Raw genomic sequence first — 57,671 nt, 5'->3', positions numbered from 1 at the left:
CGGGATCGCCAGCAGGTTGAGCACGTGTACGTGGACGCTCAGGCCGGTCAAGCTCGCGGCGATCCACAGCTGCGCGCGCGCGCCCGAGCGATGAAACCGGCTGATCGCCAGCGCCGCGCCGAGCAACACTGCAGCGCTGAGCGGCTCGCTGAGCAGCGTCCCCGCGTACGGCCAGGCCGTGGTCCCGAGCGCGTAGATCAGCGCCATCAGAACCGACGTCCGCGCCCCGTGCCCGAGCGATTGCAGCCACAGCCCGAGCAAGACCGCAGCGAGCGGGGTGATCAAGCAATTGGTCACGCTCACGACCATCCGCAGCCAGTCGGCCTCGTGGCCGCGCTTGTGAAAGGTATAGAGGTCAGAGCGCTGGGCGTACCGCCAGAGCTTGGGGACCTCGTCGACGGTCGCGTCGGCCAGCGCGTAGATCGGCGCAGCGACGATCGAGATCCCGTGACCGAAGAAGCCGTAGCGCTGGCCGTCGCGGCCGCTGCCCCAGCCAAACGTGCCGTTGGGTCGATCCGCCCGCTCGCCGCTGCGCTTGGGGATGCCCGCGATCGTGAGGTCGTGGTCCGTGACCAGACTCTGGGTGGTCTGGAACACGATCTCGTCGTCGGGGTAGGTGATGCGCCCCGGCGCCGTGCACATGAACAGACAGCTGCACAGCAGCGCCACCGCCACCCACACCCGCGCGGGTGCTCGCCGCAGTTGCTCACGCTGGATCATGCGTGCGCTTCAATAGCATTTAGAGACGCTCGCCAGGTCCCTGGTCCGCGCCTCCATGCTCTGGCCTTGCTTGGCCCTGACTTGCGGCCCAGCTCAGCCGGAGGTGCCGCCGCCGCCGTCCATGTCGATGATGCAGGCGGACGCGTCGTAGGTGCAGGTGACCATGTCGCAGCCCAAGGTGCCGCCGGAGTAGCCCAGGTCGACGCACGAGAAGCCGCCCAGGTTGCCGCCGTCGCACTGCTCACCGTCGTCGATCAGGCCGTTGCCGCACACGCCATTGCCGCCCGTGGGATCTGCGTCGCCGTCACCGGTGGTGGGATCTGCGTCGCCGTCACCGGTGGTGTCGCCATCGCCATCGCCGTCGCCGCTGCTGGGGAGATCCTGCGGGGTGCTGCTGTCGGCCGAGTCGGCGGACTCCGCTGACTCGCCACCACCGCTGCTGTCGGTCTCCGCTGCCTGGGTGCTGAAGCCCGCCGACATGAAGGCGTTGGGACCTTCCGCATCGGTGACACACCCGAGGCCAAAGAACAAACAAGGAGTAAGGGCGACAACAAACCGGCGCATCACATGTGGAGCTTCGCGCTTGTCTAGGATTGCGTCAAGGAAAAAGTCCGGACGCGACCGGCTCCGATCTATCGAGATCACCGTTCTGCGCGAACGTGAGCCATTGCACCACGGGCGCCCCCTCGCGGCCACCCTGCACTTCACCGAACAACACGGCCAATGGCCAGTCACGCGACATTCGAGGTTGTTCGGGCCTGTCGTGCTACACGCCAACTGTGCTGAGGCGTGCGCATCTACCCTGGTTCGCCTGTCTAGGGTTCTCACTCGCATTACAGGCATGTGGGCCCGCACAGCCGACGGCGTCGCCGGTCGTGAGTCAGCGATCGATCGCTGCACCTCCGCTCAGCAGTGACGACGAAGCGCTGCTCGCCAGCTTGCTCGCCCAGGACCCCAGCGACTTTCACGTCGAGCGAGCACGGATCTGGCGCATGGGGCCCGCGCGCTGGGTCGCGGCCGGGGCCGAGCTCCCGCATCGTCCCGACGCGGATCCGCGCATTGGCGGGCCGGAGCGGGCGCTCGAGGCGGTGATCGTTGATCCCGAGGGTCCGCGCGTGCTCTTGCCGCTCGAGGATCTTGCGGTTGTGACGGCCGGCGAACAGGGTTCGGCCTGGTCGGCGCTGCGGGTCGTCGCCGTGCTCTCGCCGGGGGACCTCGTCGCCGGCTTGACCCGTGAGCTGCGGCCCACGCCGTGGCTGACGGTGGCGGCGGGCGTCGGCTTGAGCCCGATCTCCAGCGAGGACGACCACCTGCGGGTGCGCTGGGCGGACCCGGCTTGCGGATTCTCGCTCGAGCTCGCGCTCAACCCCGAGCACTTTGGCCCGCGCTACGAACCCGGGCCCGCGGGCCCGCCGAGCGACGTTCCCGAGCCCGCGGGCAGCGTCAACCGACGTCTGGCCCCCGCTACCGAGGTGTTCGTGGCCGCCGACGCGCGCGAGCCGATCTTGCGGCTCGACCCCGAGCTGCCCGGGCAGACCGAGCGCTCGAGCGCCCAGCGCGTGATCTTGGAGGGGGAGCCGAGCCGCGGTCGCCAGGCGATCAGCTTGCGCTGCCGGGGCGTCGAGGTCCGCGGCTTCGTGGCGACCAAGGCGATCATCGAGACCACCACGCGCTACGCCGTCGTCGCCGACACGCCGTCGCCGAGCTCGAGCTGCGCGGGGTTCGAGGGCGAGCTGATGACCGTGCCCCGCGCGACGCCGCTCCACGAGCCAACCGGGCGTGCCGACGCGGTCTTGGTCGGCGTCGTCGCGCAGGACGTCGACTTGCTCGCGCGACCCGGCACCGCCGGTTGGTGGACCGGATGCGTGGGCAGCCCGTGGGGCGACCTATTGGTTCAATTTCGGCTGCGGTAGGCGTCGAGGTGCCGATCCAAGAAGTGCTTCCACATGTTGGTCGAGTGGATGGTCGGCGTGAGCTGGAAATTATCTTCGGCGGTGCGGATCTGCAGCTTGTTGCCGACTTGCAGCAGCACCGCGCGGACGTGCTCGAACGAGATCTCGAGCGGCGCGGTGCCGCGGTGATCCGTGAACCGCACACGATCCTCGAGCAGCTCGACGAGGCCGTGGCCGAGCGCCTCGGGCTCGACCTGGCCATAGTGGATCTGGTGTAGCTCGGCCTCGCCCTCGATCGCGACGCCGTCGGCGGTGTAGCGATCGTTGTCCAGCACCGGGAGCTCGCCGAAGTGCTCGATGACGCGACGATAGGCCTCGTCGATGTGCATGTCGTGGGCCGGGCCACCCTCGCCGCGCAGCCAGCAAGCAAGATCCACGCGCCAGCGGGCCGCGCAGCCGTGGCAGTGCACGCTGTCGTCGTCCTCGGGGACCAGCTCGAGGCTGTCTTGGTGGAAGCAGTGCGGGCACGCCCACATGAATTCGGGCAGGCCAAAAGCCAGGCGGGTGCCGACCGAGCGGCGCGGGATCTCGACCTGATAGGGATCCACGCTGATGTGCCGCCCGACGTCTTCGGTGATCTGCTCGGCGGTGACGTCGTCGCCGTAGCGCTCGACCTTGAGGTGCTCGATCACCAGCGGGACCGAGCGCGGGTACTTGGCCCAGCGTGGCCACTGCATGTGCCCGGTCGAGACCCGCACGAACCCAACCGGCACGCCCAGGCGCTTGGCCATGCGCCCGATCCCCGGCTTGATCGGGTTGCTGCGCCCGGTCCAGGTCCGATCGCCCTCGGGGAACACCAGCACCGCGTCACCCCGACGAATCCGCCGCTCGACCTCCGCGAGCGCGCCGGGATCCTTCATGCCCTTCTTGAACGGGATCATGCTGAAGTAGGGCATCATCCAGCCAAAGTAGGGCACGCGCAGCAGCTGATCCGTGCCCAGAATGTGGGTCTGCCGCAGCATCGAGAACGGCACCATCATCACGTCCCAAGGGCAGGGGTGGTTGCTGACGACCAGCAGCGGACCGCGGCGTGGAAACCTGACGTGGCGGATGACCTTCATGCGCACGGCCGGGGCGACCGAGCCTGATGCGATCATCCAGAGCATCTTCCAGACCCCCCAGCGGATGACGTCATCGCGTGTGTGAGACGAGGTGGCGTTGGGCATCGCTGCGGGCAGTGTACGGCAAGACAGGAGCCATCTAGTAGTCGGAAAGCGCCGCGCCCGGAGCGGAACCGCAGGATGCGCGACGGTCAGTCGCTGACGACGATCGTGAACGTGGTGGTCGTCTCGCTGGTCCCGCGGAACTGCTCGTCGACCGTCACCGTGGCCGTGCCAGCCGCGATCGCCTCGAACACGAAGGTCCCGGTCGCCGCGTCGGCGCCGGTCTTGCCCGCGCGGTCGGCCTCCGACTGCTCGTACTCGGTGTCGGTCTTCACGTAGCGAACCACCGACTCGTCGCTGCACTGCTGGGTGGCGCCATAGCCGACGGAGGCGTGCGACTTGAACGAGTAGCGCAATGTCGTGCCGACCGTGACGTTGACGGTGGCGCTGCCGCGAAGCGGGGAGAGCTTGACGGTGTCCGAGTGGACGGTCGGCTCGTCCTCGACCACCTGCTCGGGCGCGGGCGTGGGCGTGGGCTGGTCGGCGACCGGTTCGTCGGTGACCGGCGGCTGTGGGGGTTGGGGCCGGCAGGCCATGAGCGCGAGCAAGGTCGGGAGCACGAGGGTGGTTCGCACCCGCTAGAGATACTCGATGCTCGGGCGAATTGGGTGGTCAGGTCCACGAGCGCGAACTCTCGCGCAGCGACGGCCGAATCCTGGTCACATGGGCGTGCTTCGCCGCCACGGAGAACCTTCGAGGTGAGGAGCGAAGCGCAGCCAGGTTCGAGAGCAACTCGTCGAGCGCCTAACGCCGCGCCGGATCCGGTCGCAGCGCACACCGCAGGATATCGGTCACGCCCGACGGAACGTCGGAATCCGTCACGGCCGCGCCCATGTCAGCCAGGTTCATCTCGCACCTCCACGCTCGGGCAATCTTGTTCGAGTGCCTGCTCCTCGGCTGAGCACACAGCACCCGCCTGCATGCTCGCCCAGAGTTCGAAGTCCTCGCAGGAGGCCGGTTCCAAACATTCGAGCAAGTCCTGGTACCGAGCAGTGCACGCGTCCGCTGCTGCCACCGCAACGGTGTCCGTGCAGCGACTCGTGCACTCGGCGTCCACTCCCGGTCCAGGCTCGAGTGTGGGGTCACAAGCAAACGGCTTTAGACAGACCTCTTCGCAGAGGTCGATCTGAGCCGCGATCTCGGAGTTGGTCTGATCGTCGCCAGAATCGCCCCCGCAAGTGGAAAGGGCCAGAGCGGAAACTAGGATGAAGTGCTTCGTAGCTGTCTTGATGTGCCTACGGTCGACCGTGGCCCAGCCCAAACCCCAACGGGTAGACTGAGTCAGGGTGAGTGACACGCGCCACGGAGAAGGTTTTTGTCCCATTGCAGCGTGCCGTCCAAAGTGGACTCGAGGGTAGATGTGGCGCAAACCACAAAATGTCGGTGCAACCGTCGTGGTCGAAGTCAGAGCAATCGACACCCTGGCTGGATCGACTCGAGCTTGTCGGGCTTGGCCTGTCCGCAGTCCCAGAGCTCTTCTTGGATCGCGGTGATCGCTTCGTAGAGCGGGACGATGCCCTCGAACAGGCAAAAGGGCGCAAACTCGATGCTGCGCTCGCCCGCCCACATGGTCACGATCCCCCCCGCGTCAGGGGCTCCGCAGAACCCCAGGTAGTTGACGGGTGTTCGGTCGTCGAAGTCGGCGGTTACCAGCTCGACGTCGAGGGCTACCGACGCCTCGGGCGTGAGGGTGCCGCGGTTCTCGAAGGAGAAACGGCCGTCATGGAAGAAGCAGAGCTGTTGGACCTGCCGTCCCTCCCGGTAAAAATGCGAGGCCGCGCAGGTGTAGTAGGCCCAAGTTCCGGAGTAGCTGATCAGTTCGTTGCCGATCGGCTCGCGGGCCTGGTCAACCGGATCGTCGACGGGCTCCGTCGCGCAACCGGGGGTGAACACGAGTAGGGCGGCGAGGAGGATGGTGGTTGCGGTGCCACGCTCGCGCCCGCCGAGGCGCCCGCGAGCGGGCGAGCAGCCCTCGCGCGAGCTGGTGAATGTTTCAGTCTGGTTCGGCACAGCAGCACCTCAGGGTGTTGGAGAACAGCCAATCGATCGGAGCCTCGCAAGTGGTGGCGACGGAGCCGCCGGCCAACGCATCGGCGCAGAGCGCTTCGTCGTCGAGGGCGAACGCCTGTGTGGCCATGTCGCAGGGCTTGGGGTTGCAGTATTTGGGGTCAGCGGGACACGCGTTCGCCACACACTCCAGACCTTCGGCGGCGCAGACCTCGTCGCAGTTTTGCCAATCGACATCGTCCATGACGCAGGGTGCCCACTCGGGCGTCGCCGCAGGAATTTCATCGCCGTCGCCATCGCTGACCTGGCGGACGCCACAGCCGAGCAAGAGCGCAGTGGACACGACGAGCGCGGCAGGCCACCGCATCAGTAGCCCCTCGCGTTGAGACCGACCGGGTACGCGGCCTTGGGTGTCGGCAGCGGTTCCTCGCATGAGAACGTCCTTTCCTCCGGCACGCAGCGCCACACTGGGCTCGGATTGTCGGGGGCGACTGCATCGTACCAGAGGATGTCCGTGCAGCCATCGCCGTCGAAGTCCTCGGCGTACGGCACGTAGTCGCCAGTGACCTCCAACGCGCGTACTTCGACGGCCGGGCCGTCGAAGTACCACATCCAACTCAGTCCACCAGCGAGCTCGGCCGCGGGTCGGTACCACAGAATGTCGTCGTCCTCGTCGCCGTCGAAGTCGCCAACGATCGGGTGATACTCGCCATCGACCGCAAACAGGTAGCTGATGAACTGGATCTCGGCCAGGTTGCCGTCTGCTAGCCACAGCCAGTCGGGCGCCGGCCCCGGCGCATACCAAAACAAGTCCGTTCGGCCATCCCCGTCAAAGTTACCCACGATCGGCAGGTACTCGGCACCGGGAGCGACACCGAGTGGCGCCACGGACTTCGGCCCCGACTTCTTGACTGAAACCATCGGCCTGAAGATCCACGTATCCACCGTCGCCGTGCGCGGCTCGAACCAGATGATGTCCGCCGTGTCCGTCCGGCTGCGAAAGTGACCCACGATCGGGATCCGATAGTCACGCTGATCAACATCCACATCCAACACCTCGTGCCCCCCGCTCGCGTCGAAGCCCCACAGGTGATCGCTCGCCAGCCCCGGCCGGTACCACAGCAGCTGGTCGCGCCCGCCACCTTCACTGACGAAGTTTCCGACCACCGGGATCGCCCGATCGGGCGCGGGCGCGTCGATCGTCTCGAACCCCAGCGCGTCGTCGCCCCCTCGTTCGCGCGGTTGCGCAGCAACACATCGTCCGCCTGGTCCGGGCTGTACATGAACACATCGAGCGCGTCGGACCAGCCCGTGAACTGGCCCATGATCGGCCGCCAGTGCCCGTTGGAGTCATGGACGGCGCACGGCGGCGCGCCGCCCATGCAGCGCTCGATCACGTCGTACGCGAGCGGCCCCGGCTGCTGCGCGGCGAAGCGCCACTCGATCAAGCGATCGGGAAACGGCGCGTACCACAGCAACCCCGGTCGCAAGTTGCCTGCCCACAGTCGCCGATCCTGCCCGCCACCTTGCGGGGCCATGTCACGGACCCGGCGGTCCGCCCAATTGAACGCATAATAAGCGCCCATCATGTCGTGCGGGCTGATCCCAGTGGACTTCTCGGACCCTTCACACTCGTCGTAGCCCATCACCGACCACGGATCCTCGGGCGTCAGCTGGCGCTCGGGTGCGACCGGCTCGAAGGGGTGGTTGTCGCGGCAGCTGTTGGGCGGGTTGTCGCCCTGATCCCAGCGTACGTATTCGTGCGCGAGACCAAGGATGTGCCCGGCCTCGTGCCCGGCGCGGTAGGGGATCTGCTTCTTGGCGGCATCGAGGAACTGGTGGGCGATGCAGAGCACCCGATCGTAGCCGCCAGGATTCTGCGGCGAGCCGACCTCGGGGTCGAACTCGTTCTCGCCCCCGGCGTTGGTGCTGCCCTGCCACATGATGTCGCAGCCTGGCGTCTGGGCCCGAAACCACACCTCCTCGAGCGCCGTGTCGCACACGCCCCCGCTGGGCTTGCGCCGATCATCGAGCGGGACGAGGTGCACGAAGTTCATCCGACTGTGCCGCTCCCAGATCCGGGTGGCCCGCTCGAGCTCCTTGCGAAACAGCGTGTAGCGCTCGAGGTTGATCGCGTCGTGCTCCTCGTCGATCACCCCGAAGAGTCCCTGTGGGTTCGGAAAGATGTTCCCGAGGCACCACGACACCGCCAGGCTGCGCCCGGTCGACAGCGCGGCGGCCTCGGAGATCAGCGTTGCCCGCAGCTGCTCGGCTTCGCCGGGAGTCGAGCCGCTAGCGACGGGAGCATCGATCGCCGCGGCGGCGTGCCATCGCCCCCGCTGGGCCGAAGCTTCCGGCAGCAGTTGCATCGCCTGCGCCACCCCGTCGTCGTCGGCTTGGGCGCCCGCCCACCAGCCCTCCCACGGCTCGTCGCAGCCGGGGCCATCTGGCCCAGGATCCGCCCCAGCATCGGCGCCGCCTCCCTCCTCGGCCCCGGTCTCGGCGGTGCCCATGCCCGACCCATCGTCGGCCCCGCTGTCTCCACAGCCCAGACAGCTACACAGCAAGACGACCCAGCCACCGCGACGCATGGCGCCAACGTAGCAACAAAGATCGAGGGGCCATGCGCAAAGAGTGCAACCAGCGATCACCGCCAGCAGAGCCAGGGTGAGTGTCTCATCAGCCAGCTTCATTTCGCACCTCGACGCTCGGGCAATCTCGTTCGAGTCCTCGGCTGAGCACACAGCACCCGTCTGCATGCTCGCCCAGAGTTCGAGGTTTTCGCAGGAGGCCCCCTCCAAACCTCGCAGCTGATCGATCACGGCCTCCTCGACGTTGGCGGCCTGCTAGTGTTCGCCGATGCGTCACGCTGCGATCGTGCTCCCCGGACTGTTGGCGATCGCCTGCGAGAGCTCGCCACAGACGATCACCAAGGAGCCGACCAAGCAGACACGAGCGGCGGCGAGTCAGCCGTCCGAGCGGACACCTCCTGCGCCCGAGAAGCTCGTGGAGACGTGGCCCCCAGCGATCCCCAGCCTGCTCCTCGAGAAGCTGGAGATCGAGCGCGCGGGCAGCTTCATCCTCCCCGAGGGCACAAACGAACTCACGCCGCGGGCCGCAGTGGCGCTCGATCGAGGCTTCGCGCTCGTGGGGGAGGCGGTGTCCATCGATGGTCCAGCGCAGACCCGGCGCTGGGTCGGCTTCGTGTCCACCGCGGACCGAGTGAGCGAAGGCGCAGGCGTCCAGCTCGGGACCGGCTCGATCCACGCGGCGATCAGTGACGACAAAGGCGGCGCGCTGCTCGTCGGCGACGTCGGCTCATGGCCCAACGCGCGGGGATGGTTCGGGACCCTCGATGCGAAGGGCGCCGTGACCACGGAGCTCGAGCTCGCCAGCGAGGCCCCGACCCAGATGTTCGATCTGCTCGCGGGCCACGGCCCCGAACAGCGCGCCCTGCTGGTCGGCAACGTCGACGCCCGGGGTCTCGTCGTCTCAATCGGACCGCGCGGGGACGTGCGCTGGCAGACGTTCGTGAGCAACTCCGGCGCCACGCAGATCCACGCGAGCGCGCGCGTCCACGGTGTGCGGGGGAACGTCCTCGCGATCGGCACGCGAGCCCAGGGCGCTGGCGTGTCCGAGTCATGGTGGAGCACGATCGCCGACGGCCCCGCAGGCACGGACGCGCGGGTCGAGCAAGGCAGGTTCCAGATCGCAGGCGCCGATCCAGACCAGGTGCTCGAGGTCATCGTCGATCTCGGCGACGACATCGGGTTCCTCGCGCTCGGCCGGGCGAGGCGCGACCTTGTCCAGGATCACGACCAGATCATCGCGGTGGGCTTCGACCGGACCGGCGCGCCGACCTGGAGCCGCGCGCTCGAGTACTTCCGGGGCATGGAGATCTACGGTGCCGCCGTCGACCCCGAGCGGCCGGGCATCGCCAACTTCGTGGTCCGCATTCCGATCGGCGGCGACAAAGGTCGAAGCGCGCTGGGCTGGCTCGACATCTGCCCAGGCGTCGACGGCATCCTGATCCCGCGCCAGCTCGCGGGCACCGAAGGGTGGGCGAGCGCGGGCTTCATCGAGGGCCGTGAGGGTCGCCCGGCGATCCTCACGTACGCGCGAACCGAGACCGGCATCGACTGGCGGGTGCTGCCGCTCTCGACGAGCTACTACGTGGGCGCTCCGAGCTGATGGTCGTGGGGGCGCTCGAGCGTCCACACCGAGCGCTCTAGCTCGGCGTTTCGCCAGCAAAGATCAAGCGCAACGCCCGAAGCGTGGCGGGGTGATAGATCGTGTGGTGGTGCTCGTCGGGCATGGGCTCGAACCACCACGTCAGGTCATCCGGGGCGTGGGCGTCGAGGGCCGCGATCAGCGGGCGCAGGGACTCGCCGATGTCCACTTCGTCCGCGGCGCTCAGATACAGCGAGCGGTCGGCGGGGAAGCCCGCGGCCTGAAGCTGCTCGGCCGCTGACAACGCCAGCGCCGCCTCACGCCACCACAGCGAGGGGCTCACGGCGATGTAGTTGTCGAACGACTCGGGGGCCCGCAAGAAGGTGTCGACGATGAACAACCCTGCGAGCGACTCGCCGAGCACGGTGTCCTCACCGCTCGTTCGATAGCGCTCATTGATGAGCGGCTGAACCTCTTGGGTGATGAAGCTGCGAAACGCATCGGCGCCGCCGTTGTGGGGGATGAGCTTCACGTCGTAGCGATGCTCCGATGGCGTCGTCAGCTCATAGCTGCGCTCGTTGGTCTGGATTCCGACGACAATGAACTCGCGGTATTGGCCTGACAACGTGGCGAGCGCGGCGAAGCCCGCGACCGGCAAGAAGTCCTGCTCGACGCCGCCGTCGATCAGGTAGAGCACTGGGAATTGTTCGTCTCGCTGCGCATAGCCCAGGGGCAGGTAGACGCTGAGTGCCCGGGTCTCGCCGAGGATCTTGGACTCGAGCGGCAGCTGCGTCCCGACGACGATGTCGGTCTCACCGAGCAGCGGCGCGGTTGGGGGCGGCGGTCGACTGCACGCGGCCGCGAACGTGACAGTTGCGGCGAGCGTGAGCGGGGCGAGAGGACGAGTGAGCGCTGTGACGATCGGGGACTCCACGACCGCGCTTGACTACAGCGCGCAGCGATGGTTGCCAAGTCCAGTTCAGTAGACGCCACGAACCTACGCTCTAGGCGTCACCCAGTAGGCGGAAAGCTGACCAACCCGAGCGCCGCCCCGGTCATGTCGGAGTAGGTATACGGCGAGTTGAGCCCGGTCACCGTGAGCAAGGTTTGATACGTGTCTGGGTCGACCTTGAAGGCCGTGCTCGTCCCCTCATCCACCACCCAGACCGCGCCTTCACTGTCGATGCTGATCCCAACCGGGACCACCGCGCCCGGCAGCGGAATCGCAGGGTGCGCGACGGTCCTGGTGATCGTGTCAATCTCGACGAGCAGCGAGCTGCCATTGTTGGCCAGCCACCCGCGCCCGTCCGCGTCGATCATCATGCCGCGAAAGCTCGCGCCCGGGACATCGATGAAGTCCCAGTCCTCGGTGCTCGGGTCGAAGTGGTAGACCGTGTTTGCGCCCGCGATCCAGGGGTGCCCGTCGGCGTCCAGCGCCATGCCGTAGGTCCACTGCTCCCCGGTCGGCGGCTCGGGGATCTCGTGGACGTCGGTGGTCAAATCGTCGCTGTCGATCCGGACCAGCGGGCCGTACTGCCAGCCCAGCACCCAAAAGTCGCCCTGCTTGTTGGTCGCGCCGCCGTAGGGCCCCCACTTGTTGCCGGGCCAGGGCACGCTGACCGCGTCGAGCTCGGCGCCGGTCTCACCGTCGAGGCGGCGGAAGAAGCCGGTGGTGGCGTCGCGCCAGCCCACCCACACGCGCGGCTTCGTGCAGTCACCGGGGAGACCGATCCCCTCCCAGGCGACCGGCCGCGGCCCAAACTGGTTGGGGACCGAACCGCCGCTCGGGAGCGGCACGTGCCACAGCACGCACTCGTCGCTGCCCCACGCGAGCACGTCGTTGGGGCCCTTCGACGTGTCGATCTCGCCGTCGTCGTCGAGGTCGACGCAGCGCTCCTCGATCACGGCGATCTTGGCGATCCCTCCCGCGCGGTCGACCACGACGGCGTCACCGAGCAAGTTCACCGAGGTCCGTGATGGATCGGCGTCGTCGGGACCGGCGAGGTAGCGCGCCTCTTCGATCCCGGTCTCGGTGTTGATCTTGGAGACCGTGCCCTCGGGCGAGTTGGAGATCCAAATGTGGTGAAGCGTCTCGCCCGCGAGGCCGCCAATGTTGGTGCCATCGGGGCAGTCTCCGCCGAGCGGGGAGTCGAACTGCTCGAGGTCGAGTCTGATCGAGCCATCGTCGGAGGTCGCAAACGTGTTGTCGTCGGTGCCCAGGCTGCTGATCCCCGAGCCGATCCCGTCGTCGGTGTGGTCGACGCCGGTCGGCCTGGGACCACATGCAAAGCTACCTAGTGCGACCACGACGGCAGCGAGCGCGGGCCAATTCCTGACATCCATCACTCGAGCATTGGAGCCGAATATGCCGACGTCCAGCGCATAGATTTACCGTCGTCGTGACGCGCGCGCCCGTCCGCAGCGGCGTCGCGGGCGGGCCACTTCGAGCTGATCACCTCAGGTGGCGAGCCATCGCGCGGGCGATCGGGACGCCGACGCCGCGCTGCTCGAACAGCTTGCCAAGTCGCTCGAGACGGCGCTCGAGCGGGGTCGAGAGCTCGCGCTGCTTGGCCACCAGCGCCGGGTCCAATCCGTCGACCTCGGGATCGGCGAGATCGATCGCGTGCAATTCGAGATGCAAATGGCGGGTCTTTGCGGCTTCGTTGCGCAGCAACGCGACCTGCGGCCGCGACATCATGGGCGCCGTGTCGCCCAGCAAGAACGTGCCGATCAGCGGCACCCGCAGCGCGCGGCTGACCGAGATCGGGACCTCCCACAGGCCGTGCTCGGGCAGATAGTGCACGGTCGTCGGGCCCACGAAGCTGCGCGCGCCGTCGGTCTGGGAGGCCGAGCGGCGGCCGAGCAGCCGGCGCAGCCCAAGCACGCCGAGCTTGCCCAGGTAGTAGGTGGGCGAGGGCAGCAGCGAGCTGTCGTAGGCGTAGCCGAGCGCGCTGACCTGCATCAGCATGGTGCGATCGTGGGTGTAGCCGGGCGCGCGGAACCCCATGGGCCTGGCCCCGAGTCCGCGCAGCAGCGTGTCGCAGCGGCGCAGGTCATCCGCGATCTCGGCGGCCGACCAGCGATGCAGCTCGTAGGCGTGCGAGTACGAATGGTTGGCGAGCTCGTGGCCCTCATCGAGGGCCCTCAGCAGCACCGCGGCCCCGCGCCCGCCGGTCGCGAGGTCGCGCTCGAGGTCGCGGCCGATCACGAAGATCGTCGCGCGGACATCGAGCTGCTTGAACACGTCCAGGAACCGCGGCAACCACCGCTCGAGCGCGAGCGATGCGGTGTCCGGCCCCGGCTCATCGAGCCCGTGGATCGCGTGGTAACAGGCGAGATCGTCGAGATCCAAGCTGACAATGGTCGACACGTCGTTCTAGCCTATCAGCTTCGCTTGCGGCGGGGGTCGAGGCCGAGATCCGCGAGATCTTTGCCGAGGTGGATCGAGACCATGAGCCGGCCGAGGTTGCCGAGCACCCGCGGGACCCGGCGCGCGAGGTTGATCGACGGCGCGCGCTTCTCCTCGATCTCGACCGGGATCTCGACCACGCGCAGGCCCTCGCGCTCGGCGCGGATCACCAGCTCCGAGGCGAACACGTCGTAGTCGACGATGCAGCGGGCGGCGATTGGAGCGACGGCGGACCGGCGCAGGGCCTTGAGCCCGTGGGTGTCGGTGCCCGAGAAGCCCAGGCTGACCCGCAGCAGCCCGTTGTAGACCTTGGTCGCGGTCCGACGGGCCAGCGGGCGCTTGTCGTGGGCGCCGGCCATCGCCTTGCTGCCGATCACCAGATCCGCCCGATCCTCACGCAAGCGCTCGAGCGCGCGCAGGTGGAAGTCCACGTTGCACAGGTCGATCTCCTCGCAGATCACGAACTTGCCGCGCGCGCGAAAGATCGCCTCGCGCAGGGCTCCGCCGTAGTTGGGCTCGGGGTACGAGAACCACCGCAGCCGGCCCGCGTGGCGCTCGGCCAGCTGCTCGGCGATCGAGACGGTCGCGTCGGAGCTGCCGTTCTCGGCCAGCACGACCTCGAAGTCCAACCCGGCGGCCTCGAGCTCGCTGAACAGCTGCGTGACGCTGGCCTCGAGGATCGACTCCTCGTTGTAGATCGGGATCACGACGCTGAGCTCGGGCCCGGTCCCATCTTCGCTTGGATCTGTCATGTGCGTGTGCCTTCGCGGCGCGCGACCGCTTCTGTGGCCGCCGCCGCCCGGGTGTGGCCGTCGGCCCACTGCGCGGCGGCGAGACCCGAGAGCATGCTGTCTTCCATGGAGTTGTAGATCCACGCGCCGTAGCGCCCGCACGAGCGGATGCCGACCCGCTCGAGCCAGGCGCTGATCGTGGCGGTCGCGGGGCCGTGGTCTTCGTCGAACACCACGTAGGCGTACTCGACGTCGCGGGTGCGAGCGAAGCGGATGTGCTCCACGCTGGCGAGCGCGCCGATCTCGACCAGCTGCTGGGCGACCTGGGCGAGGTCGGGCTCGCGCTCGCGCTCGCTCAGCTCGACGTACAGCGACGCGGCGTCGGGCGGTGCCATGCTCGCGACGGCGTTGGAGTAGGCGCCGACCCGAAAGAAGTCGAACCGCAGCTCGGGCACATAGACCCAGTGCCAGTCGGCGGGGATCGGCCGCGTGGTCGCGACGTCGAGGTACCGCCACCGGACCCAGCGCAGCGCGGCCGCGGCCTCGCGGACCTCGGGCGGGGCCTCCGGAATCCTCGCGATCAGCTCGGGCAGCGGGATGCTGGAGATCAGCGCCCGGTAGTCGATCCAGTCGGGCGCGCTCGACAGCTTGACCCGCCCGGTGCTGGGCTCGATCTCCTCGACCTGGGTCTGCGTGCGCAGCTGGCCTTCACCCGCGCGCTCGCGGGCTTGAATGCGACCGCGCAGGGCGTTGGGCAGCGCGTCGATGCCCCCCGCCCGCGGGTACATGAAGTTGACGTTGTAGCCGAGCCCGGTCTGCGGCAGCCCGATCGCGCCCGCGATGATCTGGGCCGCGTCGGGCTCGGGCACGAACCGCCGGACCCACTCGGGCGCGAGCCGATCCGGGTGCATACCCCACAGCTTGGTGTTGTAGGGCACGAAGAAGTGACGCGCGATGCCGCGGCCAAACTTGGCGATCGCGTAGGCCTCGAAGCTGCGGGGATCCGTGGCCCAGGCCTCACCGCGGGCCGCGGCCTCGCGCGCCTCGACCAGGGCGACCAGGCACTCCTGCACGACGTCGAGCGGCAGCCCGTGGAGGTTGGCCTGAAACGGATACTCGAGCTCGGCGCCATGTGAGTGGATCTTGGTCTTGCGCTCGACCGAGACCCACGCCGACCCCTGCCCGGGCTCGCTCGGAAACAGCTCGGCCAGCAGCGCCTTGCTGCGATCGTCTCGCAGGTGCAGCCAGTGCCCGGTGACGTCGAAGGTGTGCCCTTGCTCGCGATGGCTGCGGGCGTGACCGCCAACTTGGCTGTGCTGCTCGACCAACAAGAACGGGGCAGCCTGGAGGTGGTAGGCCGCGCACAGACCGGTCAGCCCCGCGCCCAGGATCACGACCGGGGCGCGGTCTGGCTCCGAACTGATGGAATTGCTTCGGTTGGAGCCAGCAAAAAAGTTGCCCGTCGGGGACACGCCCGGCGGTTGTAGCAGCAAAGCCGGCGGTGTGCCGAAGTGCCCGCGGCGCGGCTGAGTTGGGCCCCATGGGCGTTTTTGGGATCTTCGGCTACCCCGGTCTCGGCCGTCGTTGCGACCCTCGCTGGCCGCCGCGTCCACGCTGGACAGCCGGATCCGTGCCCTGCACACTCGGCGCATGGAGCTCCACAGCCTCGGCGGCTATCGCTTGCTCGAGCCCGTCCCCACGCTGAGCTCGATCACCCGCTGTTTTCTCGCGCGCCCCGACAGCGCCCCGGAGGACGCGCCGGCCACCGCCCTGGCCAAGGTCCTGATGCCCGGCGACGGCGAGGTGTACTCGGTGCTCAAGGCGCAATTCGCCCACGAGGCCAACCTGCTGCGCAGCTTCAGTCACCCGGGGATCCCCAGCCTGCGCGCCGCGGGCACCCGGACCGGCGTCGACTTCTTCGTGATGGACTACATCCCGGGGGTCGATCTGGGCGTGCTGCTCGGACACGACATGGGCGAGCCGCGGCCGCTGAGCAAGGAGCTCGCCGTCTATATTTTGGGGCAGCTCGCTGACGCGCTGCGTTACGTCCACACCTTCGAGGTCTCGACCGACACCGAGCCCGAGGGCGAGGGCGAGGGCGAGGGCGAGGGCGAGCAAGCCCCCGAGGGCCCGCCCGCAGCCAAGTCTGCAAGTAAGTCCCCAGGCAAGTCCGCGAGTGACGACGATGACGACGACGACGACGGGGACGACGGGAGCGGGGACGGCTTCGAGGACCTCGACGTCCTGCACCGGGATCTGTGCCCGGCCAACGTCTACCTCTCGCTCGACGGCGACGTGATCCTGGGCGACTTCGGCTCGGCGACCAGCAAGTGGTTGGCGCCCGAGTTCAGCTCGGCCGACGCCGGACACGTGGCCTACAAGGCGCCCGAGCGGGTGACCGGCAGCGGCAAGGCCACCGTCAAGAGCGACCTGTTCTCGCTCGCGGTGATCCTGTGGGAGATCCTTCGGGGCGAGCGCTGCTTCACCGCCGGCAACGAGCTCGAGACCATGGACGAGATCGTCCGGTTCGACATCTCGCACTCGAGCCGCCGGGTCTCGGGCTTGTCGTCCAAGCTGTCGGAGGTGCTGCGGCGGAACCTGGACCGCGACCCCGAGCGCCGCTATCCGCACGCGTACAAGGTGCTGCAGCGGCTGAGCCAGTCGCCGGAGGCGGGCGCGGCCGAGAAGTCGCGGCAGGAGCTGTCGCGGATGGTCGCCGAAGCCATGGCGTCGCGGGTGCCGTCGAAGCCCCGGTAGGTCGGGGGTAGACGGGACCCGTGGTCGCGTCACACACGCCTGAGCAGGACTGGGGGTCACTGCGCAAGCACGTCCGCAAGTTCACGACCAAGATCCTGACCAACGCGCCAGTTGTGAACCGCGAGGATCTTTGGAGCTGGGAGCCTGGCGGCCCAGGGGTCACGCTGTGCATCGAGGTTTATCGGCGCCGCACGACTGACCTGCCGAGCGAGCTGATCCCGGCGGCCTTCCTGCACAAGCTCGCGTACTACTCCGGCGGCCGCCTCCGCGAGTTCGTCCGGCTGGTACGCGAGCTGGCCGGGCCTGCATGGGATCGCAGCCTGCCGCAGGCCGACGAGCAGGTGGTCAATCAGACGATCGATCGCATGCGCGAGGAGACGGAGGCTGGCCTGACCAAGGCCCACCTGAACGTCCTGCGCGAGCTCCTCCGCGACCCCAGCGAGCTGCCCAACAACGACCTCGTCGAGGAGATGCTCGACTTGTGTCTGATCCTCCCGTATCCGAACGAGAGCGAATGGTATCTCCCCCACCCACTGCTGCTCAAAGCCAAGCTGCCGAAGCCTGGCTGAACGAGCTGCGTCGCTGGCTGCACCTCGGGCGCGCTGGGGTGATCATCTTGGTCCGCGACGCACAGCGGGCACGGCTGCGTGAGCTAGCGGTGCTGCTCGACGAGCTCGAGCCGGGGTTCGTGTTCACCGATGACCCGGCGCTGATGCTGAATCAGGCGCCCGGAAGCTTGGTGCTGTTCGTGCTCCGGCGCGAGCATCTCGACTCGCTCAACCTCAACCGGCCGGTGTTCGCCCAGCGATCTTTGCGGGTGGTGATGTGGGCGGAGGGCGAGCTGGCGAACCAGTTCAAGCGATATGCGCCGGACCTGCACGACTGGGCTTCTCACTTCGTGCGCTGTCCGGTGGGCGTGCCGGAGTTCGCGGTGCGCGGGATCGAGCAAGGGTTGCGGTGGTGGCCTGGGGTCGCGTGGACGGGGGCGGGGTTGGAGTTGGCGTTGGGGCAGATACCGAGCGCCGGGGAGTGGTTGGAGTTGGATCCGACCCAGGGCTACTCGAGCCTGGTCGAGGCGTTGCAAGCTGAGCCTCGGCGAGGGGTAATTTGGCGAGGGGTGGCGACGGCGACCTCGCTGTGGCGGGTGCGGTGGGCGATCGCGGAGGCCCGCCACGCCGGGAAGCACGTGCTCGACAACCCGCGGATCGGCGCGCCGGGGTGGTTTCCGGTCTGCTCGGATCAGCTCGAGCTCGACGAAGCGGTCGCGCAGGCCGGGAGCCTGTGGGACGCGGCGATCGCCGAGTTCGAGCCCGGCGCGTTCGCACGGGTCAAGTCGGACCCAGAGACGATCGAGCGTGTGGGGTTGCTGCGAGCGATCGGGCCGGAGCTTCGGACGCTCCATGATTCGGCGGTGGTCGACGCGTGGCGGCGTGACCTGGTGCGACGCATGCGGAGTGATCCCGACCCGGCTGAGCGGCCTTGGTCTCGGCACGAGCAGGCGATCTTTGCGGCGCTCGAGCGCACGCGCAAGACGTGGGCTGAGCGGGGTCGCGCCGCATGGGCAGGGTTCGAATGCGAGCACTGGCTGCGAGTTGGTGCCGACGCCGCGCAGAAAACGGCGCTGCTCGGGTGGGCGTCGAGGATGGGTCAACATGACATCGTCGAGCGCTGGAAGGCCCGATGGGACCTCGACTTTTCACCGGGCTCGCAGAGCTGGGCAAACCATGAGTGGGGCGAGAACTCAGCCGCAGCTCGAGCGCTCCTGCGTGGTCCAATCGATGCGCCCACGATCGACGAAGGGGTCGACGCGTTGTTCGCGGTTGGGACCAACAGTGGTTGGGAAGTCCCCATGACTCGCCGTTTCGTGGCAATGCAGTTGGTCGTCATGGGGGACCACGCGTCGCCCGGTTTGCGCGAGCTCATGGACGAGGTGATGCGCTCGGCGGCCGACCAGCTGGGCATCCACGACCCTCAGTTCCTCGTCATCGCGCGGCTCCTCGGCCTCGCCGCGGGCGCGTACGTGACCCCCAACCTCGCGCTCATCTACCTCGACGATCCTGCCCGCGTCGCAAAGACCCGCCGCTATCCGTTGCTCGTGGGCGCCGACCTCGAGGTGTCGGTCGTGCTCACCATGCTCGGTCGCTTCGAGGGTGCGCGCGCGCAGTTCGAGGACGCGCGAGCGGCCGCTGTTGACGACAGTGATCCCGACATCGAAGCCTTTGAGCGCTTCCACCAGCTCACCCGCGCGGCGCTCGGTCAGCCCGCGCTCGACGAAAACCTGGCCTGGCGGCCCGGCGCTGGCGAGGGATTGTTTGACGCGATCGACGAGCACGGTCGCCGCTTGCTCCGCGCACGCCTCATGCAACTCGGCAACCTCGTCGAGGACCAGGACTGAACCCGCGCGCCCTGGCCATGTCCTCCGTTCGGGCCCAGTGGCCGGATCCGAGCTGCGTCGGCCATCGCTGGACAGTGATCGACCGACTCCAATAGAGTCGAGGCATGAACCGCGCTTTCGTTGTCGTTCCGCTCACGCTGCTCACGCTCACCGGTTGTCCGGGCGGCGAGGTCGAGGGGTCCACGACCTTCCAGCTGCCCGCCACCCAAGAAGGTGACGGCGACGGGGACAACGAGACCGGAACCACCGGCGACGGCGATGGCGACGGCGACTGCGGCAACAGCATCGTCGAGCCCGGTGAAGAGTGCGATCTCGGGGACGGCAACGTCGAGTCGGGCAACTGCACCCCCGACTGCAAGATCGCGGCTTGCGGCGACGGCTACCTCTACACCGGCTTCGAGGAGTGCGACGACGGCAACACCGACAACACCGACGCCTGCGTCGCGGGCTGCGTGCCAGCGAGCTGCGGAGACGGCTTCGTCCACGAATCGGTCGAGATCTGCGACGACGCCAACGACGACAACACCGACGAGTGCAACGACCAGTGCCTGCTGACCAGCTGCGGAGACGGGGTGATCCAGGCTGGTGAGCAGTGCGACGACGGCAACGCCGACGACACCGACGACTGCCCGGGCACCTGCCAGCTGGCCTACTGCGGCGACGGCTTCATTCAGGATCAGGTCGAGCTGTGCGACGACGGCAACCAGCTCGACAACGACGGCTGCGTCGGCATCTGCGTCGAGGCGGTGTGCGGGGACGGGTTCATCTGGGAGGGCGTCGAAGAGTGCGATGACGCCAACGACATCGACGGCGACGCCTGCACGGCGGCCTGCACCGAAGCGTTCTGTGGCGACGGTGTGCACTGGCAGGGCATGGAGGAGTGCGACGACGCCAACATGGACAACGAGGACGGCTGCGCCAACGACTGCACCCTCGACGTCCAATATACCTGCAACACCCTGAAGATCTCGGCGCCCAACACACCCGACGGCATGTACCTGCTCGACCCCGACGGCCCCGGCGGCGCCGAGCCGTTCTTGACCTTCTGCGACATGACGACCGACGGCGGCGGCTGGACCTTGATCCTCAACCGCGTGGTCGACTCCGACAACACCGGTCAGCCGGATCTCGACGCCACGCTCGGCAACCCCGATGCCGCGCGCGCGACCAACTGGCAGTTCAACATCGATCTGTTCTGGGCCGACGCCACCGACTTCGTGTTCGCCGACAAGGAGAACGCCGACTGCCAGGGCTGCAACATCGGCGACTACGACTCGGCGATCCGCGTGCCCAAGCCGGCCGGCAACACCTGGTCGCGCACCTGCAACGCCACCTCCGACATGATCAACGTGACCAAGCTCGTGGGTCCATCCCTGGGCGATGGCGTCGCGTTCCAGTGCGCAGACTCGCTCGGCTGGGGCACCTGCGGGGGCAACGTGTGCCACTACGGGACCCACACCACCAACACCTCGAGCAACGGCTCGTGGTCGCAAAACGGCGGCAACGAGATGCACTTCCCCGCCACCTACTCGAGCTACGCGAGCTACGGAGACGTGAACTCCCCAGGCAGCGCGTGGTGTCGGTCGTGTGGCGGCGGGCAGGCTGCCGTCGTCAACTCGTCGGTCACCTGCTGCAACACCAGTCAGTTCAACGCCCGCTCGCGCTGGACCATCTGGGTGCGGTAGGGCCGTTCAGAGCGATCGCTAGAGCAGCCCGAGGCGCTGGGCGCGAGCGACGATCTCACCGGCGGCGCCGTTGATCGTCGCGAACAGGGCCGCCCGCATCCACATGCCGTTGCGAACCTGCCGCCAGACCACGAAGCCCGGATGCTGCTCCCACTCGTTGGGCAGCTCGTTGATGCGCGGCAGCGGGTGCATGATCACGCAGTCCTCGCGGACCAGCAGCCGGTACTCGGAGCGCAGCACGTAGGCGTCATCGGCCCCGAGCTCGCTCGTGTTCGCGTGCTGCTTGGGCTGGCCAGCCTCGCCGCCGGCGTCCCACTCTTTTTGCAGGCGGGTCATGTAGATCGCGTCGACCTCGCGACCGCGCTCGCGCAGCCAGGGCTCGAGCTCGTCGTGGATCTCGACGGTGATCTCGTGGCGGCGCAGGTAGTCGGTCAGCTCGTCGCCGGGCGCGAAGTCGCCGGGCGAGATGAAGTGGATCGCGGCCGGATTGAACTTGGTCAGGACCAGCGCCAGCGATCGCGCGGCGCGGTTGCGGGCGATGTCGCCGACGATCGCAATGTGCTTGCCGTCGACGCCGCCGCGCTCATGAAAGCTGTAGTTGAGCGTGTAGAGATCGAGCAGCGCCTGGGTCACGTGCTGCGACTTGCCGCTGCCCGCCGAGATCACCGGCACCGGGCGGGCCGAGCCGTGCAGGGCCCAGGCGGCCTGGGTCGCAAACTCGTCGTCGGGGTGGCGGACCACGATCGCGTCGAAGAAGCTCGACAGCGTGCGCACGCTGTCGGCGATCGACTCACCCTTGGCGAACGACGAGGTCTGGATGTCCGACACCAACGTGCTGGTCGCCCCCAGCTTGTCGGCCCCTGCGATGAACGACTGCGCGGTTCGGGTGCTGGGCTGGGCGAACAAATTCATGACCCGCTGGCCACGCAAGATCCCGAGCAGGAACTCACGCCCATCGCGGTGACGGTCGAGCCGACGGATCGCGGTCGCCGTGTCGCACATCGCCTCGAGCTCCTCGCGGCTGAACTGCTGGCTGAGCAGCACGAAGTAGGGGCGGCCATCTCGGAACAGCAGCGCGCGCCTGCGGGCCCCGTCGTGGATTGCAGATCGAAATTCTTCGTAGCTGATCGACATGTCTCGCCTTTCGCCCCGTCGTTTGGCGGGCGGACTGTAGGGCATTTTTGGCCGCTGGGAACGGATCGGAGATCGCGCCAGGAAGCCGCGCTGTCGTGTGTTTGCGTGGCGCTGCGACCTCGCGTGGACGCGGCGAACGGTGGCCAACATCCCGACGATCGTGGTGCCGCGTCACCCTGCGCAGCGCTTGGGGTTGCGAGAGAGCGCACGTGAAGTTGGCGCGTGAATCGGCGGCATTCACGCGACTGGTTCGTCGGCGCGGGTGCGAAAAAAATCGTCGAAGCAGCAACAAACCTGCAAACCGGCCTGGCCGGGGCCGAGAACCTCAGCATGACCGACATCCAGACCCACCGTCAGCTCGTCCTCGCTCGCCTCGGCGCTCCCGCTGCCCAGATCTCCGGCGAGAGCTACCGTCACCGCTCGCGCGAGCTCGACCGCATTTATGACCGCTTCGGCGAGTACGTCGACGAGAGCGTGATCGAGGGGCGCCCCGAGCAGGCGCTGGAGAGCTTCATCACCTATCTCGAGGCCGAGCGCGAGCACGACTACGAGGCGTTTCACTACGGCCGCGAGCTGCTGCTCGACGATCTGTGCGTCTACGTCGAGCGCCCGACCAGCGATCCCGACCCGGAGCCGGTGGCTGTCCCGAGCACCACCGAGACGCGGGCGCTGCCGCGTTGGTCACGGCGCACTTCTGCCCGCGGAGCCCGCGGAGCCCGCGGGAAATTCAAGCCTGCGCTGCTGCGGGCGCGGGTGCTCGAGCAGCTTGGTCACCCACATGGGCGGATCCCCGGGGAGGGCTGGATCCTGGACGGAACCGCGGCGCTGGACGAGATCACCGAATACTTCGACCAGTTCGACTACACGCCGTTCACCGCCGCGCATCTCGACGAGGCGCTCGAGCGCCTGATTGCAATGCGCGAGCGCGACTTTCAAGCGTTCTACTACGGCCGCGGGGAGCTTTTGGGTCTGCTCCCGATCAAGGTCGACGTGCCACCGCCAATGCCGGTCGCGGAGCACCGGCTGTCGGCGTAGGGCCATGGTGGAAGCGCGGCACGTGTTCAAAAGCCACGAGGGCAACCGGCAATAGGCCGATCATGATGTGCGCGCCCAAGCGGACATTAGCCAATAGTGTCGAATCCCCTGTCGGTCGGGCACGCTCTGCGCCGTCGCAATCCCTCGTATGCTGAATCTCGATCCGAGTCCGCTCGTGCATGGCGGTATGCCCTGCCGCCAAGCCCGGGCTGGCTGGATGGCCGTGTCGCTGGACCGACCCCCGCCAAGCGCGATCGCTCGCGCGACCGCGGCCGCGATCCGGTCGGGCTTGGTGACGTCGGGGCCAGCAGCGAGATCCCTAACCCAGCCGCCGGGGTCGGCGGTGCGCCAATCCCCCGGCGGCTCCTTTGGTCGAACTCATCCGTAAGCTGATCGTATCGAAGATCGCCCCTGGAAGCCCCACTCCCGTGGGTTCGCGTGGGTTCTGCGACTTCGTCGCACTCGGTGCCTGCAGGCCGGCAGCGCCTCGACTCCGCGCCCTGATAGACTCCCGGCGTGGCACCGCAACCAGGCGCGAGAGGCGGATCTCTCGGACGCGCCGCCGCCTCGTCCGACGAGCCGCCGACGATCCATCGCGAGGCTGACCTGTTGGTCATCGGTGACGACGAGATCTGTGGCGAGGTCGCGGGCTTGCTGGCGGCGCTGCGCCCCCCAGTCCGCGTCCATGTTGCCGCGCGCGCCGAGACCCTCGAGCAGCTGACGGCGGAGTTGGCGAACGTCGCAGACAACCCGGCTGCGATCCTCGTCGCGCTCGACCAGCTCGACACCACCAACCTCGCGTGGATGCGGCGGACGGTCGCAAACACCAAGCTCCCAGTGATCGTGGTGGTGCCGGCTCACCCGGGCCAGCGCTCGGCGCTGCGAGAGAGCGCACGTGAAGTTGGTGCGCTCGACTGCCTGTTGCGCAGCGAGTTATCAAGCGCGCTGCTCGAAGCCGCGCTCACGCACGCCCGCCACCACAACGCTCAGAACGAGCGCTACCTCGAGCTGCGCGAGCGCTTCTCGCTGGCGATCCAAGGCTCGCGCGACGGGATGTGGGAGTGGGACCTCGAGCGCGGGCGGGTCTACTACTCGCTCCGCTGGCGCGAGCTTCTGGGCCTGCGCAGCGCCGACGTGCCGCCAACCCTCGAGGCTTGGCTGGCCCGCGTGCACCCGCAGGACATCGATCGCCTGCGCGCGGACCTCGAGGCCAACGTCAGCGGGCAGTCACTGATCCACGAGAACGAGCACCGGATCCGAGACGGCGCCAACGAGTGGCGCTGGGTGATGTCGCGCGCGGTCGTGCATCGCACCGCCGACGGTCGGGTCCGGCGCATGGCCGGCTCGATGACCGACACCTCGGCCTTTCGTCAGCGCGAGCGGGCGATCCGCGAGCGCAGCCGCAAAGACACGGTCACCAAGCTGCCGGATCGCCGCGTGTTCCTCGAGCGCGGGGCCCGAGCCGTCGAGCTCAGCCGCGCCCACGACGACTACATGTTCGTCGTCTTGATGGTCGCCGTGGATCGGATCCCGCAGATCCGTGACAGCTACGGGATCGAAGCGGCCGACGAGGTAGTCGCGGTCATGGCCCAGCGCCTGCGCGGCTGCCTGCGACCGGAGGACCTGTTGTTCCGCTACTCGACGACCAAGTTCGCGATCTTGATCGAAGACGTCGAAGATCCGAACACCGCCACCGCGGTGGCCAACCGGATCCACGCCGTCGTGGCGGCGCCGTTCGAGGTTGACGGCGCGGTCAACTTCACGACCGTCAGCATCGGCATGACCTCGAGCGCGCAAAACTACAAGCGGGTCGAGGACGTCATCACCGACGTCAGCGCCGCGACCGACTCGGCTCGAGATCACGGCAAGAACCGCCACGAGACCTACGAGACCAGCATGCGCACCGAGTCGCGCACGATGCTGACCCTCGAGATGGCCATGCGCCGGGCGCTCGATGCCAATCAGTTCCAGCTTCATTATCAGCCGCTGGTCCGCCTGGTCGGCGAGAATCAAGTCAGCGAGCTGATCGGGTTCGAGGCGCTGCTGCGCTGGGAGCACCCCGAGCGGGGGCGGATCTCGCCCGCAGACTTCATCCCGATCGCCGAGGCCACTGGCCTGATCATTCCCCTCGGTCGCTGGGTCATCCGCGAGGCGATCCGCGCGCTGCAGACCTGGCACGCGGAGTTTGGGCCGTTCGAGCTGTCCGTCAGCGTCAACCTCTCGGCCAAGCAGATCGCCGATCCGCTGCTGCTCGAGACCATCGACGCGGCGCTGGCCGAGACTGGGTTGCCGGCCGGGCACGTCAAGCTCGAGCTGACAGAGTCGGTGATGATGGACGGTGCCGAGCAGGTCACCACCTTGCTGCAGGACATCCGCTCGCGCGGGATTCAGCTGTGGATCGACGACTTTGGCACGGGCTACTCGTCACTCGGGTACCTGCACAAGTTCCCGGTCGACGGGCTCAAGATCGATCGCTCGTTCGTCAGCGAGCTCGATGGCACGCCGGCGTCCGCGACCATCGTTCGCACGATCCTCAGCCTCGCGGCCAACCTCGGGCTCGAGGTGATCGCCGAGGGCATCGAGACCGACGTTCAGGCAGCGCAGCTGCAGGCGCTGGAGTGCCTGTGCTGTCAGGGCTGGCTGTTCGGCAGGCCGATCGATGCGGAGGCCGTGCGGGCGCTGTTGCGGGGTCCGTGATCAGCTAGCCGCCGTCGCCGTCGCCATCCCCGTCGCCGTCGCCATCGCCGTCGCCGTCGCCGTCGCCGTCGCCGTCGCCATCCCCGTCGCCATCCCCGTCGCCATCGCCGTCGCCGTCGCCGTCGCCGTCGCCATCCCCGTCGCCGTCGCCATCGCCGTCGCCGTCGCCGTCGCCGTCCTCTTCGGACCACGGCGCTTCGCACAGGCCGTCGACGCTGCACGAGAGGCCCTCGCAGCACGACGCGTCAGCGATGCAGAACAGCTGCAGGTCCAGCTCGGTCACGCACGCGTCCACGCACACGGCCGGGCCGCGTGGCGGCGATCCGTCCCATGCGGCGACGCAGAACCCCGCCTCGCAGTCTTCGTTGCTCTCGCACTCGTCGGCGTCGCCAAACCCACCGTCAGACGGATCGGTGCCAGACTCCGTGGGTGAGGCGTCGCTGGTCGCGTCGGCTTCGGTCTGTGCGCCGCCGCCACCGCACGCGCCAACCACCACGCAGGCCGCCAGCAACCAGCGCGCGCTGTTGGTGTTGAGGTTCACGGTTCTTTCACGCAGCGGATCCGAAACGGCTTGCGGTCGCGCGGGATGGTGGTCGCGGGCGCGCCTTCGGGATCTTCGGGGTCGACGATCCAGGCCTGGGCCATGTCGTCTTCGTAAGGGGTGCGGGTCCAGTGGTAGCCCGCGGTGGTCTCGAGCCCCTCGACGCCCTTGAAGCGGAGCACCTCGTCCTTGCTGGGCAGCCGCCAGTTGACGTGACCACCCAGCTGCAACTCGCGGCAGTGGGCGTCCCCAGCGGGCTGCAGCAGCTCGGGGCAAGGGTTGGGCTCGACGCAGGTCTGGACGTACAGCCATGGATCCCGCAGCGAGATCGTGCCCTCGGGGGCGCGCGGAGGCTCGGCGGTTGGCGTGGCGAAGTTGGCCTCTTTGTCATCGGCGCCGGGATCCGCGTCGGGATCCACCTTCGGATCCCCCTTTGGGTCATCGGCGGCGGGTTTGGGCTTGGCCTCGCTGTCCGCGGCTGGCTGCTTGTCGCAGCCGCACACGACGACGAGCGACATGACGGACACGCTGAACACCCTGACGAGCAGTGGACGCATCGCGTGAAGCGTATCAGCCGACGCGGTAGTTGTGGGCCAGGCGAATGTATTTCCCGGCCAGCCTGCGGTGGAACTCCTCATCCGCGGCTGTGAGGGTCTTGACCACCCGCCCGGGCACGCCCAGGACCAAGCTGCGCGGCGGAATTGTCGTTCCGGGTGTCACCAGGGCGCCCGAGCCGATGATGCTGCCTTCGCCGATCTCCACGTTGTCGAGGATCGTGGCTTGGATCCCGATCAGGCAGCCGCCGCGGACCAGGCAGCCATGCAGGACCGCGCGGTGACCCACGACGACCTCTTCGCCGATGACGGTGGGATCGAGATCGCCGAGATGTATGATCGCCCCGTCCTGAATGTTGGATCGCTCGTGAACCTCGATCCGGCTGAGGTCCCCGCGCAGAACGCAGCCGTACCAGATGCTGACGTCGTCGTAGAGCCGCACGTCGCCGACGACAGCAGCTCCTGCTGCGACGTGCACGAACGCGCCGACGCTGGGGATCTGATCGAGGTAGCGCTCGAAGATCGCCCCAGGAAACCGGTCTCGAAGCTCGTCTAGCTCGTCCTCGAGGGCGCCCGCGTTCGCTGGTGGACCCGCCACGAGTGGCACCGAGTCGACGATCGTCCGGGAAGCCATGGGCGCAGAGCATACCTGGCCGCGCAAGGATTGGCTCGATCTGCTCGCTGGCCGCACGCGAAGCGGCGCGGAGCAGCAGCGTCGCACTTGCCAGCCGACCACCGCTTCGCGTAGAAGAATCGCGTGGCTGTGACGAAACGACCGAAAGCAGGCTCCGCAACGCACAGGTCCAAGCAGGCCCCGCCGAAGGGCCCCGTCGCGGCCGATTCGCCGTCGCCCGCAAAAAAGACCGCGCAGCCAGGCACGACGAAGAAGAAGAGCGCGAAGAAGGCCGCCAACAAGCCGGGCACGACGAAGAAGAAGAGCGCGAAGAAGGCCGCCGCGAAGCCGGGCACGACGAAGAAAAACAGCGCGAAGCAGGTCGGCGCGAAGCCAGGCACGACGAAGAAGAAGAGCGCGAAGAAGGCCGCCAACAAGCCGGGCACGACGAAGAAGAAGAGCGCGAAGAAGGCCGCCAACAAGCCGTTGGCGGTCTCGAAGAAGGCCGCCAAGAAGCGAGCGGCCGCGCAGCCACGCACCTCGAAGCAGCGAGGCGTCGCGGCCACGCCGAGCGGCGCGGGCGTGGAGGAGTTGCCCGTCGATGCTGGGCAACCCGCGGCGGACAGCGCTGACCCCGTGGTCGCGCAGGTGTCGGCGGAGTCGACGAACCAGGAGCAGGACGCGCCCGCGCCCGCACCGGTCGCGGCGGAGTCGGTCGCGGAGACCGTTGCGCCGAAGAACGCTGCGTCGAAGAAGAAGGCGACGTCGAAGAAGGCCGCGAAGAAGAAGGCGACGGCGAAGAAGGCAGCGAAGAAGGCGACGGCGAAGAAGGCCGCGAAGAAGAAGGCGACGTCGAAGAACGCGTCGAAGAAGGCGACGGCGAAGAAGGCGACGGCGAAGAAGGCCGCCAAGAAGGCGACGTCGAAGAAGGCGACGTCGAAGAAGGCGACGGCGAAGAAGGCGACCGCCAAGAAGGCCGCGACGTCGAAGAAGGCGACGTCGAAGAAGGCGACGGCGAAGCAGGCGACGTCGAAGAAGGCGACGTCGAAGAAGGCTGGCGCGAAGAAGACCGGTGTGGCCGCGAAGAAGAAGCTCGCGCGAGAGCGGGAGCAGGCCCGGGCGGCAGCGGCGAAGGAGAAAGCCAAGGCCGCCAAGGCCAAGGAAAAGGCGCGGGCGGCAGCGGCGAAGGAGAAAGCCAAGGCAGCCAAGCAGCGCGCCCAAGACAAGGCGCGCAAGGCCAAGGAGGCGGCGGCCGCCAAGGTCAACAAGGCCAAGGAGATCGAGCGAGAGAAGGGCCGAAAGCTGCGCGAGAAGGCCAAATTGGCCGCTGCTCGTCAGCGCGCCCGTGCGCAGGCCAAGAAGAAGGCCGCCCGCGCGCGCAAGCAGGAGCGTGAGCAGGAGCGGCGCGAGCGGGCGCTCGCCCGGGTCAAGGCGGCGCGCCAGCGCGAGAAGCAGCGCGAGCTCGACAAGAAGGAGCGCGAGCTCGATCGCAAGAAGCAGGAGCGCGAGCTCGCAGTCGCGCGCAAGGCCGAGCGCGAGCGGCTCGCCGAAGAGAAGCGGGCTGAGCGAGCCCGGATCCAGGCGGAGCGGCTCGCCGAGCGCCAAAAGAAGGTCGCGGCCCGCATTCAAGAGCGCAAGAACAAGGCGGCCGAGCGCGCAGCCAAGCGCGCGGCCAAGAAGGCCGAGGCGAAGGCCACCGAGCCCGAGCCTGAGGAGATCGAGGAGACGGAGGTCGATGTCGCGCCCGAGGTCGAGCTTGCGCGCGAGGTCGACGAGGGGGTCGAGCTCGAAGCCCAGCCCGACGCCCTCGCCGAGTCCGAGGACGTGCTCGAGCCCGAGGACATCGAGGTCTCGAGCGAGCCTGACGACGTCACCCTCGACGGCGCCAGCGGCGAGCTCCTCGCCGAGATCGGCGACAAGCTCGACAACCACGAGGCCGATCGCGTCCGCGCCAAGCAGCTGCGTCGGGCCCTCCGCGATCTCGACGATCCCGCCGCCGCCCCGTCGATCATCGCCCTGTTCCGCGCCGACGGTGACCCGTTCAGCCTCCGCTCCCACCTGCTGCTCGCGCTCGAGCGCATGCCAGAGAGCGCCTATTTTGCCGCGTTCCTCGACGCGCTCCCGCGCCTGTACGACGACGCGCCACAGTGGGCCTTCTCGGCCATGCTGCGCCTCCTCAACACCCGCGGCAGCGCCGACGACAGCGCCGTGCGCTTCGAGTCAGCCGTACTCGCCGCCGGCGGCGAGGTCCCCGAGATCGTCGTCGACCTCCTGATCGAAGGCGCCGTCGATCTCCCCGAGGCAATCATGAAGGTGATCGCCCAAGCGATCACGAACCTCGGCGGCGACCCCAACGAGCTGCGCTCTTTTTAGACCCCCGCTTTATTAGACCCCCACGGAGGGTTTCGCACTTCGTGGTCACTCGCTTCGCTCGCTCCCCTTGGGCAGGCTGTTTGCGGGGGTATGATTGGCCCCCTAAAGGGGGCTCCGTCCTTCGAGGGTAGAGCTCCGTTTTTCGAGGGTAGGGCTTCGTCGTTCGAGGGTAGGGCTTCGTCCTTCGAGGGTAGGGTGAAGCCCTTTCGAGGTGGGACGAAGCCCCTTCGAGGTAGGACGAAGCCCCTTCGAGGTAGGAGGTAGGACGAAGCCCCTCCGAGGTAGGACGAAGCCCCTCCGAGGAGGACGAAGCCCCTTCGAGGTAGGAGGTAGGACGAAGCCCCTCCGAGGAGGACGAAGCCCCTCCGTGGGGTACAAGAAAGCCCCCTTTAGGGGGCCAATCATACCCCCGCAAACAGCCTGCCCAAGGGGAGCGAGCGAAGCGAGTGACCACGAAGTGCGAAACCCTCCGTGGGGGTCTAAGAAAGCGGGGGCCTAAATCAAAACGAGCCAGCGATTTTCAAGTAGGCGATTGAGGAGCCGACGGCGGCCTGGCCAAATTTCGTGTCGTTGCGTCCAAGGAACGCGAATCCGCCCAGCTCCAGGGTCGCGTAGCCCCACGGCGGCACAATGATGATATTCGGCGCCAGCACCAAGCTCGCGGCGTCCTTTCGGTTCTTCGGAAAGTCGGTGAGCGCGAAGAAGCGGAAGATCAGGTGGCGACCGAAGAACACCAGGTCAGTCCCACCGAGCAGGTAGTTGCCGATGTTCTCGGCGCCAAAGTCATCGATGAATCCGCGCAGGTACTGGGCCTGAATGTAGACGTGCTTGCCGATCGTGTAGTCGGCCCCCACCGTGGCCTTGATGAACGGCTGCTTCTTGACGATCGCCCCCGTGAACTCGCCGACCGGGTTCATCACGCCGTCGCCGGGGGTGATGTCGAGGTTGAGCGGCAGCTCGACGCGAAAGTCGTACTGCTGGGTGGGGATCGTCAGCGCGGCCTCGCCCCACAGGCCCATGTCGTCCAAGAACGGCACCTGGGCGGCAAAATCCAGCCCGATCACGTGCATCCGCGGGTAGACCAGCGTGACGTCAGACTGAAACCAGTAGCCGTCGACCGAGTCCTCCATCAGCGGCGCGAGCTGGGTCGACTTGGTCTCGTACGGGATCGGGATGTCAAAGAACCCGTAGTAGTACGACGCGCTCATGTCGATCGGCCCGAGCCGCGAGCCGAGCTTGGCCGCGGCCTGACCGTTCATGATGTTGACCGGCGGCGGCTGAACGGTGGTCGTGACCCGCGGGTTGAACTGCGCGTTGCCGCTGATGAAGCCCTGCAAGAACGAGAGCTTGTCCTTGTCAGATTGGTTGGCGAAGTTGACCGGGGTCTGGGGATCCGCGAGCGCGGCCGAGGCCGAGGGCGGCAGCAAGGCCGGGTAGAACAGCGGCACATACACGCCCTGGAACCACAGCTTGTCCTGCCAGGGCGAGAAGTCGACCACCAACATCTGGTTGGCGATCGGCTCGGTGAACAGCGGCCGGTCCTCGAGGTCGTCGGCGTTGATGTTGTTGGTGGGGCTGAACTTGTCGGCCGTCCCCCACACGACGATCTGCCGACCCAGCTTGATGTCGAGCCCCGGCAGCGCGTCGATGATCGCCACGTAGGCGGCGTCGCTCTCGACGTGGAAGGGCGTCAGCATCTGCATGCTGGACAGATCGTTGAGCGTGGACACCTGCGAGACCCCGAGGAACACGGGCTCGATGTCGCCGACGATCTGGATGTGGTCGTTGGGCTTGTACGAGAAGTAGAACTCGAGCCGGTTCTCGTTGCGGCTGATCGTCCCGCGCGGGATCGCCTGGCCAACCTTGAACGCCGACGGCGGCTCGACCGACTCGCCGAGGCTCGGCTGCCTGGAGTTCCAGCGCTTGCCGTCATAGAGGTTGTCGATGTCGACGTAGACGCTGCTGACCACGCGCAGGCGCAGGTCGAGCTTGCCGTCGAACAGACCCGAGCCGGTCGTGGGACCTGAGCTGTTCGCCTCCTCGGCGTCGGGGAGCTCGGCGATGGTCTCGGCGTCGCCAAAGATGTCGCTGAGCGCGAGCTCGTCGTCGGTGGGGACGACCGCGGCTTCGCCGGTGTTGGCCGTGGGCTCACCCTCACTCGGCTCGGGCGGAGGTTCGTCTGGGGGCGGCTCGTCGTCGTCGTCGCCGCCGCCGAAGAACGCGTCCATCGTCGCGTCGTCGTCGCCCTCGTCGCCGTCGTCGCCGTCGTCGCCGTCGTCGCCGTCCGGGGGCTCCTCGGTGTCCGAGTCGCCGGGGGCAGCGGGCGCCGAGCCAGAAGCACCCGACGCGCCCGGGCTGGACGCGTCAGTGGTGCCTGGCCCGACCGGGGGCTGGCCAGAGAAGAGGGTAAAAGCCAGAAACAGATCGGTCGGGATCACGTGGATGTGCTCAGCCCTCGATCGGGCTCGGTCAGCGCAGCAGCGTGCGCCGCGAGAACAGGTCGTCTTCGACGCCCTGGTCGACCTTGATGTCGGACAGCTGAATCACTGTCTCGGCGTTGGTCTTGAGGTTCTTCATCTTGATCTGGGTTGGCATCGCCTTACCCGAGATCTTCGACCAGCCTTCGCGCAGCTGCTCGCGCACGGCCGTGCCCGAGCCATCGAAGTACTTGATCTTGGTGACGCCGCCCTTGGTCTTGTCGATCGTGAGCTCGAGCTTGGACCACGAGCTGGTGAAGTCGGCCTTGGGGGTGAGGGACAGGTAAGTCTCGTTGCCGGACTGCCCGCCGATCTCGGCGTCGAAGTGCTTCTCGAGGCCGGTCATGACCATGTCCTCGGGGGTGAACTCGCTGCCGAGGAAGCCCTGGCTCTGGGCGTGCGCGGCGACCTTGCGCACCTTCTGGAACTCGGGGCTGTACATCCACAGCTCGTCGCCGACCATCAGGATCTTCATGCCGGCGACGTCGCCGGGGGCGGTGAAGCTGATGTACTGCTTGTCGAGCCCCTTCATGGTCATGTCGAACTGCAGCGTCTTTTTCTTGCTGCCGTTCTTCCAGATCTCCATGGTCGAGACGTAGCTGACGTCGGCGAAGGCCTCGGCGTCCTTGTCGAGCTTCTTCAGGACGGCCGCTCCGTCGGCGGCCTGGGCGACGCTCGGCGGAGCGACGATCGCCAGGGCGACAGGAGTGCAAACGAGGAAGGCTGAGAGGACGGTAGAGAGTTTCATGAGGGCTCCGGTCGGTGTCAGTTGAAGGGCGGTGATGGCATGGACCACCCCTGCTCGACCACGCGGCCTTGGACGCCTAGCGACAGCACCTATTCTCTAATTTTGACGGCCGGTTTCAGCCCTGAATCGGCAAATCCTGGGCATTTGAGGCCTACTTGGTGATCCGGATCACAGGCTCGTGAGCGGTCTCGTACAGCCCGCAATGTGTGCATTTGAGTGCGCGCTACTGTGCGCTTTTGGATACACTCTGAGATTTGCTGTCGGATCCACGCTTGTCGCGCATTGCATCACGAATCAGCATTGGCGTGAACCACACGGCTCCGAGCGCGGCGCCGACCAAGCTGATCGCCAGCCCGATGCCGAATTGCTGCAGCGGGGGCATCTCGGACAGGAGCAAGACCGAGAACGCGAGCGCCAGCTGGACAGCGCTGATCACGACGACCGCGCCCAGCTCACGCACCGCCCGGTCACCCGCGCCGCGCTCTTGATACGAGCGGGCGCGAAACCCAAGGTGGATCGCAAAGTCGACGCCAGCGCCGAGAGCAATGCACGCGACCATGCTGGTCCCAACACTGATCGGATGACCCAGCGCGGCGATGATCCCCGCCGAGAACGCGAGCGTCCAGATCGCGGGAACCAGCGCAAACAGCGAGCGGGTCAGCAACAGGACCACGCCGAGCGCCGCGATCGAGACCAGCGTCGACATCAGCAGCGACTTGGTCACGCTCTGCGCGAACGCCTGACCAATGACCGGCTGGCCAGTCAGGCGGATGTCTGCCGCGACCTCACGGACCTCGGCGCCGTCTGGGATCTCGCCGAGATCCAGGCTCGCGGGCACGGCCCAGGCTTCGTCTTGCAGCTCGGCCAGGGCCGGACGCAGCTCGTCACAGCGGGCCTCGAAGTCGAGCGCGGCGCACCAGCCCTCGACCTTGTACTTGCCCTTGGCCTCGTCGATCCACGCGCCGAGGTGCTTGGCCGCGGGCCCGATCCCCTCGGCGTCCTCGGCGACGGCGGTCGGCAGCTGCTCGCGCATGTAGGCCTCGAGCTCGGCCCCGCGCAGGACCAGCAACTTGGTTGGATCGAGCGACTGCAGGCCGGGGATCTCCATCATGAAGACGCCCTCTTCTTCGTCATCGAGCCCGTCGCGGAGCTCGATGACCTTGGCGATCAACGCAGCCGGTGGCTTGCTCGCGGCCGCGCGCAGCTGCTCGACGTCGATCTTGGCGTCGGTCAGGCGACCGAGCCGCGCGGCGGTCTGCGCGTCGCGGTGTTCGGCGACAGCGGCGATCTCACTGCTGGCCACGCGCAGCAGCTTGTCGGCGGGCGCGTGGCGCTGAACCACCTCGCGGATCTGCGCGGTGGCCTCGACCTGCCGGTCGCCGTTCATGGGCGCGAGCTTGATGTGGATCAGCGCGCCGTCGGCCTCGTCGGTCATCAGCTGGACCATCGCCGGGTGGCCGATCAGGTAGGTGAGCACGCGCTTGGCCCGGGGCGTGGTCTCGGGGACGCCGCGGCGACCACCGAGGGCGGCGTTGAGCACCTCGACCGGATCGTAGACCGAGCGCACGTCGACGACGCCCTCGATCGCGCGGACCTCCTCGCTGATGTTGCGGATCGTCCGCAGGACCTCGGCCTCGCCGATGTCGGCCTCGATCGTGACCTGCAGGTAGGTCGAGCCGCCGAAGTTGTCGTCGAAGAAGTTGTTGGCGACGCGGACCTCGCTGCCCTCGTCGAACACATTGGCGGTGTCGACGTCGGCCGACATGCCCCGCGCCAAGAACAGGCTCACGGCCGCGATCGCAACCAGCAGCCACCACGGGGGGCGCCCGGGGATCGGCAGCGGGCGCTCGGGCTTGTGCTGCAACAGGTTGTCGGGCAGCACCGCGAGCAGGGCCGGCAGCACCAGCAGCGCCAGCACCAACAACAACAGCACGCCGATCCCCGCGATCACGCCGAACCGCTGCATGGGCACCTGCGGCATCACGTACAGGGCGAAGAACGCGACGGCGGTCGTCGCTCCCGACATCAAGACCGGCTTCCACAGCTCGTCGAGGGTCGCCGACGCGCGCGCCTGGCTGGTGCCCTTGCGGCGCTGGTAGCCGGCGAGGATGTGCATGCCAAACGCCCCGCCGAGCGCGACCATCATCACGGGCGTCGACGAGCTGACGATCGTCAGGGCTTCGTCGAAGCGCCCGTGCGCGCCCATGATCAGCGCGACCCCGAGCCCGGTGACCAGCAGGTTCAAGACCGCGGCCGTGACCGAGCCCAGCAGCAACGCCGAGGCCACCGCGAGCACCCCGATCACGATCGGGGACAGCCGCTCGATGTCGGCCCGGCTCGAGGTCGAGGCCGCCATCTCGATGTAGGGCGCGCCCGCGAAGTAGGCCTCGCCCTCCCACTGATCTTCGACCGTCGCGCGCAGCTCGTCGAGGGTCGCGCGCCGGGCCGCGAACGCCTCGGCGCCCGCTTCGTCGGCGTTGCGCGGGATCAGGAACACCATCAGCGCCGCCGCCTTGCCGTCGGCCGAGATCAAGTTGCCGACCGCGTCGCGGCTGCCGAGCACCTGCGCGCGGATCTGGGCCGGGTCCGTCATCGTGCTCGGGACCAACGCGTCGACGACCAGCCCATCCTCGTTGACGACCGGGTTGGGCAGATCCGCGAACGACAGCGCCGTCTTGACCTCACCGAGCTGCTTGATCTGGGTCGAGAGCTCACGGATCTTGGCGACCCGCTGGGGCGCGAGCATGTCGGCGCCACCGTCTGACAAGCCGACCAGCGCGACCTCGGTCATGCCGAAGCGGTCGGCGACCTCTTGAAAATTAATGACCTCGGGGTGATCGGGCGGCAAGAAGGCGAGGACGTCGTCGTCGTTCTGGATGCCGGCGACCCCGGGGATCAGCCAGGCACAAAGTGCCACGAACACCACGAGGATCGCCCAGCGCGCCCGCACGATCGGATGCAGCCGCTCGGAATTCGCGCCAGAGCCAGTCTTGTCGTCGCCGTCGCTCACCAAGCTTCACTTATCAAACGATCCCGCCCGGAAGCCAAGCCCGAGCGACGAAACGTGCGACACGCCACAGACAGCTCGGCGCTTCGCCGACTGCAAGCCGCCCTCGACGGGACTGACGACGCGACTCCAAACTGATCGGCGCTCTAGAGCGAGCCCCAGACCGGGGTGAGCCAGTCTTTGCGGTGCTCGACGCGGCCGTGGACGACCGCTTGAAAGTGCTCGCTCATCTGCCTGGTGATCGGTCCGATCCCGCCGTCTCCGAGCACGCGGCGGTCGACCGAGCGCACGGGCGTGACCTGTGCACCCGTTCCGCACAGGAACATCTCGTCGGCGACGTAGAGCTCGGTGCGGCCGATCGGGCGCTCGACGAAGCTGAGCCCGAGATCCTCGGTCGCGAGGGTGATCAGGGTGCGCCGCGTGATGCCATCGAGGTTGTCCTCGGTCGACGGCGGTGACACGAGCACGCCGTTGCGCACGATGAACACGTGCTCCGCGCTGCCCTCGGACACCATGCCCTGGCCGGTCAAGAAGATCGCCTCGTCGAAGCCGTTGTCGTAGGCCTCGCGCCGGGCGAGCGCACTGTTCAAGTAGCCACCGGTGGGCTTGGTGCGGGCCGGGATCGAGTTGTCTGGCGTGCGACGCCACGACGAGATGCAGACATCGATCGAGTCCTTGTCGATGTAGCGCTGCAACGGCATGCACCAGATGACGAGGCTCGCGTCCTCTTCGCGAAGCAGCGGCGCGAGCTTGGCCGTCTTGCTGATCACCATTGGGCGCACGTAGGCGTCCTCGTGCAGCTTGTTGCGCCGCAATAGGTCCAAGATCGCCGTCGAGAGCTCGTCTCGGCTGATCGGCAGGGGCAAGAACAGGATCTTCGCCGAGTTCTCCAGACGACGGACGTGGTCTTCGAGGCGGAACACGTACAGCTCTTGACCCTCGTCGGCGACGTAGGCTCGAATGCCGCCGAAACAGCCAAGGCCGTAATTGAGGGCCCGCGACCGGATGCTGACCGTCGCGTGCTCCTCGTCCACGATGTTGCCGTCGATATAGCTCAGCATGGTGACGGGCGGGAGGATACGGCAAAACCTGGAGGCATCGCCCTGCACGGGGTGCGACGCTGATCTGCGCGGGATCTGAGCACGATCCAAGCTCATGCGAAGCCGGGTTCGCGGGACGCCGAGTCTAAAACAGCTAAAACCGTCTAAAGGGTGCATAGCGAACTGTGGGTTACGCGATGCGCGCGACGTGGTGCGGCGGACGTGGTGCGGCGACGCGCTCGCTCACGTTCTGTCTCGTGGTTGACGTCGATCGCGGACGCCTCTCGTCACCCGGCTCCGAGGTTGGCGATCGCATGCACCGCAGCATGTCCTGCAGACGTAAGCTGGCAGGGGTCGAACAGAGGTGATGGTGATCTCCGCACGCGCCGCCGCCGAGCAGAACAAACCGAGCCAGCTGTCACAGTGGGAACCACGAATTTGGACTTGCAGCCGCGGCCGCTGCCGGGCGATGCTATGCGCTCCTAGACCCTGGAAGTCACATATGAAGCGCACCTCGTTCGTCTCCATCACCACCCTGTCTCTCGTTCTTGCTGTCGGCTGCGCCGACGATAATGCCACCGACATCGGTCAAGACACCGGCGAAACCGCGATCAGTGGTGACGGCGATGGCGATGGCGATGGTGACTCTGCCGAGGGCCAGACCACCGACATGGGCGACGGCGATGGCGACCCTGCCACGACTGGCGACGGCGATGGCGATCCCTCGGGTGACGGCGATGGCGATCCCTCCGGCGACGGAGACGGCGATCCCTCCGGCGACGGAGACGGCGATCCCTCCGGCGACGGAGACGGCGATCCCACCGGTGACGGCGACGGCGACACGACGGACACCGACACCAACGGCACCACCGCGACCACGGGCAACAACAACTGCGAAGCTCCGGCCGCGTACGTCGACTGTGACGGTGCCCCGGGCAACCTGACCAACAACCCGTTCCAGGCGATCGGCATCAACTGCCCCGGTGGCGACGCGACCAATTCGATTCAGGCCGCCAACGCGACGATGAACTCCGCCAACAACAACGCGTGGCGCGTGGCGACCCAGTTCGGTACCGCGAACGGCAACAACTACAACAACAAGCTGTGGGCGGCCAACAGCGCCGACTGGGTCAACCCCAACGATGAGGTGATCCCGCCGAACACCTCCACGGCGATCCTGATCCTCTCCACTGGTGTGGTCTCGCAGCCGAACAACCAGGGCGTGGTCACGGAGAACAACGGCTCGCAGGACGGCAACGGCGAGAACAACAACCTGGACGCAGGTGGGTTGCCGGCGCCGCTCTCGGCCAACCGCGGGTCCAACAACGGCATGGGTGGCACGCCGTTCATGGACTGCGACCTGGTCAACGACTGTTCCGACAGCCTGCATCAGCACTGGAACGTCAACATGTGGAACAACCCCAACGACAAGTTGTGGATGCAGATGGACCTGACGGTGCCCGCCGAGACCGAGGGTTACATCTTCGACTTCGCGTACTTCTCGTCCGAGTTCCCGACCTACTACAACACCCAGTACAACGACCTGTTCATCGCCTGGTCGACCTCGGAGAGCTACACGGGCAACATCACGTTCGTCAACGACGCCCCGCTGACGATCACCTCGCTCGAGAACGCTGGCGCGTTCCAGTACAAGAACAACGCGCCACAGCTCGCGGGCACCGGCTTCGAAGGTCACGCGGGCACGGGTTGGTTCGTCGCGCGTGGCTCGGCCACTCCCGGCGAGGTCTTCCAGTTGACCTTCTTCATCGCGGACATGGCCGACAGCATCCTGGCGACCGGCGTGCTGCTCGACAACTTCCGCTGGGAGTGCGCCGGCTGCATCCCGAGCGAGGTCAACTCCTGCGGTATCCAGCCGCAGTAGGCTGAGCGGCTCCGGCGAGCGCCCTCGCCAGCTGAGAACGGGCGGTCGACTGACCGCCCGTTTTTTAGTTGGTTGCGCCCGCGGTCAGTCCGTCGTGACGCGCGAACAGGGCGAGATCGCGAACGTCGATCAAGCCACCGCCTGGGCTGACGAGCTCGAGGCGGAGCTGGGCCCGACCCTGAGCTTCCTGGGGGTGCCAGGCGATCGGCGGGGCGATCCAGCTGCCCTTGCGCGCCGCTGGAGGCTCGATCGTGCCGAGCCGACGCCCGTCAGCGTAGACATGCAGTACGGCGTGTTCGTCGGTCGACGTGCCGGCCAGCGTGACCAGCAGATCGAGCGGTCGCGGGCGACCCTGCGGGTCCAACGGCAGATCCGTCGGCGCGAAGCTCAGCGACATGCCAGCGGGCAGCCGCATCGCAAGCCCCGTCAGCGCGGGCGTGGGGGTCGTGCCGGGTCGGTAGCGGGAGAGGCTGCGACCGGCGACCCAGGTGGTTGGCTGGATCTCGTGGCCCAGATCGTTGGCCGGGGCGATCGTGGTCAGCTCGATCTGTGTCGGGTCCAGCTCGAACACGCTGCTGCGCTCGCGGGGCAGCACATACACCCGGGCGACGCTGCCGTGGGGACAGTCGGTCAGGGCGCGGTCGGACTCGGAGAGCTTGGCGCCGAGGATCTCCACTGTCAGGGTCTCGCTGGTGGCTTCGCTGACGGTGGCGAGCGGGATCGGAGCGGGCCCGAGCGTGGCCCGAGCGTGGCCCGGCAGACCCGGCGGTGGCTCGATCGCGACCGGGACCCCGTCGATCGTGAGCGACCAGCTCGGGACCCGCGAGGACCCGCGAGGATCGACGTCGGCCGCGACGACGACCACGTGGGCCGCCTCGGCGGAGCGGGGCATGACGAGCTTCAGGGGGCGGTCTGGGGACACACACGCGCCGCCATCGTCGTGCAGCCCGCCGCGAATCGAGACGCCCGGCGCGGGGTCGTCGAGCTCGAACAGCTCGATCCGGTCGAGCGCGGCGGGATCGACCGCGACCCGCAGCAAGCCCATGCGCAGCTCGTGGCGGGCCACGCGAGTGGGCAGCTGATCAGGCACGGGGGTCAGCGCGTGGACGAACAGCTCGAGCAGCGAGGCGCGCTCGACCGTGAACGGTGCCCACAGCTGCTCATCGAGGAGCGCCACACGAACGCCGTCCTCGCGGGTGTGCTGGTGCGCGGCCTCGTTGACCAGCAAGTACACGGGCGGCGGCGCGTGACCGCGGCGCGCGGGGCCCGTGACGAGCAGCTCCCACGCGCTGATCCACGCGTCTTCGCGGGTGCGGTAGGGCAGCACCGTGACCCCGTGCGCCATGGCCAGCGCGCCGCCGACTTGGTTGTGGGTGTGACCGTTGTGCCAGCCCTCGCCGCCCGCGATCACGACCGCGTCCGCGGGCAGCCGCGCGGCCAGCCACTCGAGCGCCGTGCCGGCGGCCGCGTGCTCGCGCAGGCGCAGCTGCGGATGACGGATCAGCGGTCCCGCGACCGACCACAGCAGCGCGAGCGCGGCCGCGATCCCGAGCCCGGCTGCGATCCGCTTGCGGACCCAGCCACCAGCTGAGCCGCCCGGGCCCGCGAGCTTGCGAACCCCGAGCTCGAGCGCGGCGGTGGCCAACAGCGCGGCCGCAGGCAGCAGCTCGGGGACCAGGTAGCGGCCGTAGTAGAAGAACGTCAGGGTCGGGAGCTGGCGCGGCGCGTAGAGCAGCGCGGTGACCGGAACGATCGCCGCGATCGCCAGCAAGTAGATCTGATCCGGCCGCGGCCGCCAGCGACGGGCCACGAGGATCGCACCCGCGCCCGCGAGCACCAGCAGCGGCGCCCCCAGCAGGATCGGCGCGGCGTCGAGGCGGCTGTAGGGGCGGCCGCTCGGCGCCGCACCACGCAGCGACCACCACAGGCCAAACCCGGCGAAGCACCCGAGCGCGAGCCACCTGGGTAGCGACGCGATCAACCGGGCAGCGTCGAGCTCGCGCAGCTCGAAGTCGACGACGATCCACGCGATCGCGGCGAACACCGCCAGGGTCACGAGCGACGCCGGGCCCAGGCCGACCTCGGGGAGCTGACGCAGCAGCTCGTCATGGACATACGGGTAGCTGCTCGCGGCATGAATGATCACGCTGGCCACCAGCGCGCCGAGCATCACGTACGCCGCCCCCGCCGAGCTCCCGGATCGCGGTCGCAGCCACGCGATCGCTAGCACGACCGGCAGCACGATCAACGCGTTGCCCCGGACGAACGCGCACCAGCCCAGGCAAGCCGCGACCAACCATGCGCCCTCGGGCTCGACTCGATCGCGGATCCGCAGGGCGGCCAGCAGCGCGGCCGCCTCGAACATCGCCATCGGGTTCTCGCTCAGCGGCGTGCGTGCGGTCCAGATCGCCAACGGCGAGGCCGCGATCAGAGCCACCGCCAGCGCCGCCCAGGGACCGCGCGGCCACAGCCGTCGCGCGCAGCAGGCCAGACCCAGCAGCCACACACCGCCGATCCAGGTGAGCGCGAAGTACAGCCGCCCCGGACCGAGCGCGGCCTCGCTCACCGCCAGCAGCATCGGGTGGAGATGAAAAAACTGAGGGATGACCTCGCCGCGCTCGCGGTCACCCAGGTACGCGCCCGGCCGATACGCGCCGTCGTAGCGATCTCGCCGCCAGGGATCGTTGCTGGTCGGATACAGGCCCAACAGATCGAGCGCGCCAGCCGGGGACGCGTCGTCATCGCGCTCACCGCCAGCGGTGGCGAGCACGGGATCGACCCAGCCCAAGCTGCCCGTGCGCAGGGTCAGCTGAGCGCGTAGCACGTAGGTGCCCTGGTCACGCCCTGCCAGCGCGGCCGGGATCGTGGGTTGGCGCAGGCCGATCCCAGCCGCGACGATCGCGATCAGGATCAGCGTGTGCCCGAGCGCGGTGGTGCGCTCGACTGCAGGCGCACGATCGCGCTCGAGCGTCCACGGCCACCAACCCAGCGCCAACGCAGCGCAGACCAGGCTCAGGCTGCGAGGCCCAAACCACCCAGCCCACGCCAGCAGGATGGCAGTGACCCCCACCAACCCCGCGTGTATCACCAGCGCGAACACGATGTCATCGAGTCCGAGCTGCGCACGCCGACGTCGCCGACGAGCCACCAAGCTCAGCAGCAAGCCGATCAGCGCGGCGATCAGCACGGCGGACATCCGCGCGACAATACGCTCCTCCGACGGCGACAGACATCTTTGTCGCTCGCCGTCGCTGGCCTCGGCGCCGGTGACAGGGCACAATGCGAGCGTGCCCGAGCTCGCCGTCCGGCTCGAAGATGAAGCCCTGTTTGTCGTGCCCGGCTCGGGGGCGCTGTGGGTCTACGACTTTGGCAACAAGACCAAGGTCCTGCGCGACGCCAACGAAGGCAACTCTGGCCCGGTGTTTCAGGTCGCGCAGGCGACGGTCGGCGGCATGAAGTTGTTCTTGGTGCTCCCGACCTTCGCGGCCGCCACGCTGACGGAGCAAGATCGAATTTTCTCGATGCTCGCCGAGCACGATCCCGATCGTCCGGTCGCGCTCGTCGTCGAGCAGTCCGAGGGGCGCGTGGTGATCGTCGCGGGGGTGGCCGAGCTGGTTGCCCCGGCGGCAGCTGCGGCTGCCGTCGTGCGCACCTGCTGGGAGTGGGACGAGTCGCCGGGCTTCTCGATCGTCGTCGACCAGCGCGATCACTTCGTCACCGCCAAGCACGACGGCGAGACCTGGCAGGCGAGCGTGCACAAGGGGTAGTCGCGCTCGGCACACGCAAGGTTGAAAGCTCGGCGACCGCGCGCGAGCGCAGAACTAATTGTGTAATTGAGGTGAGCATCAGGTTACATAATGGTGCCGGGATGCAGATTTCACCGTGGCTCGCTCCCACGAAGTCCTTGACCCAGCGCCGCAAGAATGGCGCCGAGATCAGCGACCCAACCTGACCTGACCTTCGCCATGACCGAGATCATCTTCTCAAAGACCATGTTCGCGATCTCAATGCTCGCGCTGCCTCTCGCTCTAGTGGCGTGCGGCCAGGCGGCGCCGCCCGGCGACGAAGCCTCGACCGACACCTCGTCGGAGTCCACCGACACAGGCTCGGTCGAGGAGGATGACAGCTACTACCCGCTCGTCGACGGCGCGACCTGGACCTACGTGGCCTCGACCACGACCGGGCAGGTCCTGGGCATGGAGGTCGTCGAAGCCAGCGAGATCACGTGGGAGGGCGCGCCCGCGTGGGTGTTCACCGACAACCCCAACGACCTGGGCGAGTGGACGGAGAGCACGATCGTGCGGACCGGCAGCGCGGCGATGCGCGTCCACAAGGAGATCAAGGACGGGACCGGCACCACGATGATCGTGGACTACGATCCCGGGTTCATGCGCGCCGACGACAAGTGGGACACCGTCGGCTTCATCGAAGAGATCCTCTACGGTCGCAACGAGACCGACGGGGCCGGGCTCAACCCCAAGTTCGAGCCGCGCGGGCACAGCTACGAGGTGCTGGCCGTCAACGAGACCGTGACGGTGCCCGCGGGGACCTTCAACTGCATCAAGGTCGAGCGGATCCGAACCGTGGGCACCACCGCTGGTGAGCGCGTGCTGTTCTGGGATGCGCGCGGGGTCGGCAAGGTCCGCGAAGAGCGGCCCGCCGAAGGCCGCGTCGAAGAGCTGGCGAGCGTCTCGATCCCGGGAGGAGCGAGCTTTCCATGACGTCCTCTGCGCCGTCGGCTGATGTGCAGAACGACGCGCTGATCTTCGCCGATCGCGTGGAGGACAAGTACTTCTTGGACCCCGCGCACGCGCGGGCGTTCGTCGACGGCGTCACCAGGCAGATCGGCGAGCACCGGTTTCGCGGGCACAACGCCAACACCTTGCCGCGCCCGGTCCACTACGTCACGACCTTGTACTTCGACTCGCAGTCACGCGAGATCGCCCGTGCGTGCGAGCGCGGCGACGACAACGTCAAGCTGCGCGCGCGCGAGTACTACGACGAGCACCCCGACTTGACCGAGGTCGTGACCTCGCGCTCCGGGGTGATCCGTCGTGAGCCGCTGGTGTGGCTGGAGGTCAAGGCGCGGGTCGGTGTCAGCACTCGCAAGGTTCGGTTCTCGCTGCCCTCGCCCGAGGTCGGCGAGTTCTTGTCGGGGGGTGTGATCAGCGAGAAGACGCTCGCGCAGCAGCGCTCGAACTGGGGGCCCGACGCGGATCAGGTGTTCGAGCAGATCACCCAGCTCTGCACCCAGACCGAGGGGCCGCTGCGACCTGACTGCCTGGCCCACTACCGGCGTCGGGCGTGGCAGGATCCAAGCGGGAGCATGCGGGTCACCCTCGACACCCGGATCGGGTTCTATCGCCCGCCAGTCGACATGTTCAGCGGGTCGGGCGAGTACATCTCCCTCCGCAAGCTCGCCAGCGGGCCGCCGATCACCCGCCTGCCCCAGTACCTCGTCGAGCTCAAGCTGCGCGACGCCCAGCCCGACTGGCTGCGGGCGCTGATCAGCTCGACCAAGCTCGAGCCTGCGCGGGTTGGCCAGCGGACCTTCAGTAAATTCCTCGCAGCCTCGCGCGCGGTCCACCAGACATGATCAGCACCAAAGCACGCAAGAGAGCCCTGGGGTTCGTCCTCGCGCTGTTGCTCGTCGGCGTCTACGCGCTGGTGAGCTGGATCGAGGCGGAGCAGCCCGACGCGGCAGCCGACGTCCGGATCCCGATGGGCGCCAAGCCCCGGATCATCGACGTTCAACCCTCGTCGGCCCCGCCCGGCGGCACGGTCGTCGTCCACTTCGTCTCGGAGATCGAGTCCCGCGAGGAGGTGCTTGCGATCGTCGACGGTGTGAAGGTCCCGCCGCTGGACGTGCGCGGTGACGAGGTCGTGTTTCAGGTGCCCGACGTGGCCCACGGCACCGCCGATCTGCGGATCTCGCTCAATGGACGCAAGAGCCCCCCGCGGCCGCTCCCGATCGAGGCGCCCAATTATCTCAAGAGCATTCGCAACGTCGTGGGTGGGCTCGCGCTGGTCTTGCTCGGGCTGCTGACCTTGTCCCGGGCGTTCCGGCACCGAGCTGGCGCGACGCTGCGCCGTCGGGTCGGCGGCCTGACCCGATCGATGCGCAGCAGCATGACCTTCGGCGTTGCGATCGGCGGCGTCACCCAGACCTCCACGCTGGCGGCCGCGCTCGCGCTGCCCTCTGCCGAGCGCCGCTTGCTCAGCTTTTCCTCGGCCGTCACGCTGGTCCTGGCCGCGCACGTGGGCGCGGTCATGATCGGGTCGGTGCTGCCGCTCGCGGCCTCGCGCGAGGCTCCACTGGTCATCGCGGTCGGCGTGATCCTGCGGCTCACCGCGACCGACCAGCGCGCCCGCTCGACCGCCAAGATCGTGACGGGCGTGGGCCTGCTCCTGTTCGGCGCGCACATGCTCCGCTCGGGCTTCGCACCTCTCGCCGAGCAGCCCTCGGTGTTGCTGGATCTGCGCCACCTCGACGTCAGCTCGCTGACGGGCCTGGTCCTGGCCGCCACGTTCGGCGCGTTCGCGGCGTTCGTCACCCAGGGGCCCGGGGTCGTGTTCGTGTTAGTGCTCAGCGTCACCCAGGCGACGAGCTTCCTGAGCGTCGACCAGGCCCTGGCGATCTTGGTCGGCACCTCGGTCGCCTCGGCGCTGAGCACCACCTTGGTCTCGTGGCCGCTCGGCCTGACCTCTCGCCGGATCGCGCTGGCGCATGGGATCCTCGCGCTGGCGAGCGTGCTGGTCATGTGGCTCATGCTTCCGTGGCTACCGGAGCTGGTCGCCACGCTGCTGCGCAGCGACCCAGAGGAGATCGATCGCGGCAAGAAGCTGCTGCACCCCAACGTCGGGCTTCACCTCGCGGTCGGCTTCATCGTCATGCAGTGCGTCGCGACCCTGGCCGTGTTCCCGATCGTCGGCCGCCTGAGCAAGCTGCTGCGCCCCGCGTACTCACGCTCACCCACGCGCGAGCTCGGCCCGTCCTTGCAGCCGATCAGCGTGGTCTTGCTCGAGCAAAAGCGTGCGCTCGAGCAAATGAAGGTCGTGCTCGAGGGCGAGCCCGACGCCCCCGCCGTGCTCGAGCGCCACCTCGAGCGGGCCCGGGAGCTGGCCGATGCCCACCTCGCGCAGGCCAGCGCTGGCTCGACGGACACCGACACCTTGGTCTCGATCCTGTCGGTCGAGCAGTCGCTCGAGCAGGTCCGCTACACGGTCGAGCGCGCGGCCCGTCGCGGTGTGCGGCTCGAGGGGGAGGGCGGTCGCTTCATCCACGAGCTACACGCGCTGCTGCTCGCCGGTCTCGACGACGCTGTCACGCTCGTTGGCGGCGGGAGTGGGCCGGAGATCGATGATCTGCGCGCGCGGGAGATCCAGATCAACGCGACGGAGGCCGCGCTGCGCGAGTTCTTGCGCGCGCAGATCGAGGCGGGGGACGTCACTGACTCGACCAATTTGCTGCGCCTCGCGGAGCTGGCCAACGGATATGAGACGGTGGGTAATCAGCTGTATCGGTTGGGGCTCGGGCTGGTGCCGGAGGACTTCTAGTTCTAGCGCTGGAGCGGGGTTCAGGCCGGACGGGCCGATTGCGCCCGCGACGGCACGCTCTCGACCGCGTCACTCACGATCGCGACCAGCTCGTCTGGAAGGAAGGGCTTGGAAATGAAGCGTATATCGAGTCGCGCCAGCTCGGTCCCGAGGCTTGGGTCGTCGACGTACCCGGACATCACGACGATCGGTAGATCGGGGTGTTTGCTCCGGAGCTTCCGAACGAGCTCGCCGCCTCCGAGGATGGGCATGACGACGTCCGTGAGTACGCATCGGAGCCGTGAATCGTGCTGCCTTGCGAGCTCGAGCGCGACGACGCCGTTGTCGGCTTCGAGGACCTCGTAGCCGCTGTGCGTGAGCGCGGCACGTGCTACACGCCGCACTTGGGGGTCGTCTTCGACGACCAGCACGAGTCCGCCGCCCATCCGGACCGGCGTTCGGTGGGGATGCGCCGGCAATTCGGCTGGCGACTCGAACACACGCGGCAGGCGGATCTCGAACGTCGTCCCATGCCCGGGGCTCGAGTCGACGTCGATCGTTCCCCGCGCCCGCTCGACGATAGCGATGATCGTCGCGAGCCCCAGCCCCGCGCCGCGACCGACTTCCTTGGTCGTGAAGAACGGCTCGAAGATGCGGGCTTTCACAACATCGGTCATCCCGACGCCCGTGTCCGAGACCTCGAGGAGCACGTGGGTCTCGCTCGCCTTCACGCTGAGCGTGAGCTTGCCGCCGCTCGGCATCGCGTCGCGTGCATTCACGACGAGGTTGCTCAGCACTTGCTCGAGCTGGCCGGGATCGATGCGCACGCACGCGGGATCCTTGGTCGGGAGCACGACGAGCTCCACCGCCTCGCTCACGAGCCGTCGAAGCAGCTTGTGGAGGTTCACGAGGAGCGCGTTGACGTCGACGACCCGGGTCTGGATCGGCTGGCGGCGCGCGAACGAGAGGAGTTGTCGCGTGAGCTCGGCCGCACGCTCGGTCGCGTGCTGGATCTCCTCGAGGTCGTCGCGCAGGACCTCGTCGTTCGCTGCAACGCGTCGGGATGCGAGCGCCGCGAAGCCCGAGATCGCGGTCATGAGGTTGTTGAAGTCGTGCGCGACGCCGCCCGCGAGTCGACCCAGGACTTCGAGCTGCTGCGCGCGACGGAGCTCTTCTTGTTTGTTGGCGAGCTCTCGCTCTGCGCGCCGCATCCGGCGGACGATCGAGGCGAGCCAGAACACCGCCAGGCCCAGGCTCACGATCACCGCGGAGACCGCCCACACGAGCCTCGTGTGGTCCTCATAGAAGGACGTGGGGCGCCCGACGACGACGCTCCCTTCGGGGAGTCGATCCTCGGGGATGCCGAAGCGCTCGAGACCTGCGTAGTCGAAGCGCGGGAGGTACTCCGCGCTTTTGACCAACGGGATCGCATCCGCAGGCGTTCCGCTGAGCACGCGCCGCGCGATCACGGCCGCGGCGCGACCGTGATCGTGAGGATCGTTCATCGCGCCGCCAGTGATGCCTTGACCAAGCAGCATCCCGAACATGGCGTAGATGGGCACGGGGCTCACGTCAGTGAGCGGCGGGAGGTGCTCGTCGTAGGAGAAGTAGTGGCCCGCACGATCCTCGTGGATCGCGAGGAGCAGGAAGACCGTGCCCGGGTCGATGCGCGCGACACGGTCATGCAGCTCCGTCAGCGTGAAGTCGTCCCACACCTCGATGCGTAGCCCTTCGCGCTCGAAGCGAGGGATGACCTGGCGGGCGATGCGGACCATTCCCTGGCCGAGTGACGTCCGGTCAGCGAGGAGCACGACCTTCGTAGCGTTGGGGTGGAGCCGTTCGATCAACGCGAGGTTCCCCGCGACCTCGAGCCCTTCGAGGATGCCCGTCGTGTTCGGCACGGGCTCGAGCTCGGCGGCGGTGCGCGAGTTGATGCCGCAAAAGACGATCGGTACGTCCGGGAACAAAGTTGTCCGGTGCGCGAGCAGGAACTCGAGCGCGCTGTCGTCGCTGGAGATGATCACGTCCGGCGGGAACCGACGGTACTTGTGCGCGTAGGCGTCGACGAGGAGCTTCAGATACGCGTCGTCGTCGACCATCCGGCGCGCGTCCATGAACTCGATGAAGAGGTGCTCGGCGGGTAGATACGACAGCTCTTCCTGCACGCCACGCACCAGCGCGTCCGTCCAGGCGTACTGCGGATGGTAGGAGTTCAGCATCAGCACGCGCGGCGCGTCCGCGTGCGCGGCTCGTGGCTGGCACAGCCCGGCCACGCAGAGATGCACCACCAGCACGATGATTCGACGCAGGGCTTGCGAGCACGATCGTCGACGACAGCTGCGGCTTGTTCGGTGCACGGGTCGGGACCATGAGGGAGAGGGTCTCGGTCCCGAAGACTTCTTGCCAGATTTTTTCTCCCCACGCTGCGCGGCCCATGCCGGCAGGAAATGCGCCGAGAGCCTTCCAGTCGAGCCACACACGCGCCCGCGGACGCGCAGCGGCTGCAGTCGGCGTGAGGCACCTGTGGGGTCACTGACTTCCCAGGTAGGTCTGGCGCAGCTGCGCGAGCTCCTGGGTCAGGCGGTCACGCTCGACCCGCAGCCGCGCGAACCGGCGGCGTTGGACCACGCGTCGCAGGTTCTTGCGCAGCCCGAACCGATAGAGCCGGAGATCGATCAAATACCGGTGGGTGAACACGGTCAGCGGCATCAGAGCCAGCCCAACGCCGAGCGCCGCGCCGGGGCCGACCGCTCTCAACACGCTCCAGGTCAGCAGCGCAAACCACACGCCATACAGCACCATGCCCCCGAGCAGCTTGGTCAGCGCGATCCGATACGTGGTGGGGCGGCCGATCAGCAGCAGCAGGCGCACGATCAAGAACGGGAGGATCGAGGTTGCGACCCCGAGCGCCGCGAGCGGGGCCCCGAGCAGCAGCGCAACCGGGCCGAGGATCGACCGATCTTCGCGGCCGTGCCGTCGCTCGCGGCGGCCTTGCAGGGCGGTCTCGACCCCGCCGTACCCGAGGCTGCGGCGCTCGTCGAGGTAGCGGATCACGCGGGTGCGCAGGCGGGCGCAGCGGATCGGATCGTGGTCCTCGAGCCAGCGGTAGGCGTCGATCACCCGCCGGGCCAACGCGGTGCGCTCGGCCGGCGACTGACCCTCGCCGTCGAGACCCTCGGCGTCGCGGATCCCCACGATGATCGCGGTGACCTGGGCGATCAGCCGCTCGTCTTCCTCACGCTCGACGTGGACCGCGAGCGCGCGCATCGACTCCCCGACCCGCTCGGTCAGCGCCCGCACCAAGGTCGCAGGATCGGTGGCTGGATCCAGCAGCGCCGCCACGCGGATCGGCGGACCAAAGGCCACGTGGACGTCGCTGCGAAACGCCTCGCGGACCAGGTAGTTGAGCCCGACCGGGACGATGTGGACGTCGAGGGGACCCGCGCTGCGCTCGGCGTCGATCGCAATGCGGGCCACACCCGTCTTGATCGGCTCGACCCGCATGCGCGCGTGGGTCTTGCCCTCGGGGAAGATCGAGATCACGCCGCCCCCCGCCAGCACGGCGCGACAGGCCGCGAACGCGTCGTCGTTGTCGACCGCGCTGGCGGCGTGGTCGCTGCGCCGACGGATCGGCACCGCGCCGACCGAGCGCAGCAGCGCCCCAAACACCGGGACCCGAAACAACCCGTCGCGGGCGCAGAAGGTCACCGGACGCTGCTCGAACAGGCCGACGAGCAGCGGATCCACGATCGAGTTGGGGTGGGTCGAGGCCAGGATCGTTGGCACCCCGTGCTCGAGCTGCTCGAGGTGCTCGAGCCCCGTGACCTCGATGTGCCGATAGAACAGGCCCAGCGAGACGCGAGCCGACATCCGCAGTGCGCGGTACAGCGGCGTCGGTGCCGGAGCGACCACGAGCGCGACGATAGCACTCGTGCGTCAGCGCAGCGGGGCCGGGGCCAAGATCGAGATCAGCCCCTCGGGCCGGCGGATCTGCTGGGCAGTGAAGTACTCCGTGGCCTTGGCGAGCAGGGCCTCGCGTTGCTCACCTGCGACCAACGCGGCGCGACGGTAGCGAGCGGCGGCCAGGCTGGCCATCGCACCCGCGCCCGCAAACCAGGTCTCGGCCTCGGCCAGCGCCGCGGCGGCGCGGGCGGGCTTGCCGTCGAGCTGCTCGAGCGTGGCGTCGATCAGCGCCGCGTTGCCTCGCTGGTGGCTCGTGCCACCCCGCAGCTTGCGAGCGATCGAGCGCAGCTTCCACCGACGTCGAGCCGTGGGCTCGCGCAGCTGGGCGTGAAGGTTGGCGAAGCCGATCAGCGCCAGGGCCGTGCCCCGGTAGGAGGGGAGCCGCCACAGTCCGAGCCGCTGCAGCTTGGCAGGCAGCTGCTCGGCCACGGCGACCGCCTCGGTCGCTCGCTCGGTCCGAAGCAGCAGGCGGATCCACGCGAAGTCGCGCAGCACATCGGCGAGGTCGAAGTGATCGACGGAGTCATCCGCGACGAGCTGGCGCTGATAGGCGCGGGCGTCCTCGAGCACGCGCTGCGCCTCCTCGAGCTCGCCCGCGCACACCAGCGCCCACGCGAGCAGCCCGGCGCTGGCGCGGACCCCCTTCACGTCGCCGACGTCGACCGCGACCTTCATGGCCCGCCGCGTCAGGGTGATCGACGAGCGGTAGTCGCCGGCTTCGATGCTGGTCCAGCTCAGCAAGTCGATCGCCATGCGTCGCTCCCACTGTAGGTCGGAGCACGCGCCGATCTTGGGCAGCGCCTGCTCGACGCGCGCGACCGCGAGCCCCCAGTTGTCAGCGAAGGCCTCGACCGAGGCGCTGGACAGCTCCAACATCAGGCCGTTGACGACGTGCTCGCCGCTGAGCTGGCGGGCGACGGTCAGCAGCTCGCGGCCGCGCTCGGGATCACCGAGCGAACTCGACACGATCGCGTCCATGCCCAGCGCGCGAGCGAACAGGAGTGGGTCGCCCAGCTCGCCCGCGAGCCGTCGCCAGCGACACAAGAAGTACAGCGAGATCAGCCCCTGGTGCGCGACCAGGCTCTCGGACACGGTCGCGCAGATCCCAGCTTGGGCGCGGAGCAACGCTCGCTCGCCGCTGCGCTCGGGCTCGGGAACGCCGAGCTCCCCGCGGGTGAGGAAATTATCTAGATCCCGGGCCAGGCCGCGCCGGTAGAACAACGCGGCGCCATGCAGCTGCGCGCCGCGAGTGGGGTACGTCAACCCGACCGAGCGCAGCACCGTCGCAACCTCGTCCAGCCCCTCGCGCAGGCGCCCCGCCTTGAGCAGGTACTCCACGGCCTTGGCCCGCAGCGCGTGGGCGTCCAGGGCTGGTTGCGTGCGCGCCTGGGCCAGTAGCAGGTGGGCCGCCTCGACCAGGCGACCCGAGTTCGCGCAGGCCTCGGCCATGCTGCGCTCGAGCCCAGCGCGGCGCTCGGGGTCGGCGTGGGTGGGGAGCCAGTCGAGGCAGCGCTGATACCAGGTCACCGCGCGGCTGAACGCGAGCGTGCCCATGGCCTGGCGGGCCGCTCGCTCGGCGTAGGTCAGCGCGAGCAGTGGCTGGCCGCTGCGCTCGAAGTGCTCGGCGATGAGCTCCGCGTCGGTGTCGTGCTCGGCCAGCGCGACCGCCAGGCGCAGGTGCAGCAGCGGCAGCGTCTCGCTGGCGAACTCGCCGAGCACCGCCTCGCGAATGCGGTCGTGGGTGACCTCGATCAGCTCGTCGTCGAGCTCGGGCAGCCACACCAACTCCGCGTCGATCAGGGCCTCGAGATCGTCGCTGCTGGCTCCGGCCGCGAGGATCACCGCCCGCGCGATCGGACCGTTGGCGAGCGCGATGAAGGCCAGCGCCTGGCGCAAGCTGGGCTCGAGGGCCTCGACGCGGCCCGCGATCAACACGTCGAGATCCAGCTCCGCGTCGAGCTCGAGATCCTGGCTGCGGATCAGCTCGCACAGGTGCAGCGGGTTGCCGCCGCTGTCGCGGACCAGGGCCTTGGCCCGCGCGATCAGCCGACTGTCGCGGCCATCATCCCCAAAGCTGGGCAGCACCAGCTCGCGGGCCTCCGACCAGGTCAGCCCGCCCAGCTCGAGCTCACGCACGTCGACGCGCCGACCCTGGCTCAGGGCCCGCAGCTCCGCCGCGGCCTCGCAGGGCTGGGGCGGCTCCCGAAACGCGACGACCAGCAACAGCGGCGGTCCACCTGGATCGTCGAGCACCAGCCGCAGCAGGCGCGCGCTGTCGGTGTCGGCCCAGTGGAAGTCGTCGAGCATCACGACGGTGGGGCGCTCGACGGCGATGCCCCGCAGGAGCTCACGCAGGCTCGCCAGCGCCAGCCCCCGCTGCTCGGCCGGCCCGACGCTGCGGCTCGGCTCGAGCGGCGCAGGCCAGATGCCCTCGAGCACCGGGAACAGGCGGATCAGCGACCCAACGTGGGTCGGCATCAACCCGGCGCGCTCGCGCTCGGACAGCTGGCGAAGGTGCCGCGACAGCGCGTCGACGACCGTGTCCAGCCCCTTGTAGGCGATCGACTCACGCTCGAAGCAGCGGCCGCGCAGCACCAAGGTGGACTCGGAATCGAGCTGCGAAGCCCAGCGCTGCAGCAGCGCCGACTTACCTTGACCGCTCGGCCCCCGCAGCATCATTGCGACCGAGTGGGCCTGGCCAGGGACCTGGCCGCGGACCACCGCGAGCGCCCGGTCGAGCTGCGCGAGCTCGCTGAGGCGACCGACGAACCGCTCCGCGCGACCGAGCGTGCGCGGTGCGTTGTCGAGGCAGGCGAGCGCATCGCTGGCGCTGGGTCGCTGGCTGGGATCTCGAGCCAGCATCCCGCGACACAGCTCGAGCAGATCTTTGTCGGCCCGCGGGACCCGAACCAGCGGATCGGGGGCGGACTCGTCGATCTTGGCGAGCAAGACCTGCTGTGGGCGACCCATGAACGGCCGCACCCCGCACAGACACTCATACAGGATCACCCCGACGGCGTAGAGATCCGCGGCTGGACCGGCCTGGCCAAGCTGAGCCTGCTCAGGGGCCATGTACGCCGGCGTCCCGACCACGATGTCGTCGCCGGCCGCGTCCGCGTGCACGACCAAGCTGCTGTGCTCGAGCGGGCTTGGATGGTGGGGCGCGTCGTGTTCGACCGGGCCCGCTTGACCAAACAGGCCGCAGACCAGACCAAAGTCGAGCACGGCCACCCGCCCGTCGTTGGCGACGAGCACGTTCGAGGGCTTGAGATCCCGGTGCACGTAGCCGCGCAGGTGCAGGTGCTCGAGCGCCTCGAGCAGCTGTCGAAGCGTGCGGCGCAGGCGAATTTGATTGGGCAATTGGCCCCGAGGCGTTCGCCCGCGCACGTACTCGACGAACGGCACCCCGTCGATCAGCTCCATCGTGAAGAACGGCTCGCCCTCGGGCGGTACGACCAGCTCCTCGAGCTTGACCAGGTTGTGGTGCTCGACGTCCGCGAGCACTCGGAACTCCTGCTTGAGCCGCAGCAGGGCCGTGCTGCTGGACCGGTGCAGCAGCTTCAAGGCCACCCGCGCGCCGGTCTCGAGCGAGCGCGCCGCGAACACCTGGCCCATGCCGCCAGCGCCCACGAGCCGCTCGAGTTCATAGTTGCCGAGCACCACCGGCTCGTGGTCCGGGCCCCCAGCGTGGTTCAGCCTGGCGTGCTTGGCCCGGGCGACCCGATCTGCGATCGCCAGCGAGGACTGGCTCGCCGGGGATTGAGACTCATGCCAGGTGTGATCAATCACGGTCGCGCTTCGGCGGCGACGCGCAGCCGTCGACGCGTCAGTCAGAGCCCGGTGATCATCCAACGGTGCCAACTCGAATGAATCCTAGCAGGAGATCAGAATGAGCGAACCTGGTCCTGAGACCAACTACAGCGAAAATTTGCGGGTTCGCTGGCGCATATTCGTGATATTGCGCGACCATGAGGCAATTTGCCCGGGCGAAAGGCCATACTTTCAGTCTTTGACATGATCGTGAGGCGAGCTCCACTACGCCCCTGTACGTGTCCCAGATGGGTGCTCACGGCTCATCGAACTTTAGCGGCCCCGACATGTGCATGATGGGATACGTACCATTGAATGACAGAAGACGGTCAGGTGTGCCAATGGACAATGTATGTACTGTCGATCATGGCCATTCGGCCAATACCCCTATGAATTTCAGTTCCCACGGGCGACCACGAAACAAACCGAGGTCGTCGCGCTGCCACCGATGTTCAGCGTCGCTGCCCGGCTCGCGCCGTCAACCTGGCAGGCTTCGGCCCGCCCGCTGACCTGCCGGGTCGCGTCCAGGACCATACGCACGCCGGTCGCCCCGACCGGGTGCCCGAGCCCGATCAGCCCACCCGAGGGGTTGAACGGGCACGCGCCCCCGAACGCAATGGTGCCCGCTTCGATCGCCCGGAAGCTCTGGCCCGGAGGCGTGAGCCCGAAGTGATCGATCGCCATATAGAACGTGCTGGTGAAGCAGTCGTGGGTCTCGACCAGATCCAGCCCTCGCCACGAGTCCAGCCCGGCCTCGGTGAGCGCGTCCTGAATGCAGCGGTGGACCTGCGGGAACACGTGGGGTTGATCCTCGCTGTCGGCGAGCTTGCCCGCGAACGAGATCCTGGCGGTGCGATGGCCGACCCCCTCGATGCGGGGGAGATCAGCGAGCGTGAGCCCCTGCGCGGCCGCCCAGCTGCGAGCGTAGGCCTCGGTGGCGAGCACCAGCGAGGCCGCGCCGTCGGTGATCTGCGAGCAATCGTGACGCCGAACCTGGCCCGCGATCACCGGGTTGATCGCGTCGTCTTCGCTGAAGCTCGCGGGGCTGAGCTCCCACCCGCGGGTCTGGGCCTTGGGGTTGCGCTTGGCGTTGGCGAACGCCTGCTGGGCCAGCGCGACGAGGTGGGCGCGGTCGAGCCCGTAGCGCCGCGCGTAGGTCTGGGCGAGATCCGAGAACAGCTGCGGCCACAAGAACGCGACGCCCTCGGTCTCAGCGGGGGCCCAGGCCGCGGGCGCGAGGTGCTGGGCGGCGAGCCGGCCAGGTACGTTGCGCATCAGCTCGACGCCCACGACCAGCGCGACCTCGTGGAGGCCCGCCAGCAGCTCGGCGCGCGCGGCCATGATCGCCACGCTGCCCGAGGCACACGCCGCCTCGTGCCGCGCCGACGGCTTGCCCTCGAGTGCGCGGCAGGCCTCGACCACCAGCCCGCCGAGGTGGCCCTGATCCGCGAACCGCTCGGCCGCGAAGTTGCCCACGTGGATCGAGCCGACCTCCGTCGCGGACACGCGGGCGTCGCTCAGCCCCTCGCGGACGGCCTCGTCGATCAGATCGATCAAGCCCAGCTGCTCGCGGGTCCAGTGCCGCGCAAAGTCGGTCTGGTGACCGCCAAGGATGAACACGGGACGGCTCATGACACGGCTTTACCTCATGACGGGGCGACTCACGAGCTGCACGAGAGCATCGAGCAGCCGGCCCGGTGCTTGGCCCAGTCGGGGCGCTTGGCCGCGTGCTGCTCGTAGGCGGGCTGCTCCGCGTAGGGGCGGCGCATCACATCGAGCAGCTCGTTGATCAGCGAGGGATCGCCGGCCTCGGCCTTGTCGATCGCGAGCTGGGCGAGGTAGTTGCGAAGCACGTACTTGGGGTTGGCCGCGTGCATGCGAGCGCGGCGGTGGTCGGGCGCGGCCCCCTCGTTGCGGACCCGCGCGCCGAGCTGGCGCAGCCACGCCACGGTCAGCGAGCGCGTCGCCGGCTGCAGCGTGCTGGGGTCCGCCTCGTAGTACGCCGCCCACAGCGGCGCGAGCAGCTCGTCGTCGCTGGCGTCGGCCTGTACGGGCACGTCGGCGAGCGCGCGATAGAAGATCGTCATGTCGGTTGGCGTGCTCGCCAGGACCCGCATGCTCTGGTTGGCCAGGCTCACGCCGCTGCTTGGATCCTCGGGATCTTCGTCATCCGCGAACGGCTCGAGCCCCAGCTTGGCCGCGAAGCTCGTCAGCGTGTGCTCACCAAGCGTCTCGGAGAACGCTCGCATCCCGTCCTCGAACGGCTCGGTGCTGCCCACGAGCGGGTGCAGGGCCGTGGCGAACTTGACCAGGTTCCACATCGCAATGCGGGGTTGGTTGCCAAACCGATAGCGCCGGCCCGACGCGTCGGTCGTGTTCGGGGTCCAGTCCGGGTCGTAGTCGTCGATCCAGCCGTAGGGTCCGTAGTCGATCGTCAGCCCCAGGATCGACATGTTGTCGGTGTTCATGACCCCGTGTACGAACCCGACCCGCATCCACTCGGCGACCATCTTGGCGGTGCGCTGGCAGACCTCGGTGAACCACGCCGCGTAGGTGGCCGCGGTGATCGACCCGCCGGTCTGGTCGAGCAGCTCCGGGAAGTGGGTTGTGATCGCGTAGTCGGCCAGCTGGTTCAGGATCGCGTGCTCGCCCCGGGCCATCGGCAGCTCGAAGTTGCCGAAGCGCAGGAACGACGGCGCGACCCGACACACGATCGCCCCGGGCTCGGGCTTGGCGTTGCCGTCGTAGAACATGTCGCGCATGACCGAGTCACCGGTCCCGACCAGCGAGAGCGCGCGCGTGGTCGGGACGCCGAGGTGGTGCATGGCTTCGCTGCACAGGAACTCTCGGACGGAGGATCGCAGGACCGCGCGGCCGTCTCCGCGGCGCGAGTACGGGGTTGGGCCGGCGCCCTTGAGCTGGAGTTCCCAGCGTTGGTTGGTGGGCGTGAGGACTTCGCCCAGCGTGATCGCTCGTCCGTCGCCTAGCTGATCGGCCCAGTTGCCGAACTGGTGGCCGCCGTAGCAGGCTGCGTAGGGATCCATGTTTGGTAGGAGCTGGTTGCCCGAGAGGATCTGCGCGAGCTCGGGGGTGGTCTGGGGATCTTCGGGGAGGCCGATGAGGCGGGCGACCTCGGGGGACCATGCGAGGAGGCGGGGCGCGGCGACCGGGGTTGGGTGCACGCGCGAGTAGCATGCGTTGTGGACGGCTCGACGGAAGTTGTCGGGCTCGGGATCGGCGGGGAGCTCGCGGGTGAACGAGTTGTCGAAGGG

At 68.2% G+C, this 57,671-nt stretch carries 42 protein-coding genes (1 of these 42 running past the window's edge); 14 read left to right on the top strand and 28 right to left on the bottom strand.

Annotated features, from left to right (window positions below):
• On the bottom strand, positions 1-720 hold the 5' portion of the coding sequence (locus ENSA7_RS34480) for a hypothetical protein (RefSeq protein WP_106093666.1). 921 nt of this gene lie to the left of the window's left edge; the window shows 720 of its 1,641 coding nt (coding positions 1-720); it begins with the start codon at positions 718-720; the stop codon falls past the left edge of the window.
• Positions 721-813: 93 nt separating this feature from the next.
• The gene (locus tag ENSA7_RS34475) at positions 814-1,200 is read right to left on the bottom strand and encodes a hypothetical protein (protein ID WP_146158476.1); all 387 of its coding nucleotides are present in this window, start codon (positions 1,198-1,200) and stop codon (positions 814-816) included.
• 395 nt (positions 1,201-1,595) lie between these two features.
• Between ENSA7_RS34475 and ENSA7_RS34470 the strand changes: the two genes are divergently transcribed.
• On the top strand, positions 1,596-2,633 hold the full coding sequence (locus ENSA7_RS34470; RefSeq protein ID WP_106093664.1) for a serine/threonine-protein kinase: 1,038 nt from the start codon (positions 1,596-1,598) through the stop codon (positions 2,631-2,633).
• Here ENSA7_RS34470 and ENSA7_RS34465 read toward each other — a convergent pair.
• From ENSA7_RS34465 to ENSA7_RS44525, 6 genes are all read right to left on the bottom strand, one after another.
• A complete protein-coding gene (locus tag ENSA7_RS34465) occupies positions 2,615-3,769 on the bottom strand; it encodes a lysophospholipid acyltransferase family protein (RefSeq protein WP_181234399.1) in 1,155 nt (384 codons plus the stop codon). The two genes, ENSA7_RS34470 and ENSA7_RS34465, sit on opposite strands and share 19 nt — an antisense overlap.
• A gap of 155 nt (positions 3,770-3,924) precedes the next feature.
• Positions 3,925-4,410: a hypothetical protein gene (locus ENSA7_RS34460; RefSeq protein WP_106093662.1), complete on the bottom strand. Its 486-nt coding sequence runs from the start codon at positions 4,408-4,410 to the stop codon at positions 3,925-3,927.
• Positions 4,411-5,239: 829 nt separating this feature from the next.
• Complete coding sequence (locus ENSA7_RS34450; RefSeq protein WP_106093660.1) at positions 5,240-5,845, bottom strand: hypothetical protein; 606 nt, start codon at positions 5,843-5,845, stop codon at positions 5,240-5,242.
• Entirely contained in the window at positions 5,829-6,209 is a 381-nt protein-coding gene (locus ENSA7_RS34445; protein WP_106093659.1) for a hypothetical protein, read from the bottom strand. The genes ENSA7_RS34450 and ENSA7_RS34445 overlap by 17 nt, the downstream gene beginning before the upstream one ends.
• A complete protein-coding gene (locus tag ENSA7_RS34440) occupies positions 6,209-6,685 on the bottom strand; it encodes an FG-GAP-like repeat-containing protein (RefSeq protein WP_181234398.1) in 477 nt (158 codons plus the stop codon). The genes ENSA7_RS34445 and ENSA7_RS34440 overlap by 1 nt, the downstream gene beginning before the upstream one ends.
• A complete protein-coding gene (locus tag ENSA7_RS44525) occupies positions 6,607-8,433 on the bottom strand; it encodes a zinc metalloprotease (protein ID WP_106093657.1) in 1,827 nt (608 codons plus the stop codon). The genes ENSA7_RS34440 and ENSA7_RS44525 overlap by 79 nt, the downstream gene beginning before the upstream one ends.
• A 268-nt stretch (positions 8,434-8,701) precedes the next feature.
• Here ENSA7_RS44525 and ENSA7_RS34430 point away from each other — a divergent pair, with 268 nt between their 5' ends.
• Positions 8,702-10,033 (top strand): hypothetical protein, encoded by a 1,332-nt coding sequence (locus tag ENSA7_RS34430; protein ID WP_106093656.1) that lies wholly within the window; start codon positions 8,702-8,704, stop codon positions 10,031-10,033.
• Positions 10,034-10,070: 37 nt separating this feature from the next.
• On the opposite strand, the gene ENSA7_RS34425 is transcribed toward ENSA7_RS34430, so the two are convergent.
• The 5 genes from ENSA7_RS34425 to ENSA7_RS34405 all read right to left on the bottom strand — a co-directional run bounded on the left by ENSA7_RS34425 (position 10,071) and on the right by ENSA7_RS34405 (position 15,624).
• On the bottom strand, positions 10,071-10,946 hold the full coding sequence (locus tag ENSA7_RS34425; RefSeq protein WP_106093655.1) for an alpha/beta hydrolase: 876 nt from the start codon (positions 10,944-10,946) through the stop codon (positions 10,071-10,073).
• A 77-nt stretch (positions 10,947-11,023) separates the two neighbouring features.
• Positions 11,024-12,355 carry an NHL repeat-containing protein gene (locus ENSA7_RS34420; RefSeq protein ID WP_106093654.1) on the bottom strand — a complete coding sequence of 444 codons (1,332 nt, stop codon included), beginning with the start codon at positions 12,353-12,355 and terminating at the stop codon, positions 11,024-11,026.
• A 109-nt stretch (positions 12,356-12,464) separates the two neighbouring features.
• Positions 12,465-13,382, bottom strand: a complete 918-nt coding sequence (locus ENSA7_RS34415) for a polysaccharide deacetylase family protein (protein WP_106093653.1) — start codon at positions 13,380-13,382, stop codon at positions 12,465-12,467.
• A 14-nt stretch (positions 13,383-13,396) separates the two neighbouring features.
• Entirely contained in the window at positions 13,397-14,173 is a 777-nt protein-coding gene (locus ENSA7_RS34410; RefSeq protein ID WP_106093652.1) for a glycosyltransferase, read from the bottom strand.
• Complete coding sequence (locus ENSA7_RS34405) at positions 14,170-15,624, bottom strand: protoporphyrinogen/coproporphyrinogen oxidase (protein ID WP_181234397.1); 1,455 nt, start codon at positions 15,622-15,624, stop codon at positions 14,170-14,172. The genes ENSA7_RS34410 and ENSA7_RS34405 overlap by 4 nt, the downstream gene beginning before the upstream one ends.
• Before the next feature lie 178 nt (positions 15,625-15,802).
• Here ENSA7_RS34405 and ENSA7_RS34400 point away from each other — a divergent pair, with 178 nt between their 5' ends.
• From ENSA7_RS34400 to ENSA7_RS34385, 4 genes are all read left to right on the top strand, one after another.
• Complete coding sequence (locus ENSA7_RS34400; RefSeq protein ID WP_106093650.1) at positions 15,803-16,909, top strand: protein kinase domain-containing protein; 1,107 nt, start codon at positions 15,803-15,805, stop codon at positions 16,907-16,909.
• A gap of 20 nt (positions 16,910-16,929) precedes the next feature.
• On the top strand, positions 16,930-17,478 hold the full coding sequence (locus ENSA7_RS34395) for a hypothetical protein (RefSeq protein WP_106093649.1): 549 nt from the start codon (positions 16,930-16,932) through the stop codon (positions 17,476-17,478).
• Entirely contained in the window at positions 17,424-19,304 is a 1,881-nt protein-coding gene (locus ENSA7_RS34390; protein ID WP_181234396.1) for a hypothetical protein, read from the top strand. Before ENSA7_RS34395 ends, ENSA7_RS34390 begins: the two co-directional genes overlap by 55 nt.
• Before the next feature lie 104 nt (positions 19,305-19,408).
• Positions 19,409-20,989, top strand: coding sequence for a DUF4215 domain-containing protein (locus ENSA7_RS34385; RefSeq protein WP_106093647.1), 1,581 nt, complete (start codon positions 19,409-19,411; stop codon positions 20,987-20,989).
• Positions 20,990-21,007: 18 nt separating this feature from the next.
• On the opposite strand, the gene ENSA7_RS34380 is transcribed toward ENSA7_RS34385, so the two are convergent.
• Positions 21,008-22,123, bottom strand: coding sequence for an aspartate/ornithine carbamoyltransferase family protein (locus ENSA7_RS34380; RefSeq protein ID WP_181234395.1), 1,116 nt, complete (start codon positions 22,121-22,123; stop codon positions 21,008-21,010).
• 330 nt (positions 22,124-22,453) lie between these two features.
• Here ENSA7_RS34380 and ENSA7_RS34375 point away from each other — a divergent pair, with 330 nt between their 5' ends.
• Positions 22,454-23,158: a hypothetical protein gene (locus ENSA7_RS34375; RefSeq protein ID WP_146158473.1), complete on the top strand. Its 705-nt coding sequence runs from the start codon at positions 22,454-22,456 to the stop codon at positions 23,156-23,158.
• Between the two features lie 516 nt (positions 23,159-23,674).
• Positions 23,675-25,855, top strand: a complete 2,181-nt coding sequence (locus ENSA7_RS34370; protein WP_146158472.1) for a putative bifunctional diguanylate cyclase/phosphodiesterase — start codon at positions 23,675-23,677, stop codon at positions 25,853-25,855.
• A gap of 4 nt (positions 25,856-25,859) precedes the next feature.
• Here ENSA7_RS34370 and ENSA7_RS44520 read toward each other — a convergent pair whose 3' ends face one another.
• Genes ENSA7_RS44520 through ENSA7_RS44515 form a run of 4 tightly spaced genes read right to left on the bottom strand, consistent with a single transcriptional unit; the run spans position 25,860 to position 28,708 of the window.
• Positions 25,860-26,396, bottom strand: coding sequence for a hypothetical protein (locus tag ENSA7_RS44520; RefSeq protein ID WP_181234394.1), 537 nt, complete (start codon positions 26,394-26,396; stop codon positions 25,860-25,862).
• Entirely contained in the window at positions 26,393-26,953 is a 561-nt protein-coding gene (locus ENSA7_RS34360) for an Lcl C-terminal domain-containing protein (RefSeq protein WP_106093643.1), read from the bottom strand. The genes ENSA7_RS44520 and ENSA7_RS34360 overlap by 4 nt, the downstream gene beginning before the upstream one ends.
• A 13-nt stretch (positions 26,954-26,966) precedes the next feature.
• The gene (locus ENSA7_RS34355; RefSeq protein WP_106093642.1) at positions 26,967-27,584 is read right to left on the bottom strand and encodes a gamma carbonic anhydrase family protein; all 618 of its coding nucleotides are present in this window, start codon (positions 27,582-27,584) and stop codon (positions 26,967-26,969) included.
• Positions 27,503-28,708, bottom strand: coding sequence for a hypothetical protein (locus ENSA7_RS44515; RefSeq protein ID WP_181234393.1), 1,206 nt, complete (start codon positions 28,706-28,708; stop codon positions 27,503-27,505). The genes ENSA7_RS34355 and ENSA7_RS44515 overlap by 82 nt, the downstream gene beginning before the upstream one ends.
• Here ENSA7_RS44515 and ENSA7_RS34345 point away from each other — a divergent pair.
• Positions 28,638-29,936 carry a coiled-coil domain-containing protein gene (locus ENSA7_RS34345; protein ID WP_106093641.1) on the top strand — a complete coding sequence of 433 codons (1,299 nt, stop codon included), beginning with the start codon at positions 28,638-28,640 and terminating at the stop codon, positions 29,934-29,936. The genes ENSA7_RS44515 and ENSA7_RS34345 overlap by 71 nt on opposite strands.
• 500 nt (positions 29,937-30,436) lie before the next feature.
• On the opposite strand, the gene ENSA7_RS34340 is transcribed toward ENSA7_RS34345, so the two are convergent.
• The 4 genes from ENSA7_RS34340 to ENSA7_RS34325 form a co-directional block, all read right to left on the bottom strand.
• Positions 30,437-32,374 carry a hypothetical protein gene (locus ENSA7_RS34340; protein WP_106093640.1) on the bottom strand — a complete coding sequence of 646 codons (1,938 nt, stop codon included), beginning with the start codon at positions 32,372-32,374 and terminating at the stop codon, positions 30,437-30,439.
• Positions 32,375-32,405: 31 nt separating this feature from the next.
• Positions 32,406-33,161, bottom strand: coding sequence for an outer membrane lipoprotein-sorting protein (locus tag ENSA7_RS34335; RefSeq protein ID WP_106093639.1), 756 nt, complete (start codon positions 33,159-33,161; stop codon positions 32,406-32,408).
• Positions 33,162-33,384: 223 nt separating this feature from the next.
• Positions 33,385-36,171: an efflux RND transporter permease subunit gene (locus tag ENSA7_RS34330; RefSeq protein ID WP_181234392.1), complete on the bottom strand. Its 2,787-nt coding sequence runs from the start codon at positions 36,169-36,171 to the stop codon at positions 33,385-33,387.
• A 143-nt stretch (positions 36,172-36,314) separates the two neighbouring features.
• Positions 36,315-37,229, bottom strand: coding sequence for a branched-chain amino acid transaminase (locus ENSA7_RS34325; protein WP_181234391.1), 915 nt, complete (start codon positions 37,227-37,229; stop codon positions 36,315-36,317).
• A 481-nt stretch (positions 37,230-37,710) separates the two neighbouring features.
• Between ENSA7_RS34325 and ENSA7_RS44510 the strand changes: the two genes are divergently transcribed.
• On the top strand, positions 37,711-39,090 hold the full coding sequence (locus ENSA7_RS44510) for a choice-of-anchor L domain-containing protein (protein WP_181234390.1): 1,380 nt from the start codon (positions 37,711-37,713) through the stop codon (positions 39,088-39,090).
• 64 nt (positions 39,091-39,154) lie between these two features.
• On the opposite strand, the gene ENSA7_RS34310 is transcribed toward ENSA7_RS44510, so the two are convergent.
• Positions 39,155-42,286, bottom strand: a complete 3,132-nt coding sequence (locus ENSA7_RS34310) for a hypothetical protein (RefSeq protein ID WP_106093635.1) — start codon at positions 42,284-42,286, stop codon at positions 39,155-39,157.
• A gap of 91 nt (positions 42,287-42,377) precedes the next feature.
• On the opposite strand from ENSA7_RS34310, the gene ENSA7_RS34305 reads away from it, so the two are divergent.
• The 4 genes from ENSA7_RS34305 (at position 42,378) to ENSA7_RS34290 (ending at position 46,647) form a co-directional block, all read left to right on the top strand.
• Positions 42,378-42,857, top strand: coding sequence for a hypothetical protein (locus ENSA7_RS34305; protein WP_106093634.1), 480 nt, complete (start codon positions 42,378-42,380; stop codon positions 42,855-42,857).
• Positions 42,858-43,055: 198 nt separating this feature from the next.
• A complete protein-coding gene (locus tag ENSA7_RS34300; RefSeq protein ID WP_106093633.1) occupies positions 43,056-43,811 on the top strand; it encodes a TapB family protein in 756 nt (251 codons plus the stop codon).
• Positions 43,808-44,686 carry a VTC domain-containing protein gene (locus ENSA7_RS34295; protein WP_106093632.1) on the top strand — a complete coding sequence of 293 codons (879 nt, stop codon included), beginning with the start codon at positions 43,808-43,810 and terminating at the stop codon, positions 44,684-44,686. Before ENSA7_RS34300 ends, ENSA7_RS34295 begins: the two co-directional genes overlap by 4 nt.
• On the top strand, positions 44,683-46,647 hold the full coding sequence (locus ENSA7_RS34290; RefSeq protein WP_106093631.1) for a Na/Pi cotransporter family protein: 1,965 nt from the start codon (positions 44,683-44,685) through the stop codon (positions 46,645-46,647). The genes ENSA7_RS34295 and ENSA7_RS34290 overlap by 4 nt, the downstream gene beginning before the upstream one ends.
• 20 nt (positions 46,648-46,667) lie before the next feature.
• On the opposite strand, the gene ENSA7_RS34285 is transcribed toward ENSA7_RS34290, so the two are convergent.
• From ENSA7_RS34285 to ENSA7_RS34265, 5 genes are all read right to left on the bottom strand, one after another.
• A complete protein-coding gene (locus ENSA7_RS34285) occupies positions 46,668-48,920 on the bottom strand; it encodes an ATP-binding protein (protein ID WP_106093630.1) in 2,253 nt (750 codons plus the stop codon).
• A 235-nt stretch (positions 48,921-49,155) separates the two neighbouring features.
• Entirely contained in the window at positions 49,156-50,538 is a 1,383-nt protein-coding gene (locus ENSA7_RS34280; RefSeq protein WP_146158471.1) for a lysophospholipid acyltransferase family protein, read from the bottom strand.
• A gap of 24 nt (positions 50,539-50,562) precedes the next feature.
• Complete coding sequence (locus ENSA7_RS34275) at positions 50,563-54,378, bottom strand: serine/threonine-protein kinase (RefSeq protein WP_146158470.1); 3,816 nt, start codon at positions 54,376-54,378, stop codon at positions 50,563-50,565.
• Positions 54,379-54,795: 417 nt separating this feature from the next.
• Complete coding sequence (locus tag ENSA7_RS34270) at positions 54,796-56,031, bottom strand: acetyl-CoA acetyltransferase (RefSeq protein ID WP_106093627.1); 1,236 nt, start codon at positions 56,029-56,031, stop codon at positions 54,796-54,798.
• 29 nt (positions 56,032-56,060) lie between these two features.
• A partial coding sequence (locus ENSA7_RS34265; protein WP_244924007.1) for a protein adenylyltransferase SelO occupies positions 56,061-57,671 on the bottom strand: 1,611 nt, incomplete at its 5' end.

The organism is Enhygromyxa salina, from assembly GCF_002994635.1.
Taxonomy (GTDB): domain Bacteria; phylum Myxococcota_A; class Polyangia; order Nannocystales; family Nannocystaceae; genus Plesiocystis; species Plesiocystis salina_B.
The sequence above is the reverse complement of the archived record's forward strand: the minus strand, read 5'-3'. Positions and strand labels throughout refer to the sequence as shown.

Coding starts and splice junctions, on each gene's coding strand:
- ENSA7_RS34400 (WP_106093650.1), top strand. CDS start 15,803: ATGGAGCTCCACAGCCTCGGCGGCTATCGCTTGCTCGAGCCCGTCCCC.
- ENSA7_RS34390 (WP_181234396.1), top strand. CDS start 17,424: ATGGTATCTCCCCCACCCACTGCTGCTCAAAGCCAAGCTGCCGAAGCC.
- ENSA7_RS34465 (WP_181234399.1), bottom strand. CDS start 3,769: ATGATCGCATCAGGCTCGGTCGCCCCGGCCGTGCGCATGAAGGTCATC.
- ENSA7_RS34430 (WP_106093656.1), top strand. CDS start 8,702: ATGCGTCACGCTGCGATCGTGCTCCCCGGACTGTTGGCGATCGCCTGC.
- ENSA7_RS34355 (WP_106093642.1), bottom strand. CDS start 27,584: ATGGCTTCCCGGACGATCGTCGACTCGGTGCCACTCGTGGCGGGTCCA.
- ENSA7_RS34290 (WP_106093631.1), top strand. CDS start 44,683: ATGATCAGCACCAAAGCACGCAAGAGAGCCCTGGGGTTCGTCCTCGCG.
- ENSA7_RS34420 (WP_106093654.1), bottom strand. CDS start 12,355: ATGGATGTCAGGAATTGGCCCGCGCTCGCTGCCGTCGTGGTCGCACTA.
- ENSA7_RS34410 (WP_106093652.1), bottom strand. CDS start 14,173: ATGACAGATCCAAGCGAAGATGGGACCGGGCCCGAGCTCAGCGTCGTG.
- ENSA7_RS34325 (WP_181234391.1), bottom strand. CDS start 37,229: ATGCTGAGCTATATCGACGGCAACATCGTGGACGAGGAGCACGCGACG.
- ENSA7_RS34360 (WP_106093643.1), bottom strand. CDS start 26,953: ATGCGTCCACTGCTCGTCAGGGTGTTCAGCGTGTCCGTCATGTCGCTC.
- ENSA7_RS44510 (WP_181234390.1), top strand. CDS start 37,711: ATGAAGCGCACCTCGTTCGTCTCCATCACCACCCTGTCTCTCGTTCTT.
- ENSA7_RS34445 (WP_106093659.1), bottom strand. CDS start 6,209: ATGCGGTGGCCTGCCGCGCTCGTCGTGTCCACTGCGCTCTTGCTCGGC.
- ENSA7_RS34475 (WP_146158476.1), bottom strand. CDS start 1,200: ATGTCGGCGGGCTTCAGCACCCAGGCAGCGGAGACCGACAGCAGCGGT.
- ENSA7_RS34385 (WP_106093647.1), top strand. CDS start 19,409: ATGAACCGCGCTTTCGTTGTCGTTCCGCTCACGCTGCTCACGCTCACC.
- ENSA7_RS34375 (WP_146158473.1), top strand. CDS start 22,454: ATGACCGACATCCAGACCCACCGTCAGCTCGTCCTCGCTCGCCTCGGC.
- ENSA7_RS44525 (WP_106093657.1), bottom strand. CDS start 8,433: ATGCGTCGCGGTGGCTGGGTCGTCTTGCTGTGTAGCTGTCTGGGCTGT.
- ENSA7_RS34270 (WP_106093627.1), bottom strand. CDS start 56,031: ATGAGCCGTCCCGTGTTCATCCTTGGCGGTCACCAGACCGACTTTGCG.
- ENSA7_RS34380 (WP_181234395.1), bottom strand. CDS start 22,123: ATGTCGATCAGCTACGAAGAATTTCGATCTGCAATCCACGACGGGGCC.
- ENSA7_RS34295 (WP_106093632.1), top strand. CDS start 43,808: ATGACGTCCTCTGCGCCGTCGGCTGATGTGCAGAACGACGCGCTGATC.
- ENSA7_RS34300 (WP_106093633.1), top strand. CDS start 43,056: ATGACCGAGATCATCTTCTCAAAGACCATGTTCGCGATCTCAATGCTC.
- ENSA7_RS34335 (WP_106093639.1), bottom strand. CDS start 33,161: ATGAAACTCTCTACCGTCCTCTCAGCCTTCCTCGTTTGCACTCCTGTC.
- ENSA7_RS34310 (WP_106093635.1), bottom strand. CDS start 42,286: ATGTCCGCCGTGCTGATCGCCGCGCTGATCGGCTTGCTGCTGAGCTTG.